This window comes from Sporanaerobacter sp. PP17-6a (assembly GCF_900095615.1).
In the GTDB taxonomy this organism is placed as follows: Bacteria; Bacillota; Clostridia; order Tissierellales; family Acidilutibacteraceae; genus Acidilutibacter; species Acidilutibacter cellobiosedens.
On sequence record NZ_FMIF01000016.1, the window covers coordinates 57672 to 115342 of the forward strand.

56 protein-coding genes (2 of these 56 cut by a window edge) are annotated in these 57671 nt (G+C 33.5%); 48 read left to right on the forward strand and 8 right to left on the reverse strand.

What is annotated here, in order from left to right:
- The 6 genes from PP176A_RS08100 to map form a co-directional block, all read left to right on the forward strand.
- Positions 1-1011 carry the 3' portion of a formate--tetrahydrofolate ligase gene (locus tag PP176A_RS08100; RefSeq protein WP_071139966.1) on the forward strand. 666 nt of this gene lie to the left of the window's left edge, so the window shows 1011 of its 1677 coding nt (coding positions 667-1677); the start codon falls outside the window, past its left edge; it ends in the stop codon at positions 1009-1011.
- Between the two features lie 19 nt (positions 1012-1030).
- Positions 1031-1660, forward strand: a complete 630-nt coding sequence (locus PP176A_RS08105) for a cyclodeaminase/cyclohydrolase family protein (protein WP_071139967.1) — start codon at positions 1031-1033, stop codon at positions 1658-1660.
- 37 nt (positions 1661-1697) lie between these two features.
- On the forward strand, positions 1698-2567 hold the full coding sequence (locus PP176A_RS08110; RefSeq protein ID WP_071139968.1) for a bifunctional 5,10-methylenetetrahydrofolate dehydrogenase/5,10-methenyltetrahydrofolate cyclohydrolase: 870 nt from the start codon (positions 1698-1700) through the stop codon (positions 2565-2567).
- Complete coding sequence (locus PP176A_RS08115) at positions 2560-3444, forward strand: formate/nitrite transporter family protein (RefSeq protein WP_071139969.1); 885 nt, start codon at positions 2560-2562, stop codon at positions 3442-3444. Before PP176A_RS08110 ends, PP176A_RS08115 begins: the two co-directional genes overlap by 8 nt.
- Positions 3445-3597: 153 nt before the next feature.
- Positions 3598-4542, forward strand: coding sequence for a tetratricopeptide repeat protein (locus PP176A_RS08120; RefSeq protein ID WP_071139970.1), 945 nt, complete (start codon positions 3598-3600; stop codon positions 4540-4542).
- A gap of 55 nt (positions 4543-4597) precedes the next feature.
- On the forward strand, positions 4598-5344 hold the full coding sequence (gene map / locus PP176A_RS08125) for a type I methionyl aminopeptidase (protein ID WP_071139971.1): 747 nt from the start codon (positions 4598-4600) through the stop codon (positions 5342-5344).
- Between the two features lie 37 nt (positions 5345-5381).
- Here map and PP176A_RS08130 read toward each other — a convergent pair whose 3' ends face one another.
- Entirely contained in the window at positions 5382-6182 is an 801-nt protein-coding gene (locus PP176A_RS08130; RefSeq protein ID WP_071139972.1) for an ABC transporter permease, read from the reverse strand.
- Between the two features lie 344 nt (positions 6183-6526).
- On the opposite strand from PP176A_RS08130, the gene PP176A_RS08135 reads away from it, so the two are divergent.
- The 5 genes from PP176A_RS08135 (at position 6527) to PP176A_RS08155 (ending at position 11618) form a co-directional block, all read left to right on the forward strand.
- Positions 6527-8146 carry a hypothetical protein gene (locus PP176A_RS08135; protein ID WP_071139973.1) on the forward strand — a complete coding sequence of 540 codons (1620 nt, stop codon included), beginning with the start codon at positions 6527-6529 and terminating at the stop codon, positions 8144-8146.
- A gap of 120 nt (positions 8147-8266) precedes the next feature.
- Positions 8267-8587 carry a PadR family transcriptional regulator gene (locus PP176A_RS08140; RefSeq protein ID WP_071139974.1) on the forward strand — a complete coding sequence of 107 codons (321 nt, stop codon included), beginning with the start codon at positions 8267-8269 and terminating at the stop codon, positions 8585-8587.
- A complete protein-coding gene (locus tag PP176A_RS08145) occupies positions 8580-9149 on the forward strand; it encodes an HAAS signaling domain-containing protein (RefSeq protein WP_071139975.1) in 570 nt (189 codons plus the stop codon). The genes PP176A_RS08140 and PP176A_RS08145 overlap by 8 nt, the downstream gene beginning before the upstream one ends.
- Before the next feature lie 11 nt (positions 9150-9160).
- Positions 9161-10249 (forward strand): DUF4097 family beta strand repeat-containing protein, encoded by a 1089-nt coding sequence (locus tag PP176A_RS08150; protein WP_071139976.1) that lies wholly within the window; start codon positions 9161-9163, stop codon positions 10247-10249.
- Between the two features lie 139 nt (positions 10250-10388).
- Positions 10389-11618, forward strand: coding sequence for a S41 family peptidase (locus tag PP176A_RS08155; protein WP_083381865.1), 1230 nt, complete (start codon positions 10389-10391; stop codon positions 11616-11618).
- A 72-nt stretch (positions 11619-11690) separates the two neighbouring features.
- Here the strand turns inward: PP176A_RS08155 and nudC are convergent, their stop codons facing one another.
- On the reverse strand, positions 11691-12524 hold the full coding sequence (nudC, locus tag PP176A_RS08160; protein WP_071139977.1) for an NAD(+) diphosphatase: 834 nt from the start codon (positions 12522-12524) through the stop codon (positions 11691-11693).
- A 38-nt stretch (positions 12525-12562) separates the two neighbouring features.
- Positions 12563-13516, reverse strand: coding sequence for a 2-hydroxyacid dehydrogenase (locus PP176A_RS08165; RefSeq protein WP_071139978.1), 954 nt, complete (start codon positions 13514-13516; stop codon positions 12563-12565).
- 176 nt (positions 13517-13692) lie between these two features.
- Between PP176A_RS08165 and PP176A_RS08170 the strand changes: the two genes are divergently transcribed.
- Complete coding sequence (locus PP176A_RS08170; protein WP_071139979.1) at positions 13693-14472, forward strand: ABC transporter ATP-binding protein; 780 nt, start codon at positions 13693-13695, stop codon at positions 14470-14472.
- A 72-nt stretch (positions 14473-14544) separates the two neighbouring features.
- Here PP176A_RS08170 and rodA read toward each other — a convergent pair whose 3' ends face one another.
- The gene (gene rodA / locus PP176A_RS08175; RefSeq protein ID WP_071139980.1) at positions 14545-15651 is read right to left on the reverse strand and encodes a rod shape-determining protein RodA; all 1107 of its coding nucleotides are present in this window, start codon (positions 15649-15651) and stop codon (positions 14545-14547) included.
- Between the two features lie 135 nt (positions 15652-15786).
- Between rodA and queG the strand changes: the two genes are divergently transcribed.
- From queG to PP176A_RS08320, 27 genes are all read left to right on the forward strand, one after another.
- On the forward strand, positions 15787-16896 hold the full coding sequence (queG, locus tag PP176A_RS08180; RefSeq protein WP_083381866.1) for a tRNA epoxyqueuosine(34) reductase QueG: 1110 nt from the start codon (positions 15787-15789) through the stop codon (positions 16894-16896).
- 80 nt (positions 16897-16976) lie between these two features.
- Entirely contained in the window at positions 16977-18167 is a 1191-nt protein-coding gene (locus PP176A_RS08185; RefSeq protein WP_071139982.1) for a glycine C-acetyltransferase, read from the forward strand.
- Between the two features lie 97 nt (positions 18168-18264).
- Positions 18265-18546 (forward strand): DUF503 domain-containing protein, encoded by a 282-nt coding sequence (locus PP176A_RS08190; protein WP_071139983.1) that lies wholly within the window; start codon positions 18265-18267, stop codon positions 18544-18546.
- Between the two features lie 9 nt (positions 18547-18555).
- Positions 18556-19206 (forward strand): endonuclease III, encoded by a 651-nt coding sequence (gene nth / locus PP176A_RS08195; RefSeq protein WP_071139984.1) that lies wholly within the window; start codon positions 18556-18558, stop codon positions 19204-19206.
- A gap of 56 nt (positions 19207-19262) precedes the next feature.
- A complete protein-coding gene (locus tag PP176A_RS08200) occupies positions 19263-21251 on the forward strand; it encodes a cell division protein FtsA (RefSeq protein WP_071139985.1) in 1989 nt (662 codons plus the stop codon).
- A gap of 77 nt (positions 21252-21328) precedes the next feature.
- Positions 21329-22747, forward strand: coding sequence for a VanW family protein (locus PP176A_RS08205; protein WP_083381867.1), 1419 nt, complete (start codon positions 21329-21331; stop codon positions 22745-22747).
- A 50-nt stretch (positions 22748-22797) separates the two neighbouring features.
- Positions 22798-23505 (forward strand): DUF2225 domain-containing protein, encoded by a 708-nt coding sequence (locus tag PP176A_RS08210; RefSeq protein WP_071139986.1) that lies wholly within the window; start codon positions 22798-22800, stop codon positions 23503-23505.
- Positions 23506-23584: 79 nt separating this feature from the next.
- Positions 23585-24817, forward strand: a complete 1233-nt coding sequence (locus tag PP176A_RS08215) for an esterase/lipase family protein (protein WP_071139987.1) — start codon at positions 23585-23587, stop codon at positions 24815-24817.
- 104 nt (positions 24818-24921) lie between these two features.
- Entirely contained in the window at positions 24922-25887 is a 966-nt protein-coding gene (locus PP176A_RS08220; RefSeq protein ID WP_071139988.1) for an ABC transporter substrate-binding protein, read from the forward strand.
- Between the two features lie 19 nt (positions 25888-25906).
- A complete protein-coding gene (locus PP176A_RS08225) occupies positions 25907-26956 on the forward strand; it encodes a FecCD family ABC transporter permease (protein ID WP_071139989.1) in 1050 nt (349 codons plus the stop codon).
- Positions 26957-26974: 18 nt separating this feature from the next.
- Positions 26975-28234, forward strand: a complete 1260-nt coding sequence (locus PP176A_RS08230; protein WP_071139990.1) for an ABC transporter ATP-binding protein — start codon at positions 26975-26977, stop codon at positions 28232-28234.
- A gap of 137 nt (positions 28235-28371) precedes the next feature.
- Positions 28372-29199: a Cof-type HAD-IIB family hydrolase gene (locus PP176A_RS08235; protein ID WP_071139991.1), complete on the forward strand. Its 828-nt coding sequence runs from the start codon at positions 28372-28374 to the stop codon at positions 29197-29199.
- Positions 29200-29251: 52 nt separating this feature from the next.
- Positions 29252-29719, forward strand: a complete 468-nt coding sequence (gene trmL, locus PP176A_RS08240; RefSeq protein WP_071139992.1) for a tRNA (uridine(34)/cytosine(34)/5-carboxymethylaminomethyluridine(34)-2'-O)-methyltransferase TrmL — start codon at positions 29252-29254, stop codon at positions 29717-29719.
- Between the two features lie 14 nt (positions 29720-29733).
- The gene (locus tag PP176A_RS08245) at positions 29734-30114 is read left to right on the forward strand and encodes a GrdX family protein (RefSeq protein WP_071139993.1); all 381 of its coding nucleotides are present in this window, start codon (positions 29734-29736) and stop codon (positions 30112-30114) included.
- A gap of 74 nt (positions 30115-30188) precedes the next feature.
- Positions 30189-31133 carry a thioredoxin-disulfide reductase gene (gene trxB, locus PP176A_RS08250; protein ID WP_071139994.1) on the forward strand — a complete coding sequence of 315 codons (945 nt, stop codon included), beginning with the start codon at positions 30189-30191 and terminating at the stop codon, positions 31131-31133.
- 25 nt (positions 31134-31158) lie between these two features.
- Positions 31159-31476 carry a thioredoxin TrxA gene (gene trxA / locus PP176A_RS08255; RefSeq protein ID WP_071139995.1) on the forward strand — a complete coding sequence of 106 codons (318 nt, stop codon included), beginning with the start codon at positions 31159-31161 and terminating at the stop codon, positions 31474-31476.
- A 70-nt stretch (positions 31477-31546) separates the two neighbouring features.
- Complete coding sequence (locus tag PP176A_RS08260; protein WP_071139996.1) at positions 31547-32833, forward strand: glycine/sarcosine/betaine reductase component B subunit; 1287 nt, start codon at positions 31547-31549, stop codon at positions 32831-32833.
- Between the two features lie 28 nt (positions 32834-32861).
- A complete protein-coding gene (gene grdA / locus PP176A_RS08270; RefSeq protein ID WP_083381868.1) occupies positions 32862-33338 on the forward strand; it encodes a glycine/sarcosine/betaine reductase complex selenoprotein A in 477 nt (158 codons plus the stop codon).
- A gap of 32 nt (positions 33339-33370) precedes the next feature.
- Positions 33371-34681, forward strand: coding sequence for a glycine reductase complex selenoprotein B (gene grdB / locus PP176A_RS08275; RefSeq protein ID WP_083381869.1), 1311 nt, complete (start codon positions 33371-33373; stop codon positions 34679-34681).
- A 198-nt stretch (positions 34682-34879) separates the two neighbouring features.
- Entirely contained in the window at positions 34880-36418 is a 1539-nt protein-coding gene (gene grdC / locus PP176A_RS08285) for a glycine/sarcosine/betaine reductase complex component C subunit beta (protein WP_071140001.1), read from the forward strand.
- A 10-nt stretch (positions 36419-36428) separates the two neighbouring features.
- Complete coding sequence (gene grdD / locus PP176A_RS08290) at positions 36429-37616, forward strand: glycine/sarcosine/betaine reductase complex component C subunit alpha (protein WP_071140002.1); 1188 nt, start codon at positions 36429-36431, stop codon at positions 37614-37616.
- 116 nt (positions 37617-37732) lie between these two features.
- Complete coding sequence (locus PP176A_RS08295) at positions 37733-38758, forward strand: BMP family lipoprotein (protein ID WP_071140003.1); 1026 nt, start codon at positions 37733-37735, stop codon at positions 38756-38758.
- A 101-nt stretch (positions 38759-38859) separates the two neighbouring features.
- Positions 38860-40386 carry an ABC transporter ATP-binding protein gene (locus tag PP176A_RS08300; RefSeq protein WP_071140033.1) on the forward strand — a complete coding sequence of 509 codons (1527 nt, stop codon included), beginning with the start codon at positions 38860-38862 and terminating at the stop codon, positions 40384-40386.
- On the forward strand, positions 40367-41491 hold the full coding sequence (locus PP176A_RS08305; RefSeq protein ID WP_071140004.1) for an ABC transporter permease: 1125 nt from the start codon (positions 40367-40369) through the stop codon (positions 41489-41491). The genes PP176A_RS08300 and PP176A_RS08305 overlap by 20 nt, the downstream gene beginning before the upstream one ends.
- Positions 41484-42413, forward strand: a complete 930-nt coding sequence (locus PP176A_RS08310; RefSeq protein ID WP_373419510.1) for an ABC transporter permease — start codon at positions 41484-41486, stop codon at positions 42411-42413. The genes PP176A_RS08305 and PP176A_RS08310 overlap by 8 nt, the downstream gene beginning before the upstream one ends.
- Positions 42414-42526: 113 nt before the next feature.
- Entirely contained in the window at positions 42527-43033 is a 507-nt protein-coding gene (locus PP176A_RS08315) for a type 1 glutamine amidotransferase domain-containing protein (RefSeq protein WP_071140005.1), read from the forward strand.
- A 72-nt stretch (positions 43034-43105) separates the two neighbouring features.
- Complete coding sequence (locus tag PP176A_RS08320; protein WP_071140006.1) at positions 43106-44308, forward strand: FprA family A-type flavoprotein; 1203 nt, start codon at positions 43106-43108, stop codon at positions 44306-44308.
- Between the two features lie 114 nt (positions 44309-44422).
- On the opposite strand, the gene PP176A_RS16225 is transcribed toward PP176A_RS08320, so the two are convergent.
- From PP176A_RS16225 to PP176A_RS08335, 4 genes are all read right to left on the reverse strand, one after another.
- On the reverse strand, positions 44423-44587 hold the full coding sequence (locus PP176A_RS16225; protein WP_159429051.1) for a hypothetical protein: 165 nt from the start codon (positions 44585-44587) through the stop codon (positions 44423-44425).
- On the reverse strand, positions 44584-45897 hold the full coding sequence (locus PP176A_RS08325) for a tetratricopeptide repeat protein (RefSeq protein ID WP_071140007.1): 1314 nt from the start codon (positions 45895-45897) through the stop codon (positions 44584-44586). Before PP176A_RS08325 ends, PP176A_RS16225 begins: the two co-directional genes overlap by 4 nt.
- A gap of 275 nt (positions 45898-46172) precedes the next feature.
- Positions 46173-46400 (reverse strand): hypothetical protein, encoded by a 228-nt coding sequence (locus tag PP176A_RS08330; protein WP_071140008.1) that lies wholly within the window; start codon positions 46398-46400, stop codon positions 46173-46175.
- Positions 46400-47725, reverse strand: coding sequence for a helix-turn-helix domain-containing protein (locus PP176A_RS08335; protein ID WP_071140009.1), 1326 nt, complete (start codon positions 47723-47725; stop codon positions 46400-46402). The genes PP176A_RS08330 and PP176A_RS08335 overlap by 1 nt, the downstream gene beginning before the upstream one ends.
- 380 nt (positions 47726-48105) lie before the next feature.
- Here PP176A_RS08335 and rpoN point away from each other — a divergent pair, with 380 nt between their 5' ends.
- The 9 genes from rpoN to PP176A_RS08380 all read left to right on the forward strand — a co-directional run.
- Positions 48106-49485 carry an RNA polymerase factor sigma-54 gene (rpoN, locus tag PP176A_RS08340; RefSeq protein WP_071140010.1) on the forward strand — a complete coding sequence of 460 codons (1380 nt, stop codon included), beginning with the start codon at positions 48106-48108 and terminating at the stop codon, positions 49483-49485.
- 256 nt (positions 49486-49741) lie between these two features.
- Positions 49742-50764: a sugar-binding transcriptional regulator gene (locus PP176A_RS08345; protein ID WP_071140011.1), complete on the forward strand. Its 1023-nt coding sequence runs from the start codon at positions 49742-49744 to the stop codon at positions 50762-50764.
- 45 nt (positions 50765-50809) lie between these two features.
- Positions 50810-51820: a type I glyceraldehyde-3-phosphate dehydrogenase gene (gap, locus tag PP176A_RS08350; protein ID WP_071140012.1), complete on the forward strand. Its 1011-nt coding sequence runs from the start codon at positions 50810-50812 to the stop codon at positions 51818-51820.
- A gap of 89 nt (positions 51821-51909) precedes the next feature.
- Positions 51910-53103 carry a phosphoglycerate kinase gene (locus PP176A_RS08355; protein ID WP_071140013.1) on the forward strand — a complete coding sequence of 398 codons (1194 nt, stop codon included), beginning with the start codon at positions 51910-51912 and terminating at the stop codon, positions 53101-53103.
- 12 nt (positions 53104-53115) lie between these two features.
- The gene (tpiA, locus tag PP176A_RS08360; RefSeq protein WP_071140014.1) at positions 53116-53859 is read left to right on the forward strand and encodes a triose-phosphate isomerase; all 744 of its coding nucleotides are present in this window, start codon (positions 53116-53118) and stop codon (positions 53857-53859) included.
- Positions 53860-53872: 13 nt separating this feature from the next.
- Complete coding sequence (gpmI, locus tag PP176A_RS08365; RefSeq protein WP_071140015.1) at positions 53873-55408, forward strand: 2,3-bisphosphoglycerate-independent phosphoglycerate mutase; 1536 nt, start codon at positions 53873-53875, stop codon at positions 55406-55408.
- Between the two features lies 1 nt (position 55409).
- Positions 55410-56702, forward strand: coding sequence for a phosphopyruvate hydratase (gene eno / locus PP176A_RS08370; RefSeq protein ID WP_071140016.1), 1293 nt, complete (start codon positions 55410-55412; stop codon positions 56700-56702).
- 118 nt (positions 56703-56820) lie between these two features.
- Positions 56821-57048: a preprotein translocase subunit SecG gene (gene secG, locus PP176A_RS08375; RefSeq protein WP_071140017.1), complete on the forward strand. Its 228-nt coding sequence runs from the start codon at positions 56821-56823 to the stop codon at positions 57046-57048.
- A gap of 288 nt (positions 57049-57336) precedes the next feature.
- Positions 57337-57671 carry the beginning of an alpha/beta fold hydrolase gene (locus PP176A_RS08380; RefSeq protein WP_071140018.1) on the forward strand. It continues 433 nt past the right edge of the window, so 335 of the gene's 768 nt are visible here — the first part of the coding sequence; the start codon lies at positions 57337-57339; its stop codon lies beyond the right edge, outside the window.

Below are 57671 nucleotides of genomic sequence, written 5' to 3' on the forward strand. Positions count from 1 at the left end.
ATAGTTATAGGATATAACAGAAGTGGACAACCAGTAACGGCAGGGCAACTCAAAGCCCAAGGAGCTATGGCGGCGTTACTTAAAGATGCACTGAAGCCTAATTTAGTTCAGACTTTGGAAGGAACGCCGGCATTTATACACGGAGGTCCCTTTGCTAATATAGCTCATGGTTGTAATTCAATAATGGCTACAAAGATGGCGGTTCATTTTGCTGATTATGCGGTTACGGAGGCAGGATTCGGTGCAGATCTGGGTGCAGAAAAGTTTATGGATATTAAATGCAGAATGTCGGGATTAAGGCCAAATGCTGTAATAATAGTTGCTACGGTAAGGGCGTTAAAATACAACGGAGGAGTTCCGAAAGCAGAATTGAATAATGAAAACTTAGAAGCCCTTGAAAAAGGAATTCCTAATCTGTTAAAACATGTGGAAAATATAACTAAAGTCTTTAAACTTCCTGCAGTAGTTGCATTAAATAAATTCCCTACGGATACGGAAGCTGAAATAAAACTTGTTGAAGATAAATGTAAAGAACTCGGAGTTAATGTTAAACTTTCTGAAGTATGGGCTAAGGGAGGAGAAGGCGGAACGGAAGTTGCTAAAGAAGTATTGAGATTAATAGATGAAGGAAAGAGTAATTTTGAATTTGCTTATGATCTTAAACTGCCTATAAAAGAAAAAATTAAAACTATAGCCCGAAGGATATATGGAGCAGACGATGTTGATTTTACAAACCAAGCAAGTAAGGAAATATCAGAATTGGAGAAGAACGGGTTCGGAGAACTCCCAATATGTATGGCTAAAACTCAGTATTCCTTAACAGATGATCAAACTAAACTGGGAAGGCCGACGGGATTTAATATAACGGTAAGGCAGGTAACTGTTTCTGCGGGAGCAGGATTTATAGTTGCGGTAACGGGATCAATAATGAAGATGCCCGGTCTTCCCAAATTGCCGGCTGCCGAGAAAATAGACGTTGATGAAAATGGAGTAATAAGCGGATTGTTCTAATGTTTTGGAGGGAATTAAAATGAATTTAACGGATAAGAGCTGTGTAGAATTTACGGAAATTTTGGCATCGAAGAGTCCTGTACCGGGAGGCGGAGCTGCATCAGCCTTAGTAGGGGCAGTAGGAACTGCCCTCGGAAGTATGGTTTGCAATTTAACAATAGGGAAAAAAAAGTATGCTGAATTTGAAGGAAAATTAAATGATATATTAAGCAGAGCAGAAAAGCTGCAAGAAGATCTGATGAAGATGGTAAATGAAGATGCAAAATATTTCTTGCCATTGTCAAAGGCTTATAGTATGCCGAAGGATACAGAAGAGCAAATTATATCAAAGGAACAGGCCTTACAGAGAGGCTTAAAAGATGCCTGCAAGATTCCGGTATCGATAATTGAATTATCCTATGAATCGATTAAAATCCATGAAGATTTAGTTGATAATTGTTCAAAATTAGCTATAAGTGATGTAGGCGTGGGAGTTCAATGTTTGAAAGCCGCAATAATCGGAGCAGAGCTAAATGTAATGATTAATATAAAATTGATAAAGGATGAGGACTATATAAATAAAATTAAAGATAAGATAGAGCCTTTAGTCAAAGATGGAATTAAGATATGCGATGATGTTTATAATAAAGTATTAAAATCCATTTTATAGAAAAACAATTTACTAATCATATATGAGGAGAAAAAATATGGGAAAGATAATTAAAGGGAAAATCGTGGCAGATGCATTAAATGAAAAGTTGATTAGTGAGGTGGAAATTTTAAAGAAAAAAGGGATAATCCCTAAACTATTGATAATGAGGGTCGGGTCCAACGGAAGTGATTTGGCCTATGAAAAGGGAGCCTTGAAAAAATGTAAAAAGATTGGGATATTATCTGAAGTTAGAGAATTTCCCGAGACTATACCTCAAGATGAATTTATTTCTGAAATAAAAAAGGCAAACGAAGATAAAGCCATCAATGGTATTTTAATCTTTAGGCCTTTTCCTAAACAGTTAAATGAGAATTTAATAAAATACGAAATTGCACCCGACAAGGATGTGGACTGTTTTAGCCCCGTAAATGTAGCTAAGATAATGGAGAAAGATCCGACAGGGTTTTCTCCATGCACTCCTTCGGCGGTTATAGAAATATTGAAGTACTATAATGTCCCAATGAAAGGGAGAAGAGCCGTGGTTATAGGAAGATCCATGGTAGTGGGTAAACCTGTGGCCATGCTGCTTTTAAATGAAAACGCCACTGTAACCATATGTCATTCCAAAACTGAGGATATGCCTTCGGTTTGTTCTCAAGCTGACATATTGGTTGTGGGTATTGGGAGAGCAAAAGCCGTTAATTCCCAATATATAAAAGAAGGAGCGGCAGTTATAGATGTGGGAATAAATACAGACGAAAATGGTAATTTGTGTGGAGACGTGGATACGGAAGACTGTATTGAAAAATCATCTATGATAACGCCTGTTCCCGGAGGAGTAGGTTCAGTTACTACGTCAATACTTGCAAAGCATGTGATAAAAGCCTGCAGGCAGCAGAATGGCGGGGATTCTATCTATGAGTGAACACAATTATTTATCTCCTCCCGAAATTGCTGAAGCTACAATTCAAAATGGAATAAAGAAGACGGAACTGCCCGTTGTGAAGATGATTGTTTTAGGGATATTGGCAGGAGCTTTTATAGCATTTGCAGCAGAAGGCTCAAATATGGCATCATATAATTTACTAAGCAATATTGAAACCTATGGTCTGGGGAAAGCCCTATCCGGAGCAATTTTTAGCACAGGCCTTATGCTTGTTCTTATTGCAGGAGGAGAGCTTTTTACAGGGAATGCAACTATTATTATAAGCGTGTTGGATAAAAAGGTTTCAATAAAAAATATGTTAAAAAACTGGTTTTTTGTTTATTGCGGGAATTTTATAGGAGCTGTGTTTGTAGCTTATATGATGGTGAAATCCGGATTATTTAACAGCGGAGCAAATGAATTGGGAGGAATGACAATTAAAATAGCTTCATCTAAAGTTGGATTAACATTTGCACAAGGTTTTTATTTGGGAATTATGTGTAATTGGCTGGTATGTCTTGCGGTTTGGATGGCAACAGGAGCTAAGGACATTACAGGAAAAATATTATCCGTATTTTTCACAATTTGGTTATTTGTTACTTCGGGATTTGAACATAGTATTGCTAATATGTATTATATCCCGGCCGGAATTTTAGCAAAAGGAAACGAGGATTGGGTAGGAGCTGCTTTAAATCTTGGAGTTAAAATGAAAGGATTGAATTCTCTCAATTGGAAAAATTTCATAATTAAAAACTTAATTCCCGTGACCTTTGGAAATATCGTTGGAGGAGTACTGTTTGTAGGTATGGCATATTGGTATGTTTATATAAGAAATAAAAATTTATCCCATGAAAAATCAAAACAGAAATCGTCCTAAGTAAATATTAATATACAAAAAAATAGACCTATTTTAAAAGGTCTATTTTTTTGCTTTACTTCTACATTTCATTTTTTTGTTGTATAATATTTTAGAAGGTAAATATGATAAACTATAATAGAATTAATTATTCATGTAAGAGGTGCTGATTTAATGAAAGGTCATTTAAGTGATTATGACAGAAGATATAATTATATAATACTTGCCGAACGCTCTTATTTAGATAACAAAATGGGAAAAGCCATTAAATTTTATTTAAAGGCTTTAAATTTTCCGGGAGATAAAGATGAAACTATAGAGATACTTTATAATATTGCGTTTTTATATAGCAAAGTGGGAGAAAGAGAAAAATCCCTGAAGGCATATGAAAGGATAATTAAAGAGGATGAAAAAGAAGCTGGAGCCTATTTTGAAATGGCTTCTATTTATGAAAAAATAGGAAATAAGGAAAAGGCATTAAAATATTATTTTAACGCTGTGAAACTAAATGAGGAATACAACAGGGCATATTTTTATATAGCTAATATATATGACGAGATAGGGAAGAAGGATGAGGCAATAAAATATTATAAGAAGGTTATTGATCTTATACCAAATGATTATGTTGCCTATAATAATTTAGGTTCTATATATGAAGAACTTAATCAGTATGATAAAGCATATGATATGATTAAAGAAAGCATAAAAATAAATCCCGAATATTATAAGGCATTGTTCAACATGGGAGTTATAGAAAAGAAACGAAAGAATTTAAAAAAATCAGTGGAATACTATAATAAATCCATTGAAAAAAACAAAACGTATCCTTATTCTTTTTTAAACAAATCGGTTATTTATATAGAAAGAGGGAATATTAAAGGGGCAATAAAAGTTTTGACAGAAGGGATAAAATACAATCCTCATGCAGAATATTTATATTATAATCGGGCCTGTTGTTATTCAAAGATTAAAAAATTGGATGAAGCTTTAAATGATTTAAAAAAAGCTATAATTTTATATCCGAATTTCATAGACATAATCAAACTTGATAAGGATTTAGAAAATTTATATAAAGATAGCAGATTTATTTCTCTTATTAATAAAAAATTTAGGGTATAGGAAATATGGTTTATTTTTTAAATAATAAGTATAAATTGAAAGGGAGTACATATATATGATAATTTTAAAAACTGAAAATGAAATTGAAAAAATGCAGAAGGCGGGAAGAATATTGGCAAATTGTCATAAAGAAATTAAAAAGATGATTAGGCCGGGAATATCTACTTATGATATTGACAAATTCGCAGAGGAATTTATAAAAAAGAACGGAGCCACGCCGGAGCAAAAAGGATATCAAGGGTATCCCTTTGCTACTTGTACATCTGTAAATGATGAAATATGCCATGGATTTCCCGGGAAAAAGCCGCTCCGAAACGGAGATATTGTTACCGTTGATATGGTAGTTAATTTAAACGGATGGCTTGCCGATTCTGCGTGGAGCTATGCGGTAGGGAATATTTCCGAAGAGGCAAAAAAACTAATGGAAGTGACTGAAAAATCACTTTATATAGGGATAGAAAAGGCTGTAGCAGGGAATAGGATAGGAGATATATCCTATGCAATTCAGTCTTATGTAGAAGCCCAAGGTTTCTCAGTGGTAAGAGATTTTGTAGGACACGGAATAGGAAAGGAAATGCATGAAGAACCACAAGTACCCCATTTTGGACGTCCCGGAAGAGGGCCGAGGATTACAACGGGAATGGTATTTACAATCGAGCCTATGATAAATGTGGGGACTTACCATTGTACTATAGATAACAACAACTGGACTGCACGAACTAAAGATGGAAAGCTTTCTTGTCAGTATGAACACACTATTGCAATAACTGAAAATGGAGTTATTATAATTACCAAACAATAGAAAAATCCCTTTATAGGGATTTTTTTATTGCTTATTGTTATTGCTGCCATTTCATAAACTTATTTTCCAATATTGCAATTATTTGATACATAAAGGCTGAAATTATTGCAAGTATAAATACGCTCATCATAACTAAATCCAATTTGAATACCTGCCCGCCGTATACTATTAGGTATCCTATACCTGCTTTTGACACTAAGAATTCTCCTACAATTACTCCTATCCATGATAATCCTATGTTTACTTTAAGAGTACTTATAATTGTTGGAATACTTGATGGAAATACCACTTTTTTAAGTATCTGAAATTTTGTAGCCCCAAATGTTTTTAACAGCTTAATTTTATCTTCATCTACATTTTGAAAACTTAAGTAAATATTCATAATGGTTACTACGATAGATACTGTAATGGCTGTTACTATTATTCCTGAATATCCTGCGCCTGCCCATAAAATCATTATAGGGGCAAGAGCAGTTTTAGGAAGACTGTTAAGAATGACCAAATAAGGATCTAATACTCTTGCCATAAAATCCGACCACCATAGACCAATAGCAATTACTACACCTAATATAGTCCCAAATACGAAACCGGCTATGGTCTCCATGACAGATATTCCTACATGGTAGTATAGATCTCCGTTTTTAACGTAATTGATGAATTGAGCCCAAATTTCCGAAGGATAGCTGGTTAAGAAGGTATCTATAATATTTAATCTTGCAAGAATTTCCCAAATTGAAAGGCACAAAATCAGGATTAATAATTGAGTAAATACTATAAGTTTTTTTCTCTTTTTTCTTCTATCCATATATTCCATATGTTCTTTTGATACAGTGCTCATAGTTAGCCTCTCCTCTCTTATACCAAAATTAAGTATTCAATTTATATTATTCATGTAGAAATGAAATGTTCTATGTTTTAATAAAGTCCTTTTTTATAACCGATAAGAAAGTTAAAATTTTAATGTGAACTTTCCGTAGATGTGTTTCAAAAAAAAGTGCCTCCTTAATGTTTTTTTCTAATAAAAACCTTTTCATAATAATGACAACTAAATGTCAGTGACAATATTATGTTATTTGTCGAACTATATCTTTTTATGTAAAAAGGGATTGTTAAAATTAATATATAATTAAAATGTTTTACAAATTTATAAATATAAGAATATATGTGCTAGGAGGAATATGTGTGAATCAAAATCTTAAATTTGGCAAATGTTTAAATCTGGTTTTATCTACTCTCGATATTAATTACAGTAAATTAGCAAGGGCAATAAATGTGGATTCTTCCCTTGTCAGCAGATGGGCTAATGATATAAGAATACCTCCTTACGATTCCAACCATATTGATAATATTGTGGCTTACATATCAGATATCGTAGAAAACGATTCCTATAGACTTGGAAAATTGCAGAATTTATTGTTAGTAATAGGTGGCGATAAATGTGATAAAAATGAGACACTTAAAAAAAGATTAATGAATTTGTTTATTTGTTCTCAGCAGTTTTCTATTGAACAGAATAAGAAAACAAAAATTTTATTATCTAATGGAGGAAACAATTCATTTAAAAACGATTATTGTAAAAGCAAGTTAATGGAAATGGGGCTAAGAGATGAAATTAAAACTAAATCATTGTCTTCTAAGGACAGAGTTATAAATGGAGGGGAAAATGCTATAGAAGAAATATTGGATAAACTAGATAAGGCTTCTAAATTAGATGGTTGGCTAAGTGAACCAATTTTATTCAATTTAGGAGGAAGCATTGACGGTATTTTAAATTCTAAAGAGATAGTTAAAAAATTCAAAAATATCTTAAAGAAGCTTTTGGATAATTCTTGGCAAATAGTATTTAACGTATTTTTGTATGAAGATAATGTAAGAACCATAAAAGTACTCAATTTTGTTAGAGAACTCATTAATTACAGAAATTTTTCTATGTATTATTTTAGGGGAAATAGTCCATCAGACCCTGTGACTGAAATGGTTATTCTACCTAAAATAAGTGCTTTTATTTATTTTAGAAATGATCCTTTTGCACAAATAGATACTTCTTTTTATTTTGAAAGTAATTCAACAATTGAAATGTTTGTTAAAAGTTATTATGAACTGATTATTTATTCTGTTCCTTTAATTACGGCACGTTTGAATAATAAAAATAAATATGATGAAATATATTTTGGTAATGAATTCAAATTTGGCGATAGATTCATGTACGGCGAAATGATTAATGATTTAAATATTTCTATGAATACTTATGAAAAATTTTTGTATGATTTGGAATATACTTGCGAAGAATTCAATTATAGACTGTCTGGTCATGAAAAAAAGTTAAAAATGTTTGAATATCAAATAAAATATTATAATTATAAAGATATATATATAAAAGAAGATGTAGAGAAATTTTTAATGGATATGGCTTTCCAAGATAAACCTTTTTTTAAAAATAGTACGTTAAAACCGAATAAAAATTATATAGTTGAGTATTTAAACAATACAATTTTTAATTTAAAAAATTATGATAATTATAAAATAGGATTAATAGATGATAAACCTGAAGAGAATTATCAAGATTATAAATTTTTAACAAAGGGAAGAAATTTTTTGATGATAGATACTAATAATAGATATGATGATTTTAGCAGTGAATTAGCATCAGATTTTTTAATTGATGAACCCATGATAGTACAAGCCCATAAAGATTATTTTAACAACTTGTGGGACAAGTTACCGAGTAATAATAAAAATAAAAAGAATGTTATTGAATGGATTCAAAGTCAGATTGATAAAATTTTTCATATCAATCCATAGATTAACAATTATTAGGTAAAAATTTAAAAATAATATTTTGATGGATTATTTTTAAATGCTATATTGCAATGCAAGGTAGCGTAGTATATAATATAGTTATATAAAGCAAAGGAGAAAATTATGAATATTCAATTAAAAAAGGGTGTTTTGGAACTGTGTGTTCTTTCTATGCTTATAAAAAGAGATTATTACGGATATGAACTTGTGGAACATATAAGTGAATATATTGATATATCAGAAGGTACTATATATCCTCTATTAAAGAGATTAAAAGATGGCGGTTATGTAAATACTTATCTGGCCGAATCCCAGGAGGGGCCTCCCAGAAAGTATTATAGAATTACTGAAGAGGGGAAGGAAACCTTTAATAAGCTTGAAGAAGAATGGAGTCATTTTATAAATGGAGTAAATGAATTAATAAGGGGGAATTTCCATGAATAAAAAAGAATTTATAGGTATATTGAGATCTAACATTAAAGGACTTTCCCAAGAAGAAACAGATGATATTATATATGATTATGAGGAACATTTTCAGATTGGGGAGTCAAAAGGGAAGAGTGAGGAGGAAATATGCGTTGAACTGGGAGATCCAAAGAGCATCGCTAAGATGTATAAAGCTAATTCAACTATAGAGAAAGCTGAAAATGATCCTTCCACTAAAAATTTATTTAAAGCCATTCTTTCTGCTACTGCACTTGGAATATTTAATTTTATTATAGTCTTGGGGCCGACTGTGGTGTCGTTCTTTGTATTGGTATTGCTATATGGAATATCTATAAGTCTTATACTGGGGGGGATGGAAACTATTTTTAATATTACGCTCGGCTCGTTTTTCCCAATAGAAATATATTTGGGAGTAAATCGTATTAGTTATATTTTCTTTGGAATCGGAATTGTTGGCTTGGGATTAATGATTATAATCGGAACATTTTATCTAAGCAAATTGTTTTATAAATTGGCCGTTAAATATTTGAAGTGGAATATTAATGTTATAAAAAAATAGGAGGAATGAAAATGAGTATGAAGAAAATAATTTTAATAATTTTGGGAATTACTCTTGTATCCTTTGGAATATGTTTTTTATCACTCAATTTTTCTGAAGGGAAGAGAGGTCATGATTTTAAAGGCGAGAATATAGATGTTGCTCCAGGCATAATCAATGTTGATGCAGATGGTGTAAAAGTAAACGTAGGTTTATCGGGAGTACATGTTACCGATGATGAAGGGGACAATGTTGTCAATGTAAGTCCTTCTGGAGTTAATTTAAAATCAGGAGATGAAAAGTTAGATTTGAAATCAAACAGTATAGATCATGAAAAGTTTGAAGATATAAAAGGAATTGAAAAGATAGATATTGGAACTTCCTTTGTTGATATAAACCTGATTCCGGAAGACAGAGATAATATAAGGATTCATTTCAACGGAAAGATAAAATCAGGTTCCGGAAATATCCCTTCCATGACATCTGAAAAATCGGGAAGTACCCTTTATATCGATGTAAAAAATAAGGGAACCGATTCTTACTATAGTAATTATAGCAATTATTCAGACTTAAAATTAGATATTTATATTCCAAAGGAATACAATGGGAAATTTGAGATGAATACTTCTTCTGGAGATATAACCGGAGAAAAGATGAATGTTAAGAGCATAAATATTGCTACGAGTTCCGGAGACATAAATTTAAAAAATATAAATTCGGATACTGTGACATTGGAAACATCTTCGGGAGACGGAAATATAAAAAGTGTCAATGCTGGTAATATAAAATTTAAGTCAGGTTCGGGTGACATGACCATAGAAGATATGAAAGGGATTTTAAACGCGGCAACGAGTTCCGGGGAGATTTCCGTAAGCTATAAGGAACTGAATGGGGATATTGCCGTTGTCAGCAGCTCGGGGGATGTGAAGGTATATCTTCCAAATAATTCAAAATTCAATCTAAATGCCGTCGGAGCTTCGGGAGAAATAGAATGTAATTTTCCCTTATCTGTAGTAAGTAAAGAAGAACACAGATTAGTAGGAAAAACGGGAGAAGGCAATAATAACATAGATATAACAACGAGTTCCGGAGATATTTCCATATATCCTAAAGAAAAATAATAAAAGTAATGTGATTGTTAAAGGGGAGGCCCTAACACAAGGGGACGGTTCTCTTGTGTCACTCAATGGGTATTTATAAAGTTTTCTATGAGCTGAGATCCGATACTGTTTGATTTGTTGTAAAGGGGAGGCCTTATTGATGAATGGGAAAAGCGTTAAAGTATTTGTAAACTTTATTATGATCTTTATTTTGATATCTGTTTTTTTGACCGGATGTTCTGGTGAAAATGCAGGAATCAGTTATGGGAAAAAGGAACTTACTTCTCAGGAAAAGATGGAAGACTTTGAATACATGTACAACATACTTAAGGAAAATTATCCTTATTTTGAAGTGAACAAAAGAGTTAACGGAGTAGATTGGCTTAAAAATAAAGAAATATATGAATCAAGAATTGAGAACACAAAGAACAATGAAGATTTCATGGAAGAACTGAACAGCATATTAAGTGAATTGCATAACGGGCATACTAATGTCTTATTTAAAAAAAATTTTCCCGATTTTTATAGTGTATATAAAGATATGGATAGTAGAAAGCCATGGTTTAATGTACTTACAAATAAAAAATCCATGGAGTGGTATGGTTTCAGTGAGGACTCTTTGAAGGATGAAAGCTCCGATGGACTTTTCAGCAGTACCAAACCTGCTTTTAAAACAGATAAAATTGTTCCCGACAAAGTAGCATATTTAAAGATCAGATTGATGGATCCCAAAAGAATTGAGGAAGACGGAAAAGAAATAAAAAAGTTTTATAATAAAATAGAAGATTATGACAAATTGATTATTGATATAAGAGGAAACGGTGGAGGTTCGGATTATTATTGGATAGAAAATATAATTAAGCCTTTAACCTTTAAACCTTTATCTGTCAACTACTATATGTTTGAACGAGGAGGAGAATATAATAAGAAAATTTATGATTCAATGGGCTCTGAATTTAGAGATATTTCATCAATTTCACCAGAAATCTTAAATAAGATGCCCCAAGAAGTAAAGACCAAGTTTAAAAATTATGAAATTTCTACAGCTGTAATAAAGCCATATAACAGCATAAACTTTAAGGGGAAGATATATATGCTGATAGATAAAGCGGTTTATTCTTCTTCCGATGGGTTTGCTTCTTTTGCTAAAGCAAGTAAATTTGCGACTCTTATCGGAGAAAGAACGGGGGGAGACGGGATAGGGCCAGATCCCATTATTTTTTCTCTTCCAAACAGCGGGGCTATTGTAAGATATTCAAGTCTTCTGTGTCTCAATCCGGACTATACCATAAACGAAGAAGTTCAGACTGCTCCGGATATAGAAGTAAATCCCGCTGTGGGAAACAGATATAAAGAAGATCTATGTATTCAGGCAGCAATTAAGGATTAAAAACTAACACAAGGGGACGGTTCTTTTGTGCGACACAAAAGAACCGTCCCCTTGTGTTTTTCCTTGTTTCATTCAATGGGTATTTATAAAATTTTCTATGAGCTGAGATCCGATACTATTTGATTTGTTGTATTTTCCGCATATTTCTTCTTTTCTAAACCAGCCGGCTGTGACTATTTCATCGCCGTCTTCCTTTATTTCTCCACTTAAATATTCTGCGGTAAATCCTATCATCATGGAGTTGGGAAAAGGCCAAGGCTGATTGCCGAAATATTTAATATTTTTAATTTCTATTCTCGTTTCTTCAAATACTTCTCTCTTAACGCATTGCTCAAAGGTTTCTCCCATTTCAACAAATCCTGCTATAACGCTGTACCTCCCGTTTTCAAAATTTTTATTGTGGGCAAGAAGAAGCTTGTCTTCTTTGGTAACAGCTACGATGATTGCCGGAGACGTTCTGGGCCATGTAGTGAATCCGCACTTTGGACATATCAAGGCTCTTTCGTTTTTATTTTTCTTCCTTTCCATTAAGCTTCCGCATCTTCCGCAATATCTATGATCTTTTTCCCAATTAATCAAAAGAAATACTTTGGCTGCTATTAAATAAAGTTCTTTCTCAACAAGGTAACTTAATTCCCTTAATCCTATGGCTTCTAAATTTTTAAATCCCGAAGGGATATTTTCGCATGTCCCTCCAAAACAATTTATATTGTCAAAGGAACCGATATACATAGGATTTTTGATATTCAATCCCATTTCTGAGATATCTTTTCCGGTAGGTATTTTTATGATTTTTTTTGATTTATTTACTGCAATTTTTCCGTTATTAAATATAAAATACAGATCCTCATCCCTTTCGGGGGAAAGGAGAATTGCAGAGGATTGAAACCGTAAATAGTTTTTCATAAGAAACTCCTTTCATAACCAAATAAATTGATGCATTTTTAGATTATTATATTCTGAGGATTGCCTTCAATCCATTTTGAAATATTTGCGAGGGCTATCTTGGCTCTTCTTTCCATCGCTTCTTCCGATGCAAACCCTATATGGGGAGTGAGAACGGTATTAGGTACATTTAAAAGGCAGTAATCCTTTGGCAAAGGAGGTTCCATATCAAACACGTCGATTCCGGCACCGGCTATTTCTCCTCTTTTAAGTTTGTAAGCCAATGATTTATTGTCTACAATAGGGCCCCGGGAGGTATTGATAAGAATGGAATCGGGTTTCATTAGATCGAGCTTTTCCTTTGAGATAAGTCCGCGAGTTCTATTATTTAAAGGCAAATGTACTGAAACTATATCACTATTGGATAACAGAGTATCCAGCTCTACGTATTTTGCTCCCAGCTTTTTAACATCTTCTTTTTCACTTCTGTTATAAGCCAAAATATTGCATCCTAAAGCAGCGCCTATTTCCGCAACTTTTTTTCCGATAGCGCCTGTACCTATTATTCCCAATGTTTTTCCGAAAATTTCTTTTTGCGTGAACCCCTCTTTTGTTTTATTCTCCTTAGTTTTTTCATCTAAAGGGACGATATTTCTCATTAAACTTATCATTAATCCGATAGCCAATTCCGCAACGGCTTGAGTACTATACCCTGCACAATTACATACGGTAATGTTTTTTTCCTTGCAGGCGTCCAAATCAACATGATCAACTCCGGTGAATGCTACAGAAATCATCTTAAGTTTTTGACAAGATAATATAAGTTCTCTTTTTAAAAGCATATTTGCTATTATCAGAACTTCAGCATCTTCCGCTCTTTTCTTCAAGATATCCATATTATCGGTTTTATCCTCATAAGATATAATTTCATGACCATTATCTGTGAGAGTTTTCCCGATATCTTTGATTTCTTTTTCAGGAATTCCCAAAGGTTCCAATATTACTATTTTCATAAAAACCCTCCTTTTCACTTTTATAACTAATTTAATTATATTACAACATTAGTTTTATATCCACTTTGAAGATATTTTATTTTAAATTTCCAAATGACTTAACAACCCATTCACATATTGACTTTTAAATGAATACTATAAAGTATCTTGTACTGACATAAAGGAGGTAGATGCCGATGGATGAAAATAAGATTGTAAAAATAAGAGATATAAGTATGAACTATCATACTGTAAAAGGTGAAACGAAAGTCATTGATAATATTAATTTAGATATATATAGAGGGGAAATAGTAGTTTTTATTGGACCAAGCGGATGTGGAAAGTCTACTCTTTTGTCAATTATTGCCGGACTTATAAAACCGACTAAAGGGGAAGTATTTATTAACGGGGAAAGACTTTCGGGAAGAACTGAAAAAATAGGGTATATGTTTCAGAGAGATCATCTTTTTGAATGGAGAACAATATTTCAAAATGTGTTAATAGGATTGGAAATTCAGGGGAAAGTAAGTGATGAGGACAAGGAGTTAGCAAAAAAAATGTTGAATGCTTACGGACTTTCGGAATTTAAAAACAGCTATCCAAGGCAATTATCAGGAGGAATGAGACAGAGAGCCGCTCTTATAAGAACTCTGATTGTAAAACCGGAGTTACTTCTATTGGACGAACCTTTTTCAGCTCTCGATTATCAAACGAGGCTGGCTATTGCGGATGAAGTAGGAATAATACTAAAAAAAGAGAAAAAAACAGCATTAATGGTAACTCATGACATATCGGAAGCAATTTCTATTGCTGATAGAGTAGTAGTACTTACTAACAGACCGGCTACAATAAAAGAAATAATCGATATAAAATTAACCTGCCCCGATGGGATAAGAACACCCATGAAATGTAGAGAATCACCGGAATTCAGGCATTATTTCAATTATATATGGCAAAAATTAGATGTACACATTTAATAGAAAAGTTATAAGATGAGACTAAAAAAAGGCTTCCTCAATGTATTAATAATTCGATGGAAGCCTTTTTTATTAAAAATTCAGACCTTCTTTATGAACCCCTACGCTTAAAGCAATTCCTATAGAAATCATATTTACCAAAAGGAAAGTCCCGCCGTAGCTTATAAAGGGAAGCGGAATACCTGTTATAGGCATTAAGCCTATAGTCATACCTATATTTTCCCATATATGAAAGAAAAGCATTGCGGTTATTCCTGTTACCATTAAGGAACCGAACAAATCGGTAGTATTCCTGGCAATCTTTACAAGTCTGTACATCATAATACCGAAAAGTACAATAAGAACCAGCCCACCGACAAGTCCGAGTTCTTCCCCTATAACCGCAAATATCAAATCCGTTTGTTTTTCCGGAATGAATCCGAATTGAGTCTGAACCCCGTTAAACAATCCCCTTCCCAGTATTTTTCCGGACCCCACGGCTATTTTTGATTGCCATGCTTGATATCCGGTATTGCTTGTATCATTTTGCGGATTTAAAAAGTTTAAAATCCTGTTTTTTTGATAGCTCTTTAAGGAAAACCATAATATAGGGAGGCTTATAACTCCCGCAATGATGGTGTATACAAAGTATTTTATATTAAGCCCGGCAATAAAAAGCATTATTATTATGAAAAACACAAATACTAAGGCAGTTCCGAGATCCGGCTGTTTATATATGAGGAATATGGGGACTCCGGCGAACAATAAAATTTTTAATAATGTCCAGAGGTTATTTATATCATTTTTGTTATTATCTATAAATTTTGATATTGATATAATTAATCCGATTTTTACGATTTCCGAAGGCTGAAATTGAAATCCGCCTATGCTTAGCCAACTTCTTGCTCCCCATGATTCATCTCCTGTTCCGAAGATAAGTACCGCAACAAGGAGTATGTTACAAAACACATAAATTGGAATATACAATTTGCCTAATATTCTATAATCCATTATTACCAATATTATAATGCAGCAGATTCCTAATATCATAGAAATAGTTTGTACTTTTATAAAACGGCTGGTTTCAAAACTTTTAGTTGCACTTGATATCATTACAAGACCGTATATGCATAGAAGTATGACGGTGATGAAGAGAACAAAATCAAATCTTTTTACGATACTTTTTCTAAAATTAAGCATACTCATTACTCCTTCTTCTATTACTAAAAATAATTATACCATATTGTTCTTTGTAAGGTATAGTCAAATTATGCAAAATTAAATCATATATGTTTATGTTATAATATTATTAAAAAAATTTAGAGAGGAATGGATATGAATATAAAAAAATATATAATGGATAAATCAAAAGAACTTAATATTGATATGATAAGATTTACGGATAGCAGTCCTTTAATTGATATTAAGGATTTTATTATGGAAAGAAAAAATTTAGGATATTCGACGGAATTTGAAGAAAAAGATATAGAGAGAAGGATAAACCCTAAAATTATACTTCCCGATTGTAAAAGTATTATAGCCATTGCTCTCTCATATAATATAAAATATAATGAAAATTTAAATACTGATTTAAAGGGAAAGCTTTCCAGATGCTCATGGGGATTGGATTATCATAAAGTTTTAAATAATAAGATGAAAAAACTTATTGAAGAAATGGAGAAAAAAGTAAAATTTAATTATTCTTATTTTGCAGATACGGGTCCTCTTGTAGACAGAGAAATTGCTAAAAAATCCGGTTTAGGATATTACGGGAAAAATTGTACCATTATCAATGAAAAATTTGGTTCCTTTATTTTTTTAGGATATATTCTGACTGACTTGGATATTGAAGAAGATGGAATAATTGAAGGATATAACTGCGGAGAATGTAATCTGTGTTTAAAAGCTTGTCCTACAGGGGCATTGGAAGCTCCATATAGGTTAAATCCTAAGAAATGCATATCCTATCTTACTCAGACCAAAGGAGATATTCCTTATGAGCAGAGAAAGAAAATGGGGATCAACGTATACGGATGCGACGTTTGCCAATTGGTATGTCCTAAAAATAAATATGCGGAGGAAAGTTCTAATAAGGAATTCCTGCCTTTAAGGACAAAGGGTTATATAGATATAAAAGAACTTTTTAAGATATCCAATAGGGAATTTAAAAATGAATACGGGAATATGGCGGGAAGCTGGGTAGGAAGAAATACTTTGAGGAGAAATGCAATTATAGCCTTGGGGAATATGAAAAAAGGAGAAAATGTTTCTTTCTTGAAAGAGCTTTTGTCTTTAAATAATATCGATTTTAATCTTAGAAAATATATATATTGGAGTCTGCTAAATATAGATAAGAAATTAGGAAAAGAAATTATTGGCGATGGCATAAAGGATAGAATTGATATTGATGAAATAGAAAAATTATTAAGATATTTTAAAATATGATATTTATTAAAAAATATGAGAGTTTGTGATATACTGTTTTTAGAGTATTGAAAACCTTTTTATTTTAAGGAGGAAAAAAGATGGAAAATGTTCATGAACTTAAATTTTTAAAGGAAAAGATTCAACAACTTAAGGATCAAGGTGTTTATAGAAAATTACCGGTACTTCAAGGCCCAAGTGATGCGGAAGTAATGCTTAACGGAAAAAAAGTTATTAATCTTTCTTCCAACAATTATTTGGGGTTTGCAAATCATCCAAGGCTTAAAAAAGCAGCTATTGAGGCTGTTGAAAAATATGGAGCAGGAACCGGAGCCGTAAGGACTATTATAGGAAACATGGATATTCATGAAGAACTTGAAAAAATTCTTGCTGAATTTAAGAGGGAAGAAGCAGCATTTGTTTATCAGTCGGGATTTAATTGTAATGCAGGAACTATTCAAGCCATAACCGAAGAAGGAGATTTAATTGTTTCCGATGAGTTAAATCATGCTTCCATTATTGACGGTTCAAGATTGAGCAAAGCTAAAAAAACTATTTTTAAACATTCGGATATGGACAGCTTGGAAGAGGTACTTAAAACCAATAGGGATAAATACAGGAATATACTTATTATCACTGATGGAGTATTCAGCATGGATGGTGATATTGCTAAACTTCCGGAGATAGTAGAATTAGCTGAAAAATATGAGGCAATGACTTATGTGGATGATGCTCATGGTTCCGGAGTATTGGGAGAAAGCGGAAGAGGAACGGTTGATCATTTTGGACTTCATGGAAGAATTGACTTTTCTATAGGAACTTTGTCTAAGGCTATAGGAGTATTGGGAGGTTATGTAGCAGGAAGCAATACTATGTATGAATGGCTAAATCATAGGGCAAGACCTGTATTGTTCAGTACATCTCTCCCTCCCGCAGCAGTAGGTGCTATCATTGAAGCCATTAAAATGCTTATGGAATCTACCGAATATACAGATAGATTGTGGGATAATGCCAAATACTTCAAAGCAAAACTCGGAAAATTAGGATTTAATACAGGCCATAGCCAAACTCCGATTACTCCTGTAATAATAGGAGAAGAATCGAAGACAATGGAGTTTAGCAGGGAATTATTTAATAACGGAGTATTTGTATCAGGAATAGTATTTCCTACAGTTCCGAGGGGAACCGGAAGGGTGAGATGTATGGTAACGGCCGCTCATACTAAAGAGCAGCTTGATAGGGCGGTAGATGCCTTTGAAAAAGTCGGGAATAAAATGCATATAATTGGGTAATTAAAAAGAGGGGAAATCCCCTCTTTTATTTTTTTCATAAATAGTCTAATATATAATTATAATATATAGAGTAATAAACATATGTGAGGAGGCAAAAATGGTTATAGGTGCTTGTACCTTAAAGTTACAAATATTTGAATCGAACTCCTTAAAGGATAAAAGGCATGTTATTAAAAGCATAATAGGGAAAATTCAATCCAGATTTAATGTATCAATTGCCGAATTAGATTTAAACGATAGCTGGCAGGTCTCAATAATAGGCTTTGCTTGTGTTACGAATAATACAAATCATGCTAATCAAATGGTTTCCAATATAATAAAATTTATAGATGGAGATAGCAGAATGGAAATTATTGATTATAATATTGAAATATTGTAGGTGATAAATATGAATAAAAAATTGACAGATAAAGAAATAAAGACTGTGTTGAATATTTTAGAAAACACATATCCTGAAGCAAAATCCGAACTAAATTTTTCAAATCCTTTTGAGATGCTTATTTCAACAATTCTTTCAGCTCAATGTACGGATAAACAGGTAAACAAAGTTACAGAAAAATTGTTTCAAGAATATAAATGCCCTAAAGATTTTTTATCTCTTTCTGAAGAAGAGCTTGGGGAAAAGATAAAAAGCTGCGGATTTTATAAGAATAAAAGCAAAAATATTTTAGGTACATGTAAGATGTTAGAAGAACAATATAATGGGCAGGTGCCTGATGACAGAGATGAATTGATGAAACTGCCCGGAGTCGGAAGAAAAACAGCTAACGTGGTTATTTCAAATGCTTACAAAAAGGATGCTATAGCTGTGGATACTCATGTTTTTAGAGTATCAAACAGAATAGGCCTGGCGGATAGCAACGATGTATACGAGACGGAAATGCAGTTGATGAATAATATAGATAAGAAAATGTGGTCTAAGGCACACCATCTTCTCATTTTTCATGGCAGAAGAATATGTAAATCGAGAAAGCCTTCTTGTGAAATCTGTCCTATAAATGAATACTGCCTTTATTACAAAGATAATATCAGAGAATAATTTCACATGAGAATGTTCGCTATAGAGAAATTATAAAAAAGAAAGGATTGTTTTCAATGCTAACTTTTGATAAAGGGATGAATGATTTAATATTTTCTTTGGACATAGGAACAAGAACTGTTATAGGTATAGTAGGAAAAATAACGGAAAATGGTAAATTTACCATACTCGCAAATTCCATTATGGAACATAACAGAAGAAATATGTATGACGGACAAATCCATGATATTGAAGGGGTAACTAAAATTGTTACTGAAATTAAAAAGGATTTGGAAAGCAAATTGGGGATTCAGCTAAAAAAAGCCTCTATAGCTGCTGCGGGAAGGTCATTGATATCTCAAAAAGTAAGATTGGATAAAGATATTGATGCTACAATGGAAATAGATAAAAATATGGTTGGAGCGTTGGAACTGGAAAGTATTCAGAGGGCTCAGGAATATATAGACAAGGAGAAAAGCAGAGAAAAATTAAAATATTATTGTGTGGGATATAGTGTAATGAGTTATTACTTAGATGGTGTTTATATGGAAAAGTTGGAGGGACATAAGGGGAGCACTATGGGTGCTGAAATTCTTGCTACTTTTCTTCCTCAAATAGTGGTGGACAGCCTCTATTCAGTAGTAATCAAGGCGGGGCTGGAAGTTGAAAATATAACCTTGGAGCCAATTGCAGCTATTAATGTTGCTATAGCCGAGAGTTTAAGGCTTTTAAATTTAGCTCTTGTGGATATTGGAGCGGGAACATCCGATATTGCCATAACAAGAGACGGCAAGATAATAGCTTATGCCATGATTCCCATAGCCGGAGACGAGATAACCGAGGGTTTATGCAAGACTTATCTTTTAGATTTCAATTCAGGAGAAAAACTGAAAATTGAACTTAACAAGAAAGACAAGCATGAATTCTCTGATGTTGTAGGCGTTACCCATAAGATTTCAACGGAGGAAATAATCGGTTCCATATCAGATACTATAAATTATTTGGCAAAAGAAATAAGTGAAAAGATACTTGAATATAACGGGAAAGCCCCAAGTGCGGTGTTCCTTATTGGGGGAAGCAGTCAGCTCCCTAATTTGAAGGAGAGTATCAGCGGATATTTAAATATTCCCAAGGAAAGAGTAGTTGTTAAAAATGCGGACTCTATAGATAATGTTGAAGGATTAACAGGAAGATTGAAAGGGCCTGACATTATTACTCCAATAGGAATTGCAATGGAAGGAATAAATAATACAAACCAGAATTTCTTAAAAGTTTATTTGAATAGGGAAGAAATAAGAATTTTTAATACGGAAAATATAAAGGTTTCTGATGTACTTATTCTCGTTAATTTTGATCCCAGAGATTTAATTCCCTATATGGGAGAAGAAACTTCTTTTTATGTAAATGGAAACAAGAAAGTTATTAAAGGAGAAGCCGGCGTTCCTTCGATTATATATGTAAATGATAAAATTGCAAATTTGAATACGGTTCTTAGAAATAATGATGAAATAAATATTACCAAAAGTATGAAGGGCAAGAAAAAAGAAGTATATCTTTTTGATTGTATTCCAATGGGAAGAATGGTAACTTTAAATAAAAGGGAGATAAGTTTGATTTCTGATGTAAAAGTTAATGATATACCAATCAAAGAAAATATTAAAATAAAAGATGAGGATAAAATTGAATATAAAGAAATAGGATATCTAAGAGATTTGATTCAGTATATGAATTTAACGGATTCAAATTTAGAGCTTTATGTCAATGGAGAAAAAGCTGATGAAAATTATTTACTGAAAGATAATGACGTAATTTTGACGAAAGATTTTAATTTGGACGATAAAGACAAAAATTCTTCACATAAAAAGATATATCTAAATATCAATGGCAAGAAAGAAGAGTTTGAATATAATAAAAGTGAGTTTGTTTTTGTTGATATTTTTGATTATATAGATTTTGATTTGAAAAACCCCCAGGGAAGATTAATCTTGAAATTAAATAATAAAACTCCCGAATATATGGAAAGATTAAAAGATGGAGATCATATTGAATTATACTGGGAGAAATAAATTTTATCTTCTGTTTTTTCCTTTTAATACATATCATAATTTTAGTAAAAGCAATATAGAAAAGATGGAGGTTTGTCATGGAAAAAACAAAAATAAAAAACATGCTTTTGATTATACTTGGAATTATAGTTATAATATTTGGAATAGAATTTTTTGTTTTATATTCTAAGTTGAATACTAAAACAATATATGAAGGGGTAAAGATTAACAACTATGACGTAGGAAATATGAATGAGGAACAAGCCTTAAAATTTCTTCAGGACAAGTTGGAAAAACAAATAGAAGAAAAAAATATGACTCTGAGATATGAAAATAAGACGTATAAAATCATGTTGAAAGATTTGGAATTTAATTATGATTATAAAAAGGGAGTGGAAGAAGGACACAATATTGGAAGGAGCGGTTCTGTTTTAAAAAGAATTAGGGATATATATGATACTAAAAAACATGGTGCAGAAATAGAGCTTCAATGGACATATAATCCCCAGAAGATAAAAAAAACAGTTGAAGGAATTGCTCAGGCTATAGATATGGAAGGAAAAGATGCCGATATTTCTTTTAACGGAAAAAATTTTTCAATTACGGAAGAAACAACAGGAAGAAAAGTAAATACGGAAAAACTGATTAAAGATATTGAAAACAATATGAATGATTTAAAGGAAATAACCATTGATGTTGAACAATCAGTTCCGACGAAGACCAAAGCTCTTCTGTCAAGGATAAACGGTGTTATCGGGGAATTCTCCACTTCTTTCAAGGGGAGCAGCAGGGATAGAATCGAGAATATTACTATATCTGCCAAATCAATAAATAATAAAGTGATTATGCCTAAAGAATCCGTTTCTTTTAATAATATTACAGGCCCGAGGGACAAAAAATTCGGATATAAGGAGGCAAATGTCATAGTATCGGGAGAGTTTACTCCCGGAGTGGGAGGCGGAGTGTGCCAGATGTCTACAACCCTTTATAATGCTTTGGTCCGTGCCGATATAAATATAATGGAAAGGCATCATCATTCCATACCGGCGACCTATGTAAATTACGGCCATGATGCGGCGGTTTCATATGGATATTTGGATTTGAAATTTCAGAATGAATTTGATTTTCCCATATATATTTATACGAGAGTTTCCGGCAGCAGAGTATATGTATATATTTATGGAGATAGAAATGTTAAAGACTATGATATTGATTTAGTTTCAGATCCGGTTGAAAAAGTTCAGGCTCAAGAAGAGACGGTTGTTGATACTTCATTAAAACCGGGGACTAAACAGCTGGTTCAAAAAGGTAGAAACGGGTACAAGGTGAAAACCTATAAAGTTGTTTCAAAAAATGGGGAAGTAACAAAAAAAGAGCTTATTACTTCAGATTTCTATACACCTAAAAATTATATATACAAAGTAAACCCACAGAAGGAAGATGCATCCAAGACCTTTACAGAGGAAGAAAGTTTGGATAGTTCTCATATAGAGGAAGAGATACCAAGAGATCAATAGACTTCACAGACTTGTACAAATGATTAATAAATTAGGAGGAATATAATTAATTGGTTGATAAAACAATGATATACGAAAAAAAAGTTAAATGTCCCGTATGCAATAAAGAATTTATGACGACTAAAGTTAAAACATCTAAACTAAAACTTGTGAAAAGAGACGAGGATTTTTTAAATTATTATAAAGGAGAAGAACACCCTTTAAAATATGAAGTGTTTTTATGTCCGTTTTGCGGATATGCCGCCATGGAGAAGAGGTTTGATAAAATAAAGCCTTCCGGGAAGAGTATTATATTGAGAGATATAACTCCTAAATGGCATAAAAGAGATTTGAAAGCAGAAAGATCTTTTGAAGATGCGATAAATGTTTATAAATTAGCTTTATATTGCGGAGAAATTATAAAGAAGAGTAAAGTTGAATTGGGAAACATTTGCTTAAGAATAGGCTGGCTGTACAGAATACAGGGAATTGATAATGAAGAGAAAAGATTTCTAAGATACGGAAGAGATCTATTTGAAGAATCTTATTATAAGGAAGATTTAAGGGAGAACGGCTATGATGAGGTAACTTTATCATATTTAATAGGAGAATTGTCAAGAAGGCTTGGAGAAGAAGAAAAGGCATTGAATTGGTTCAATACGGTATTTATCGTTTGCAGAAACAATAAAAATCCTGTTATTGAAGAAATGGCGAGGGATCAATGGAATCTGATAAGGGAAGGAAGAACCCAAAAAGCAAACACAACTGATAATGAATGAAGACCAGATTTTAAAAATATTATTCTAAACCATAGTTAAAAAGAATATCCTGGTAATAAAAATTAATGGAGGAGTGCATATGGATAATCCCTTAATATTTATACCGGGACTTTTTGGTTCTATGGGAGACGATGTTATAAGAGGAACAGGAGGGTTCTCCTTTGGGTTGGCTTCAAAGATATATGTTCCCTTTATAAAAACCCTTTTAAGCATGGGATATATAGAAAATCAAAGTCTGTTTATAGCTTTTTATGATTGGAAGAATACATGTGAACTCTCAAGCGAAAGGTATTTAATTCCGACTATTGAAAAAGCCAAGAGGATTTCCAACAGCAAGAAGGTGAATTTAATTTGTCATAGTATGGGAGGGCTGGTAGCGAGAGCATATATTCAAGGAAAAAGATATAGAAATGATGTAGATAAAATTATAATGATCGGAACGCCCAATTCAGGTGTTGTTAAATCTTATTATTTTTGGGGAGGAGGTAAGATTCCTTATCTTGATTTGGAAGAAAACCTCTTGTATAAAGGATTTAAAGTAGGGCTTGGAATATACTTTAAGATTTTCAAGAAGATGGATTATGTGGATTTGTTAAGGGAGACCTTTCCGGGAGTAAGGGATTTGCTTCCAAGCAATGAGTATGGGAATTATTTGATACTGAAAAGTCAGGAAAAAGATGAATTCATTCCTGTAAGGAATATGAACAGTCAAAATGTTTTTTTAAACGATCTTTCAAAAGAAAGGCTTAAAAACTTTGAAACTTATCTGATATCGGGTATTGGAAAAAGGACAAGCAAATATTTAACTGTAGAATATGACAAATACAAGAATGAATGGACTGATGGGAAACCTGAATTTGCATTGGTTACAAATTTGGGAGACGGAACCGTAACCTTAAACAGCTCTTCTGCTTTTTATGGGGAAAAGATAGAAATTAAAGGAGACCATGGGGATATCCTCTGTGGGTCAAGAGATTATATATCCGATATTCTTGGAAAAAGAAGAGCGGCCGAAATACCGACTGAAAAGATGGAGTGTATATATGTTCTCATTTCTTCAAATATCAATAGGGCAGATATAGCTGCTAATATGGAAGATTCCAAAATTTCAACGCAATTCTTAGAAGGAAATCATTATTTATCATTTCTGTATACCGATAAAAACGAAGATTTCAATATTTTTTTAAATCCCATAAAAGAAAAAGATGCCAAAGCTGTTCTCATTTATATTGATAATAAAAATGAAATCAAGATATTATTTAATAAAAACATTAATAAAAAAGTATTTTTAACCAAGGAATCCTTGATTTAGCCCTCCTAATTTGATAGAATTTTATTTGATTAAGAGTATTATTCTACCGGGGATTTCCGGGAAGGAGATGAAAAGATAATTTTTTTGAATAGGAGGAATAGATTATGAAGAAGAACGGCATTAGATCGTTGTTTTTGGTTTTTATGATGACAGTATTGATATTTTCCTTTGGAACGGGCTGTACAAAACAAGATGCCGAAAATGAAAAAGGCAACTCGGAAAGTGAAGAGAAAACTAATAAGGAAGTTAATTATCCTTTAGATATAACAGACCAGTTTGGGAATAAAGTTACAATTGAAAAAGAGCCCAAGAGAATTGTGTCTTTAGCTCCAAGCCATACGGAAATTCTTTTTGCATTGGGATTAGGAGAAAAGATAGTCGGAGTTACAGATTTTTGTAATTATCCTAAAGAAGCTTTATCTAAAGAAAAAGTTGGTTCTTACCAAAATATAAACCTTGAAAAAATTATTAGTTTGGAACCTGATTTGGTAATACAGTACGGACAAGGAAATGAAGAAACTAATAATAAGATGAGAGAAGCTAAGATAGCTTTAGTGTCATATGAACCGGAAAACGTATTGCAAATTGAAGATACTATTGTTGATATAGGTAAAATAACAAATACTGAAGAAAAAGCCAAAGAGATTGTATCTTCAATGGAAAAAAGAAAGGATGCTGTAGTGGAAAAAGTTAAAAATGCGAAAAAAATAAGTACCTTTTATGAAATATGGTATGACCCTTTGATGGCTGCAGGTCCGGGTTCATTTATGGACGAACTGATAAACTTGGCAGGGGGGAAAAACATTGCGGGAGACGCAACGGAAGGATATCCTCAATTTGACTTAGAGCAACTTGTTGAAAGAAATCCTGATGTGTATTTGGTTTCAAAGGACAGTAAAGAAAAAACCATTGATTCCATTAGGGAAAGACCTGGGTATGGGGATATAAATGCAGTTAAAAATGATAGAATTTATCTTTTAGATCCGGATATAGTTTCAAGACCTGGTCCCAGAATAATAGATGCCCTTGAATTAATAGCAAGATCAATACATCCGGAACTTTTCAAATAATAAATAAAGCAGGTATATTATGAGATTTAAGATGAATAGAAAGAATTACGGAAAAATTATATTATTAATGTTTATATTACTTATTTTTTTGGTTGCTGTTTTTTCTACAATGGGAAGTGCAAATATTAAAGTTATAGATACCGTGAGGATAATTTTATCAAAATTTCCTGTATTGGGTGATCATATAGATACATCGGATATATCTGATTCTTCTAAAATTATTATTCTCAATATAAGGCTTCCCAGAGTACTTTTGGGAGTTATTGTGGGGGCAGCCCTTTCAATATCGGGAGCGGCGTTTCAGGGAATATTTAAAAATCCCATGGCAGATCCCTATATCATAGGAATATCTTCGGGGGCGGCTCTGGGAGCTGCTATATCCATAGTGGCAAAGATTGATTTTAGTTTGCTGGGAATGTCTTCTGTCTCCATTGGAGCATTTATAGGAGCGATTGCCGCGGCTTTTCTGGTTTATTTTATTTCACGAGTTAAAAATAAAATACCGGTAGATAATCTTCTGCTTTCGGGTGTTGCAGTAGGACAATTTTTTACGGCTGTTATGTCTTTTATAATGGTGATAAATTCCAAGGATATGTCCAAAATTATATTTTGGACTTTAGGGAGTTTTTCAGGCAAGGGTTGGGAACCCTTTTTAAAAACTTCTCCTCCTGTTATAATATTTATGATTATTCTTACTTTTTTTGCAAAAGATTTAAATATAATACTTACGGGAGAAGAGGCAGCTCAAAGTTTGGGGGTGGAAGTTGAGAAAACCAAAATTTATATACTTGTTATATGTGCTTTTATAACATCTTCGGTAGTCTCAGTATGTGGTATAATAGGATTTGTAGGGCTTATAATTCCTCATATTGTAAGGCTCATTGTAGGTCCGGATCATAGAATACTTCTGCCCAGCTCGGCTCTTGTAGGAGGAATGTTTATGATATTTGCAGATACGGTAGCGAGAACTGTAATTTCTCCTACTGAAATACCTGTAGGAATTATAACCGCTATGTTTGGAGGGCCGTTTTTTATTTACTTATTGAGAAAAAGGAAAAAAACCGTATAGATTTCAGGAGTGAAAGAAATGACTTATGTTTTGGAAGTTAACAACTTAGAATTTGGATATATGGAAAATAAAAAAGTATTAAATAACGTATCCTTTAATATAGAAAAGGGGAAGTTTGTAAGTATAATCGGACCCAACGGCTGTGGGAAAAGCACTCTCATTAACAATCTGTGCAATATATATAAGCCTGATAGTGGGAAGGTATTGTTGGATGGGAAGAACATAAGGGAATACAAGACAAAGGAATTATCAAGGAAGATATCCCTTGTTCCTCAGAATACATATATTCCTTATGATTTTTCCGTGTTTGATGTAGTTCTTATGGGCAGATATCCTTATATCAGCAGATTTCAAAATGAAAAGGAAAATGATTTGGAAATCGTCAATGAATGTTTGAAACTAACTAATATATTTGAATTGAGAGACAGAAGTATAAACAAAATAAGCGGAGGGGAAAGACAAAGAGTAATTATTGCAAGAACACTGGCTCAAGAATCGGAAATAATATTTTTGGACGAACCTACAAGTCATTTGGATATAAACCATCAAATAGAAATACTTTCTCTTTTAAAAGATTTTAATAAAAATAAAGGAACTACTGTTGTATTGGTAATCCATGATATTAATTTGGCTTTAAGATACAGCGATGATATAATACTTATGGACAAAGGGAAAATATTATCTCAAGGAGTTCCAAAGAACGTCATAACCAGAGAAAACATAAAAAAAGCCTATAATTTAAATTCAATAGTTGAAGAAAACCCTTATACTGACAGCATTTATATAGTACCTCTTCAATTAAATAAGGCTGAAGAGAAAATTAGAAAGAAAAAGATTCATGTAATAGCTGGCGGAGGAACGGGAGGAGAAATATTAAGCAAATTGGAAGAAGCGAATTTTGATATTACTTTGGGAGTTATAAATATAGGAGACAGTGATTGGAAGCTGGCAAAGAGGTTATCAATAAAAGTGATAGAAGAGCAGCCTTTTAATGAAATAGGAGAAATTGCTTTTGAAAAGAATATGAAATCCATAGAAGAATCTGAAATAGTAATATTAAGTGATGTGCCTTATGGAAGAGGAAATTTAAAGAATCTTCAGAGCGCCTATGAAGGATTAAAAATGGGTAAAAAAGTATATTTAATACAAAAGTCCAAAGGCTATAAGAGAATGGACTGGACGGAAAAAGAAGAGGGAGAAAAACTTCTGTTTCAGATGAAAAAAGATGGACTCATCATATTAAATAGTATAGAAGATTTTATTAAGATACCCGGTTGATACCTTTTAGTTCTTATGAATTGATTTATTTTTATTAGGAAATCATTTTCATTTAATTATTATTTAAGATTTGGTTTAAATTTTTACTAATTTTATGCTATACTTTATTTGTTCAAAATTATTAAGGAGGTATATCAATGAGGTATAAGGTAATTGCAATAGACATGGATGGGACTCTTTTAAACAGTAAGGAACGGATATCTGAAAAAAATAAAGATGTTATAAGAAAAGCCGAAAAAAGAGGAATAAAAATAGTTCTTGCTACAGGAAGAATATTTACTTCGGGACTGCATTATGCCAAAGGTTTGGGGATAGATACTCCGATTATATCTTGCAACGGCGGATATGTATCAAATCAGGATGGTTCACAGGTCCTATATAAAAATCCCATTCCCACTGAGATTGGTGAAAAAGTATTTGAGGTTGGGAAAGAGGAAGGCATGTATTACCATTTTTATAATGAGAATACTTTCTTTTCAACGGGTATGACTAAGGCAACTTTAAAATATTATGAGAATAATCAAAGCCTGCAAGGTAAAGATAAAATAAATATTGAAGTAGTCGATAATCCTGTTGAAGTTATAAGAAATAAAAATATCGATATATTTAAAATTACTTTTATTGAGGATGATAAAGATAAATTAATGTCTTTCAGAGAAAAAATATCTCGATTAAACGGAATTGAAATTGCAAGTTCTTGGTATAACAATTTTGAAGTTATGAATGAAGGAGTGTCCAAAGGGACCGCTCTCAGAGAATTATGCAATATCTTAGGAGTAAAAAAAGAAGAAGTTGTGGCAATAGGAGATAATGAAAATGATATATCCATGTTTAGATTTTCGGGATTGTCTGTTGCAATGAAAAATGGAGTGGAAATAGCAAAGAAAAGTGCAGATGTTATAACCGACACAAATGATGAAAACGGAGTAGGAAATGCTATTGAAAGATACGTTCTTAATAATTAGATTTATAATTGAAAATTTAATGTAAAATACAATTTTGGAAAGAAGAGATAGTATGTCTGTACACATAGTGCTTGTGGAACCGGAAATTCCTCAAAATACAGGAAATATTGCAAGAACTTGTGCTCTTACAAAATCAATTCTTCATTTGGTAAGACCTCTTGGGTTTTCCACTGATGATAAACATTTAAAAAGAGCTGGTCTTGATTATTGGAATCTTGTAAATATAAATTATCATGATAGCATTGAAGAACTTTTAGATAAATATGATAGAGAGATGTTTTTCTATGCAACTACTAAGGGAAAGCAAAGATATACGGATATGAAGTATTTTGATAATTGTTTCTTAGTATTTGGCAAGGAGACAAGGGGACTTCCTATGGAGTTGTTGTCTAAAAACTGGGACAGGACTATTAGAATTCCCATGAGATTGGAGATTAAAAGATCTTTAAACTTATCTAATTCGGTAAATATTATTCTTTATGAAGCTTTAAGACAATTGGATTTCCCCGGAATTGGTTAGTAAGGAGAATTTATATGAAAAAATTTTTTATATTGACAAACAACCCAATGGTGAGAGATAGATATTATAAAGAGTTTGAAGTACAATATTTCAGTGTTGATTTATTGGGTATATTAAAATATGCAAGGGATAAGATTCATTTAGGATATAAACTTGGGACTCATCCTCTGTCAGGAAGCGTAAAGCCAAATGAAACTCCATATAAATCTATTATTATGTGCTATGGAGATGCACTTGACTTGGATTCCCTCTCAATTATTGAAAACAGTATTATGACTGCTGAAAAGTTTTTGAAGGGAAAAAGGCCTTGTAAATGGAATGAAAGTGTCCTTAAGGATTTTCAGATAATAGATTTATCCCTTATGAACTCTGCAATAAAGGATAATTTATTTTAAAAATTAATTTTTTTTAACATTGATAGATTTAATTATTATAATGACATATAGTATATGTTGGGAGGGATGTAAGGATGAAAGAAGTTTATGATTTAATAATTATCGGGGCAGGGCCTGCCGGATTATCTGCCGGACTATACGGTGCAAGAGCCAAGCTAAATGTACTTATAGTGGAAAAAGAGAAATCCGGAGGACAAATTGTGATGACAGAAGAAGTTGCTAATTATCCGGGTTCTATAGAAAATGCAAGCGGACCGTCTTTAACCGCCAGAATGGTTCAACAAGCAGATGCATTTGGAGCTGAAAGAACTCTTGATACGATAACGGAAGTTCAAATTGATGGAAAGATAAAGGTACTTAAGGGAGAAAAAAGGAATTATAAAGCAAAGGCAGTAATAATAGCAACAGGTGCAAAATCCAAACCGATTGGATGCCCTGGAGAAAAAGAATTCACGGGGAAAGGGGTATCATATTGTGCTACTTGCGATGCCGACTTTTTTACGGATCTGGAGGTATTTGTAGTAGGAGGAGGAGATGCGGCTGTAGAAGAAGCTATGTATCTTACTAAGTTTGCAAGAAAAGTAACAATAATTCACAGAAGAGATAAATTAAGGGCGGCTAAATCAATTCAGGAAAAGGCTTTTAAGAATCCCAAGATTCAGTTTTTGTGGAATGCAGCTGTTAAAGAAATAAAAGGCGATGGAGTAGTACAGTCTATGATTGTAAAAAATACAATAACGGGAGAGGAAAAAGAAATATTTGCAGATGAAGACGATGGTACTTTCGGCATATTTGTGTTTATTGGATACAATCCTGTAACTCAGCTCTTTGAAGGAATATTGGACATGGAAAGAGGTTATATAAAAACCGATGAAAATATGAAAACGAATATTCCCGGAGTATTTGCGGCGGGAGACTGCAGGGTGAAGTCATTGAGGCAAGTAGTTACCGCAACATCCGATGGGGCAATAGCAGCTGTTGAAGCTGAAAAATATATTGCGGATACATTTGATGTTTAAATATAATAAAGAGGAGGAATAAATAATGTTAAGTCTTGACAAAACTAATTTTGAAGAAGAAGTATTAAAGTCAAAGGGTTATGCATTGGTAGATTTTTGGTCTCAAGGTTGTGAACCATGTAAGGCATTAAAACCTCATGTTGAAGAAATGGAAAAAACATATGGTGATAAGATTAAATTTTGTGAATTGGATATAACGAAAGCAAGAAGAGTCGCTATAGGGCAAAAGGTTTTGGGATTACCTGTAATAGCTATATATAAAGACGGAGAAAAAATTGATGAAAAGATAAAAGATGATGCTACCGTAAAATCTGTAGAAGAGATGATCAAAAAATATATTTAATTCAAATTGTTTTTAATTCCTTCATGGAATTAAAATATATATTTAAACAACTAAGGAGGTGAAGAAATATATGAAGCTTGATCTGGGTTATATATTTATTAAAGATGTTCAGTTTGGCAAGGAAACTAAAGTGGAAAATGGAGTATTATATGTTAATAAGGAAGAACTGATATCTTTAATAAAAGAAGACGAGCATATAGAAGATGTAAAAGTTGAACTTGCAAGACCGGGAGAAAGCATAAGAATTACACCGGTAAAAGATGTCATTGAACCGAGAGTTAAAGTAGAAGGTGCAGGAGGAATTTTTCCGGGAGTAATTTCAAAGGTGGAAACCGTCGGAAGTGGCAGAACAAATGTGTTAAAAGGCTGCGCTATAGTTACAACAGGAAAGATAGTAGGATTTCAGGAAGGCATTATTGACATGACCGGCGTAGGAGCAGAATATACTCCTTTTTCAAAGCTTAATAATATAGTATTGGCATTTCAACCTAAAGAAGGGCTGAAACAACATGAATATGAACATGCCCTGAGAATTGCAGGTTTGAAAGCCGCAACTTATGTAGGGAAATCAGCTTCCCAATTAGTTCCCGATAAGGTAGAAAGTTTTGAGACATTACCTCTATTGGAGGGCATAAAAGCATATCCTGATTTACCTAAAGTAGTTTATGTTTTAATGCTTCAAAGTCAAGGATTGCTTCATGATACTTATGTTTATGGTGTAGATGCAAAGCGTATGGTTCCTACGATAGTGTATCCTACAGAATTGATGGATGGGGCTATAATCAGCGGGAATTGTGTTTCTGCCTGCGATAAAAATACTACCTACCATCATTTAAACAATCCTGTAATTGAGGATTTGTTTAAAAAACATGGAAAGGAACTTAATTTTGTAGGAGTAATAATAACCAATGAAAATGTTTATTTGGCAGATAAAGAGAGATCTTCTAATTGGACAGCAAAATTAGCTGAGTATTTGGGAGCAGACGGAGCAATTGTTTCCCAAGAAGGATTTGGAAATCCCGATACTGATCTTATTATGAATTGCAAGAAGATAGAAAATAAGGGAATTAAAACAGTAATAATTACCGATGAATATGCCGGAAGAGACGGAGCAAGCCAGTCATTGGCAGATGCAGACGTATCGGCCAATGCTGTAGTAACGGGAGGCAATGCAAATGAACTTATTACACTACCTCCAATGGAAAAAGTCATAGGGGATATAAGACAGGTTGAAGCCATAGCCGGAGGATTTGTAGGTAATTTAAATAAAGACGGTTCCGTAGTAGTAGAACTTCAAGCTATTACTGGTGCTACTAATGAAATGGGCTTTAATAAAATGTCGGTAAAAGGATATTAATAATATGTAGAAGAAAGGAAGTGAGAACATGTCAATGTTGGAAGGGAAAAAGGTTATAATCATCGGAGACAGAGACGGTATACCGGGTCCCGCAATAGAAGAATGTCTAAAGGGAACAGGATGCGAAGTTGTATTCTCATCAACAGAATGCTTTGTCTGAACTGCAGCAGGAGCAATGGATCTTGAGAATCAGAAGAGGGTTAAAGAATTAGCTGAAAAATACGGTCCGGAAAATACAGTAGTTATAATCGGCGGTGCAGAAGCAGAAGCTGCCGGATTAGCTGCCGAAACCGTTACAGCTGGTGATCCTACTTATGCAGGTCCATTGGCAGGAGTCCAGTTGGGACTCAGAGTTTATCATGCAGTAGAACCGGAATTTAAAAAGGAAGTTAATCCCGAAGTTTATGACGAGCAAATAGGAATGATGGAAATGGTTTTAGACGTAGATGAAATAAGGAAAGAAGTTAAAACTATAAGAGATGAATATACAATATTTAAAGATTAGTGCCCCCGTGGACAAAGGAGAGGGTGAGAATAATGGGAAAGATTAAAGTTGTTCACTATATAAATCAGTTTTTTGCAGGTATAGGAGGAGAAGAAAAAGCTGATTATAAACCGGAAATAAGAAAAGGGTTTGTAGGTCCCGGTATGGCTTTGAATGCTGGCTTTAAGGGAGAAGTTGAGATAGTGGCCACAATTATATGCGGCGACAGTTATTTCAACGAAAACATTGAAGAAGCAAAGGCTGAAATAATTAAGATGGTAAAAAGCTATAATCCGGATATGTTTATAGCAGGACCGGCTTTCAATGCAGGAAGATACGGAGTTGCCTGCGGCACAATAGCAGATGCTGTATATAAAGAACTTGGAATACCTGTTTTAACCGGAATGTATGTAGAAAATCCCGGAGCAGATATGTTTAAGAAAAGTATATATATAGTATCAACTAAAAATAGCGCTGCAGGAATGAGAGACGCAGTAAAGAAAATGGTTCCTTTGGCACTTAAGCTTGCCAAGGGAGAAGAAATAGGAATGCCGGAAGAAGAAGAATATATACCGCGGGGAATCAGGAAAAACTATTTTGCAGAAGAACGAGGTTCTGCAAGAGCAGTAGATATGATGATTAAAAAATTAAAGGGAGAGGAATTCACAACAGAATTTCCTATGCCGAAATTTGACAGAGTTAAGCCGAATCCTCCTATAAAGGATATTGCTCACGCTAAAATTGCATTGGTTACATCGGGAGGAATAGTTCCAAAGGGAAATCCCGATCATATTGAATCTTCCAGTGCATCTAAATATGGGAAGTATGATATCGAGGGAGTAAATGATCTAACCTCTGAAACATATCAGACAGCTCATGGCGGGTATGATCCTGTATATGCCAATGACGATCCTGACAGGGTTCTGCCTGTGGATATAATGAGGGATTTGGAAAGAGAAGGTAAAATAGGAAGCTTGCATAGATATTATTATGCTACTGTCGGAAATGGAACAGCAGTAGCCAATGCAAAAAAATATGCGGCGAATATTGCAAAAGATTTGGTGGCAGATAAAGTAGATGCAGTTATATTAACCTCCACTTGAGGCACCTGTACACGTTGCGGTGCAACAATGGTGAAGGAAATTGAAAGAGCAGGAATTCCTGTTGTTCATATGTGTACTATAGTTCCTATATCTTTAACTGTAGGAGCTAACAGAATAGTACCTACAGTTGCAATTCCTCATCCTCTTGGGAATCCGAGTCTGGACAAAAAAGAGGAGAAAGAATTGAGAAGAAAGCTTGTAGAAAGAGCTTTGAAGGCTTTATCAACAGAAGTAGAAGAACAGACTGTTTTTGAAGAATAATATATTTGTTTTTAAATGGGTGGTAGAATTATCACCCATTTAAAAACTATAATTCTTATAACCCATAGGAAAATCCAATTTTCATTAATATATATTTGACCTTAAGTGGGTTTCAACAAAGGCTTCATTAGTTTATTGATGTTTCGATAAAAGCCTTTTTAATAATTTTCGTAATATAATTTTTGGAGGTGTAATAATATGAATTATCCTGTAGTTAAAGGAGCCGGGTATGTCTTGATTCATACTCCAGATATGGTTATACACAATGGTACAACGCAGACAACAGAAAGGATTATAAATCCAAATTCAGATTATCTGAAAGAGCTGCCAAATCATCTTCGCAGCTTTGAAGACGTTGTTAGTTATCCTCCTAACCAAACATATATTGGAAATATCACTCCGGAGGACTTAAAAAATTATGGAGAACCGTGGTATGATAAAAAAGTGAAAGAAGCAAATAAGATAGGAAAATTTGGAGAAATAATGCCGGAAGATGAATTTATAGGCTTTATGAAGATAGTTGATACCTTTGATCTTGTAAAGCTCACCGATAATTTCAGCAACAGTGCCAAAGAAAAACTTTTGAAGCATCATTTTATAAAAGAAGAGTTGGTTTCAAAAATTAAAAAAGGAGAAGAAAAAACTGAAATAGAGAGATTAATAAACGAGCAAGGGGCAGAAGGACTTTTCTTCAATAATGAACTTGTAGGCTGTATAAAGAGAGCTCATGATATTGACATCAATCTAAGTGCTCATGTAATGTTTGAAAACATTGCGGTTAAAGCTTCAGGAGCGATAGCAGCATTAAATCTGATTGACAAGAATAATATCAATCCTGAAGACGTTGAGTATATAATTGAATGTTCGGAAGAGGCTTGCGGTGATATGAATCAAAGAGGAGGAGGAAATTTTGCCAAATCCATAGCCGAAGTAGCAGAATTTATAAATGCTACGGGCTCAGATACGAGAGGCTTTTGTGCAGGTCCTACCCATTCCATAATAGAGGCTGCTGCTTTAGTCCAATCAAAGATATATAAGAACGTGGTTGTGGTTGGCGGAGGTTCAACCGCTAAACTGGGGATGAACGGGAAAGATCATGTGAAAAAGGGATTACCCATATTGGAGGATGTGTTGGGAGGTTTTGCAATTCTCATAGGAGAAAATGACGGAGTAAATCCCGTACTGAGAACGGATTTAGTCGGGAGACATACCGTAGGAACAGGTTCTTCGCCTCAGGCAGTAATTACTTCCTTGGTAACCGCACCTCTGGATAGAGGAAATCTGAAGATTACGGATATAGATAAATATTCGGTAGAAATGCAAAATCCGGATATAACGAAACCTGCGGGAGCAGGAGATGTGCCGAAAGCTAATTATAAGATGATAGCGGCATTGGGAGTTAAGAGAAATGATATTCAAAGGACGGAAATAAATTCTTTCATTGAGAAACACGGAATGGAAGGATGGGCACCAACTCAAGGTCATATTCCTTCGGGCGTGCCATATGTGGGACTTGCAAGAGAAGGCATCCTTGCGGGGGACATTAACAGAGTCATGATAGTAGGTAAGGGAAGTCTTTTCCTTGGAAGAATGACTAATTTATTCGACGGAGTATCTATAGTTATAGAGAAAAATCATGGAATTGAAAAGGAAGACAAGGAAGTTTCCCAGGAAAATATTAAAAAACTTATAGCAGAAGCTATGAGAGATTTTGCATCTCATTTAATAGATGATTAGAGGTGATAAAATGTCAGACAATGTAAATAAAATGATAGGTGAGATTTTTAACGACATGGCAGATATTTTGGAAGGCAGAAGTACAGGCAAAAAGGTAAGAGTAGGAATAACAACTTTTGGCAGTGAACATGGAGTTGAAAATGTAGTCAAAGGTGCGGAGATGGCACAGAAATCAGATAAAACCGTGGAAGTAATATTGATAGGACCAAAAGTGGACAGTTCTTTAATTCAAGAAGCAGTAAAAGATGAAGAAGAAGGATATAAAAAAATGGAAGAACTTCTTGACAGCGGAAAAATAGATTGTGCAGTTACCATGCATTATAGTTTTCCGGTTGGGGTATCGACTGTAGGAAGAACTGTAAGCCCGGGAACGGGAAAAGAAATATTTATAGCCACAACCACAGGAACCTCATCATCTCATAGGGTTGAAGCTATGATTAAAAATGGAATATTGGGTATAATAGCGGCTAAATCCATGGGAATTGAAGATCCCAAAGTAGGCATATTAAATGTAGATGGGGCAAATCAAGTTGAGAGGGCATTAGAAAGGCTGAATTCCAACGGATATAAAATTAATTTTGCCGAATCCATGAGAGCCGACGGAGGATGTATCATGAGAGGAAATGATCTTCTTACAGGTTCGGCTGATGTAATTGTTACCGATACTTTGACGGGAAATATTCTTTCAAAATTATTTTCGTCATTTACAACGGGAGGCAGCTATGAATCTTTGGGTTACGGATATGGGCCGAGTATAGGAGAAGGGTATGACAGGAAGATACTTATAATATCAAGAGCATCAGGAGCTCCAGTAGTTAAAAATGCCATATTGTACGGAAAAAATATAATAGACGGAGAAATTCGAAAGAAACAAGAAGAAGAATTTTCAAGAGCTAACAATGCAGGATTGAAAGAAATTTTAAAAGATGTGACAAAGGATACAAAAAAAGAAGACAAAAATGAGTATGAAGAAGTTCAAGCTCCATCGAAAGAAGTAGTTACAGGGTCTATTGCGGGGATAGATATTATGGAGTTGGAAAATGCAGTAAAAGTTTTGTGGAAAAACGGAGTTTATGCAGAAAGCGGAATGGGATGTACGGGACCTATATTAATGGTTAATGAGGAGAAACTGCCGAAGGCTGTGAATATTTTGTCAAAGGAAGGATATATATCAAGAGAATCAAATATTCAATGTTAATTGTTTTTCCGAAACTTCTGAAAACATTTTTGCTAAAATATATGGATAGAGAGCAGGAATTATAAAAGATATGTAGAATAGAAATATGAGTTAATATATTTAGAGGGGGAGTTAAGATGAGGAAAATTGTATCGATTTTAATTATCTCGGTACTTGTCTTAGGTATTGTAGGATGTTCTAAAGATGGTGGAAATTCAGATTTAAAGGTAAGCATGGTTACTGATGTAGGCGGAGTAAATGATGAATCTTTTAACCAATCGGCGTGGGAAGGTTTACAGAAAGCAGGAAAAGAATTGGGTGTGAAAGTATCTTATCAGGAATCTCATCAAGATGCGGATTTTCAACCTAATATTGAGGCAGCTACAGATGCAGGAAACAATCTGATAATCGGTATCGGTTATAAGTTGTCGGATGCTATTAAAGAGGCTGCTGAGAAGAATTCAGAGATAAAATATGCTATTGTAGATTTTTCTTATGATGATACTCCAGGCGGTACTCCCGATAATGTAGTTGGGATAGTATTTAAACAAGAACAGCCGTCATTCTTAGTAGGGTACATAGCAGGAAAAATGACAAAGACGAACAAAGTCGGTTTTGTAGGCGGTATGGAAGGAGATGTAATATGGGCTTTTGATTACGGTTATCAGGCAGGAGTTAAATATGCAAATAAGGATGCGGAAGTTTTGAGACAATATGCGGAATCCTATACTGATGCGGCAAAAGGGAAGGCCATAGCGACATCAATGTATCAGCAGGGAGCGGATATAGTGTTTCATGCGGCAGGAGGAGTTGGAGACGGTGTTATAGAAGCGGCCAAAGAACAGGACCAGTATGCAATAGGTGTTGACAAGGACCAGAATTTCAAGGCTCCGGATAATGTTATTACATCTGCTATGAAGAGAGTTGATGTCGGAGTATATAATGTAGTTAAAGATTTAAAGGAAGGTAAGTTCCCAGGAGGGACTACCGTAGTTTATGGGTTGAAAGAAGGAGCCGTAGATATTGCTCCGACTTCGGATAAACACGTTCCAAAGGAAATACTTGACGAAGTTGAGCAATTGAAAAAAGATATAATAGATGGGAAAATTGTAGTTCCGTATAATGAAGATACTTACAAGGAGTTTATAAAAACCTTACAATAAAAATTGATAGGCGGCTCAGGCAAATGCCTGGGCTGTTTGATATTAAAGATAGGAGGTCAACCTTATTGAATAGGATTGATTTTTCAACCAAAGTCCTGGAAATGAAAAAGATAACTAAAAAATTCGGCAATTTTGTTGCAAACGACGGTATAGATTTAACAGTTCATAAAGGGGAAATTCATGCGCTTTTGGGAGAAAACGGAGCAGGCAAGACTACGCTTATGAATATTCTTTATGGATTATACCAGCCTACATCAGGAGAAATATTTATAAATGGAAAAAAAGTAAATGTCACAAATCCAAATGTATCGATAAAAAACGGAATAGGCATGGTTCATCAACATTTTATGCTGATAAATACCTTCACTGTAGTGGAAAATATAATATTAGGCATGGAAACGACCAAAAAAATGGGTTCTAAGGATTCAGGGTATTTGGATATGAATAAGGCTAAAAAAGAAGTGGAAGAGCTGTCTAAAAAATACGGACTTTTTGTTGAGCCCGAAATAAAAATTGAAGATATAACTGTGGGTATGCAGCAAAGGGTTGAGATATTAAAGGCTCTTTATAGAGGTGCGGATATTTTAATACTTGATGAGCCTACAGCAGTATTGACTCCTCAGGAAATAGATGAACTTATTCAGATAATGAAGAAATTAACCGAACAGGGCAAAACAATAATTATTATTACTCATAAATTAAAAGAAATAAAACAAGCAGCGGATTATTGTACTATTATCAGGAGAGGGAAAAAGGTTGGCACGGTAAAAGTTGAAGATGTGTCTGAAGAGGAATTAGCGGAAATGATGGTTGGGAGAGAAGTAAGTTTTAAAGTTGATAAAAAAGAGAAAGAAAAAGGCGAAGAAATACTTAAGATAAATAACATTGTAATCAAGGACAATAGAAATTTAAGTGTGGTAAATGACCTTTCTCTTACCCTTCATAAAGGAGAGATATTGGGTATTGCGGGAGTAGACGGAAATGGACAAGCCGAGTTAATTGAAGGGTTGATGGGATTAAGAAAAATTGAGAAAGGGAAAGTTTATTTAAAAAACGAAAATATAACTAATTACATACCTAAAAAAATAATAGAAAGAGGAATGTGTGCCATTCCTGAGGACAGGCAGAGAAGAGGTTTAATATTAGACTTTGATATATCGGAAAATATGATTCTTGAAAAGTATGATAAAGAGCCGTTTTCTTATAAAGGAAGAATTAATCGAGAAGAAGTAAAAAAATATGCGAAAGAAATTATAGGAAAATTTGATATACGGCCTATAGATGAAACTTCAAAGGCGGGCTCCCTTTCAGGAGGAAACCAGCAGAAAGTAATAATCGGAAGAGAAATATCCAATGATCCGGAAGTACTTATAGCGGCTCAGCCTACAAGAGGGCTTGATGTAGGAGCTATAGAATTTGTTCATAAGTACTTGGTAGAACAAAGGGATAATGGTAAAGCAGTTCTTCTTATTTCCTTTGAATTAGATGAGATAGTAGATCTTTCCGATAGAATCGCAGTAATATTTAATGGGAAAATAGTTGATGTTTTAGATGCCAAAACAGTTGATGAGAAAAAATTGGGATACCTTATGGCAGGAGGTTCAGAAGATGAAAAAAAACAGATTTAAATATACTGCTATTTCAATTTTAATTGGTTTGATAGTAGGAGCAATTATACTTGGAGTAAGCGGATTTAATCCCTTTGAAGCATATTGGATAATGATCACCGGAGTCTTTGGCAGTTCAAAATATATTTCCTGGACAATAATAAGATCTACATCTGTTATCATTACGGGTATTTCTGTAGCATTTGCCTTTAGAACGGGATTATTCAATATAGGTGCGGAAGGACAGTTTATAATCGGAGCAATGGCAGCCACATTAGTAGGTTATTTTTGGCACCTTCCTCCTATTGTACATGTAATAGTTGCATTTTCTGCAGCTTGTATTGCAGCGGCAATTTGGGGAGGAATTGCAGGAGCCATAAAATCAAAATTTGGGATTAATGAAGTAATTACATCTATAATGCTGAATTGGATAGCTCTTTATTTAAATAATTATGTTATATTTTGGGATAAATTTAAAAGGCCTAACAGCGAGGCATCATATAAAATTCTTGAAAGTGCTCAAAGCAGTATACTCACTAATTGGAAACTTACAGAGGCCGGAAGAACTTGGATATCAAATCACCCGTTGATCGGTGGATTTATTGATCCTCCTATAAACATAGGATTTATAGTTGCCATATTATTGGCTTTTCTTATAAATTATATATTAAATAACACCACATTGGGATATCAACTGAGAGCAGTCGGATTCAACAAGGATGCATCAGAATATGGAGGAATAAATGTTAAAAGAAATATAGTAGTGGCTATGATGATATCAGGGGCAATTTCAGGAGCGGCAGGAGCTCTTCATGTACTTGGAGTTTCCAATGAAATATCTGTTCTCGCCGCAATGGAAGGCAATGGATTTAACGGTATGGCGGTTTCTCTTATTGCAGGGAATAATCCCATAGGCTGCATATTTGCAGGGCTCTTATTCGGAGGATTAACTTATGGAGGCCATAAGCTGCAGCCTATAATGGGAGCACCTTCCGAAGTAATAAATATAATGATAGGTACTATAGTATTTTTTATAGCTATGCCTAAATTTGTTCAGATGATAGTTGATAGAAAAGGAAATTTTAAGATTGTGAAGAGAGGTGAAAAAGTTGAATCTGATAAATGATTTGGGACTTATAATCGGGATCACTTTAATGTATGCCGCACCTCTTATGTATACGGCTTTAGGAGGAGTAATATCTGAAAATTCGGGAGTAGTTAATATAGGCCTTGAAGGTATGATGACCATGGGAGCATTCATAGGAGCAACAGTATGCTATTATTCCCATAGTCCATGGTTAGCATTTATTGCGGCAGGATTATCGGCGGGAGTTCTTGCTCTTCTTCATGCCATAGCAAGTGTCACTTTTGGCGCCGATCAGATTATATCGGGAACTGCCATTAATTTTTTAGGTCCCGGACTTGCTCTTTTCTTAAGCAGAATATTTTTTAACGGGGCGACAATGACTCTAACCATAAAATTGGAAGATAAGATGCCCAGGCCTTTAAATGGAATATTTTCTCCGGGAAGCTTTATGGACTTGGTGTTCAATCAGTATGCAACGGTATACATGGCCTTTATCCTGGTATTTGTTCTTTGGTTTATTTTATATAAAACAAGGCTGGGGCTGAGAATAAGAGCTGTCGGAGAACATCCGAGAGCGGCAGATACTTTGGGAGTTGATGTTTTTAAAATAAGATATATCTCGGTTATTTTATCCGGAATATTTGCGGGATTTGGAGGAGCTGCAATGAGTATAGCGGTGGTTTCAAATTTTAGAGCTACACTTATTTCGGGACAGGGATTTATAGCATTGGCAGCTATGATCTTCGGAAAGTGGAAACCTCAAGGTTCAATGTGGGCTTGTCTTTTGTTTGGAATGGCGCAAGGATTGGTTGTGTACTTAGGAGGAACAAAACTTCAAATATCGTCTCAACTTCTTGCAATGATACCATATGTATTAACAATAATAGTCCTGATGGGTTTTGTAGGGAAATCTTCAGGGCCTGCTGCAGACGGTGTTCCTTATGAGAAGAATCAAGGCTGATAAAAAGCTCTTAATCTTAAGATTAGGAGCTTAATGTTTCAAGCATAAAAGTTAGGGTAAGATTGATATTAAAGAGATAAGTGAAATCAATGAGATTAAGGAGGTTTTATAATATGAAAAGAATAGCTGTTCTCGCAGAACAACAATTTGAAGATATGGAGCTTATGTATCCTTATTATCGTCTTTTGGAGGAGGGATATCAAGTTGATGTGGTAGGAACGGAAAAAGATAAAGTTTATAAAGGGAAAAACGGATATCCCGTGAAAAGTACTCATGCTTCGAGAGAAGTAAGCAGCAAAGATTATGACGGCGTAATAATTCCTGGTGGATATTCTCCGGATTACATGAGGAGATGTAAGGAAACTGTAGAATTTGTAAAGGAAATGGACAGAGAAGGAAAACTCATAGGAGCTATATGTCATGGTCCGTGGATGCTGGCTTCCTGCTGTAAATTAAAGGGAAAAAAGGTTACCTCATTTATATCCATAAAGGATGACTTGACAAATGCGGGAGCAATATTCGTGGATAAGGAAGTTGTAGTAGACGGAAATTTAATTACTTCCAGAACTCCCAAGGATTTGGTGCCGTTTATGAAATCCGTTATTAATATGTTAAAATAAATATTGAAGAATATATGAAAAGGAAATTCAAATAATAATAGAAATAATTTTATGTGGGAGGTCAGGAGTATTATGTATTGTGTTCAGGAAGTTAGTCCTCAAATTTTTTGGGTAGGAGGCAGCGATAGGAGATTGGAGCGTTTTGAGAATATGTTTCCATTGCCTAACGGTATTTCTTATAATTCCTATTTAATTTTGGATAAAAAAACAGCTCTTTTAGATACTGCAGATTCTTCTATCAGCAGTTTGTATTTGGAAAATGTTGAACATGTGTTAAATGGAAGGACATTGGATTATCTGGTTATTAATCATATGGAGCCGGATCATTGTGCCAATATTCAAGATATTGTATTCCGATATCCAAAGGTAAAGATTGTCGGTAATTCAAAAACTTTTCAATTTATAGAACAGCTCTTTAATTTTGATAAAAAAAATGATTATTATGAAGTAAAGGAACAGGACGAAATATGTTTGGGAGAACATACTTTGAAGTTTTATTTTGCGCCTATGGTTCATTGGCCTGAAGTTATGTTTACCTATGAAACAAAGAAGAAAATTTTATTTTCCGCCGATGCCTTTGGTACATTTGGAGCTTTAAACGGCAACATATTTAGTGATGAGATTGATTTTAAGCCTGTTTATCTTTCGGAAGCAAGGCGATATTATACAAATATTGTAGGAAAATATGGGCCTCAAGTACAGAATATATTAAAAAAACTTTCCGATACCGATATAAACATGATTTGCTCTCTTCACGGACCCATATGGAGGAAAAATCTAAATTATATTTTAGATAAATACAATAAATGGAGTAACTACGAACCGGAAAAACAGGGAGTTATATTAGTTTATGCATCTATGTACGGGCACACGGAAAATGCCGTAAGTATTATTGCCAATAAATTGTCGGAAAGGGGAGTTAAAGATATGAGAATATATGATGTTTCCAAAACTCATCCTTCCTACATTATTGCGGATGCATGGAAATACAGCAACATTGTTTTTGGTTCTCCCACTTATAATATGGGATTATATTATGGAATGGAATTTCTTATCCGTGAAATGGCGAGATTGAATTTTCAAAAGAGAAAAGTTTCGTTAATCGGCAATGGTACATGGGCTAACAGAGCTGTAAAAATAATGGAGGAACTCCTTGAAGGAATGAAGAACATGGAAATTGTCGGTACGCCCCTTGAAATTAAATCATCTATGAAAAAAGAGCAGGAAGGGGAATTCGATAAATTGGCAGAGTCCATCTGCAATTCGATGAAATAGTGGGTGAAAATCAAAGTACCTGTCCTCAAAAAAGGGGACAGGTACTTTGATCTTTAGATTTAGTTAAATAGTAAAAAAATTTAAATAGGGGTTAAGCACAATGAGTTTTGAAATTTAAATTCTTTCCGGATCCGGGAGCATTCCTAATGGATTTACTATAATTATACTGTTGATTCTTTCTGGATCTGGAAGCATTCCTAAAGGACTTACTATGTTTAAGCCTATTGATAGTATGAGTGATAAAAATAATACTGCAAATAATTTCCTGCATTTTTTCATTTTTGTTTTCCTCCTTTATTAAGTATTTTTTGAACAAAATCCTTAATCTTTTCTTCCTTGTTATATAAAATCAAGTTTAGTAATAAAACAAACCTGTCGTCTTTTTGAATGTTTGAAACTTCCTGAATAAGCTCTTCCATGAGATCATCAATTTTTTTGATCTCATTTTTCTCAATATATAAATTAAATAATTTTAATAGAATCTTTGAATGCAGATCTTTCTCATCGTTAATTCGTGCTGTTTTAAGAGCTTTTAATAAGTATTCTTCTGAAGAATCATATTCTTTTAAGAAAAAATATGCATCAGCTATTTCTAAATATAATCTTATCATATAAAAAGGACTTTCATTTAAGTTGGACAGCAAATGAAGAATATGATTTAAATACTCGGTAACTTTAATCTCATTTTTTTGTATTACGAAAATTTCCATGAAATCTACATATAATAAGTATAATTCATCATAGCTTCTTTTATCGTTTAGCATTTTCAATGCAAGATTATAGGCATTTAAGGCCTTGCCATATTCTCCTTTTTTTACATAACAAAATCCTTCTGAAACCAATATCTTTCGTTCCAATTTGTCGTTTGCATTCAAATTATATTTTTTTGCAATTGCTAATTCTCTTAATCCGTCATCAAATTTATTTAAATAGCTGTAGGCAAGGGCATTATTGTAATGAAATACTTTTTTATCATTGTCCGTCAAATTTTTTTGACTTAGAAGCCCGAGATTTCCAAGTCTGATTGCTTCTTCATATTTTCCGCTGTTGATACAATTGGATATTAGATTTGATATTATTCTGTAGTTTCCTTTTCTCTTCGGGTACATGAAGGAGTATTCCCAAGCCTTTGTCAAATACATATGCTCATTTTCAAAATCGCGAGCCTTATAATACATATCTGCCCAGAGTTCATATATTATTATCTTCTTATCGCTTAGATTCCAATTATTTAAGAACAGTTCTACTTTTTGCAGTTCTTCAGGTCTGATTTCAAGATGGTTATCATCCAAACGTTTCCTCAATCCTTCGATATATACATCTGCATCTTTTTTAGCATCATATCGCTTTGGATCTAATATATCCTCCGGCTCGATATATATATTCATATTTTTTTCCATTGCATTGCTATTCATATTTTCTGCAATTATCTTTGCATTATCTTCATATAATGGGGTTTTATCATTTTCTATGAGGCTTATTAGATTTCTTGTAATCTTTCCGCCAGTTATTGAATATTGCTTTAATTCCAATTCTTTTCTGATTCTTTTTAAATTTTGACCAACAGTAATATTCTCATCTTTAACCATGATATCAGTCCCTTTATCAGTTTTTATTTTATTATATCATAATTAGATATACAAGTAAAGAGATTTACTTAAAATATATAAAAAATTATATAAAATTTTATATGTAATAGGAAAATGTATCTATGTAAAAAAACCTTTATCAAAACATCGGTATATTAAAGTAAATAGAACATTCCTATTGGATATAAAGAGAGTTTCTAATTTTAAATTAGAAACTCTTTTGTAGAATAAAGTCTGTAAATTAATTATAAAAATTTTAAATGGGATAGAGAGGCCTAAATATTTATGGTATAATTGCTCATAATACCTTCAGCTCTGATAGGGTCTGGGCCTACGGTCGAAAATATTCCTTCGGCTCTGATAGGGTCTGGGCCTACGGTCGAAAATATTCCTTCGGCTCTAATAGGATCTGGGCCTACGGTAAGGGGACTCATGATCCATATACTCGTTAATATCATAAATAATACCAGTAATTTTATGAATGACCTTTTATGATCTTTCATTATACATTTCCTCCCTTATTTATTATTTTTTGAGCTAATTTCTTAGCCTTTTCTTCATCTTTATCTTTAAGATAATATAAAATTAACTTCGCTGATAATGCGGTTTTGTCGTCTTTAGGAATATTTGATATATATTCTGTTAATTCCCTCATGACATAATCGATTTTTTCATCTTCATCTCTTTCAGTATAAAAGTCGAACATCTTCAACAAAATTCTTGACTGTAGTTCTTTTTCATTTTTGTTTTTAGCTGATTTTAATGCAATTTTTAAATACTTCTCACAAGAATCATATTTTTTTAAAAAAGAATATGCATCAGAGACATCTAAGTAAGCATTTGTTATATAGTGTGGCATTTTTGTTAAATGAGGGAAAACATCCATGATAAGGTCTAAATATTCGGTAACTTTAGAATGATTTTTTTGATTTATAAATACCTCTATTGAATTTATATATACTAAATACAACCCCTCATAGTCATTTTGATGATCTCTTAACATTTCTAAAGCATGAGCATATGCTTCTAAAGCTTTATCGTATTCTTTCTTTTTTGTAAAGGAATTGCCTTCCAATATCATTATTCTTATTGCTACATTATCATTTACATTCTTAATATATTTTTTTGCCATATTTACTTGGTCTAAACAATTATCCGGTCTGTTTAAATGGCTGTAAGCAAGTCCTATGTTATAATAGAATAACCCCTTTGAACGGTCTGTCATCTCTTTCTGGCTCCCAAGGCCGAAGTTTCCTAATCTGATAGCTTCTTCATATTTTCCGGTATTAATATAGTTGGCTACTAACTTTAATACTATTTTATAAACATCTTTTTTTTGAGGATATATAAAGGAATAATCCAAAGCCCTTGTCAAATACTTATATTCGTTGTCCAAATCATGTTTGTAATAACATAAATCGCCTATCAGTTCATATATGGTAGCTTTTTTATCGCTTAAGTTCCAATGATTTAAAAATCTTTCGATTTCTTCCAGCTTTTCCTCTTTAATTTCGAAATTTTTTTCATCTAAAAAGTTTTTTAACTCTTCTATGTATTCGTCAGCTCTTTTTTTGGCGTCATATCGAGCAGGATTTAATATGTCTTCCGGCTCAATGATGATATCCAATTTTTTTTCTTCCAATGCGATATTCATAGTTTCCGCGATTATCTTTGCGTTATCTTCATACAATGGAGTTTTGTCGTTTTCTATAAGACTTATTAAATTTCGGGTAATTTTGCCTCCGGTGATGGCATACTGTTTTAAATTCAATTCCTTTCGAATTCTCTTTAAGTTTTGTCCGACAGACAGACTTATACTCTCATTCATAATATCAATCCCCTGTAAAATTTATTTTAATTAATTATATCATAAAGATATTTTTAAGTAAAGGAAATTACTTTTTTATCAAAATAAATCCGTTGCTGGAATATGTGGGAAATACATAATTATATTTAAGTTACTAATTGTTACAAAAATTTAATAAATAGATCAAAAATTTTCTCAATTTAAATTTTTATAATTTATTTCCTGTTGCGACATTATTTTACAATTATTTTGAAAAGTATTGTTATCAATGGTTGTATGATATTTATTTTTATTGGAAAATAAATATTTTTGTGCTTTATGATACTATCTGGTATAATATAAATAAGGAAATAATATTTTTAGATAAAGATTATTAATTGATTGATGGGGGAGAGAGCTTTATGAGATTAGGTTATGATTTAACTCTTGAACAAGCTCAAAAATTGGTAATGACGCCTGAGTTGAGACAGGCTATTCAACTGCTTCAATATAATAGCTTAGAATTAAATGAATATTTGGAAATCCAGATGGAATCAAATCCCATGCTGGAAGTAGCAAATAATTCTATTGAACATGAGAATATTGAAGAACTTGGGAAAGAAGCTGAGGATATTGATTGGAAAGAATTTCTTGGTAAATATGACGACATAAGTTATACGGAGCGAAGAGATAAAAATATTAAAGAAGTTACCTATGAAAATTTTATTAGTTATTCTCCATCTTTAAAGGAATATTTGTTATCTCAGCTGAATTTAACTAATATGGACGAGAAGGAAAACAATGTAGGACAGTTTATAATTGAGAGCGTAGATGAAAATGGATACCTTGCCACTTCATTAGATTCCATTGCTGAAGAACTGAATGTTTCTTTTGAGTATGCGGAAAATGTTTTATTTCAAATTCAAACCTTTGACCCGGTAGGAGTAGGGGCAAGGGATTTAAAAGAGTGTTTAATTATTCAGCTTATAGATAGAAAGATTGAGGACCCAAATGTATTTACTATCGTTGAAAACTATCTTGAGGATATCGCCAATAACAGAATGATGAAAATATCAAAGGAGTTAAACATTGATATTAAGGAAGTTCAAAAAATATGTGATGTTATCAGAAGTTTGGAACCAAAACCCGGCAGAGGGTTCGGCGGAAGTTCGGATAATATTAGATATATCGTTCCTGATATTACTCTTCAGCATGTGGATGGTGAATATATTGTAGTTTTAAATGATGTAACAGGACCAAGATTGAATATTAATAGTTTTTATAAGGAATTGGTATCTAAAACTAACGATCCTCAGATATCACAATTTTTAAATTCAAAATTGAATTCCGCTTTGTGGGTTATAAAAAGTATTGAACAGCGTAGAACGACAATATACAGAGTTGTAAAATCTATACTGAAATTTCAGCTGGACTTTTTTGAAAAGGGAGAGAAATTTCTTAAACCTCTTACCTTAAAAGAAGTTGCTGATGATATCGGAGTTCATGAGTCTACCGTAAGCAGAGCAACTAACGGAAAGTATATGCAAACCCCCAGGGGAGTGTTTGAACTAAAATATTTCTTTTCCAGTGGTGTAAGCGGAGAAAAGGGAGATGTTTCAGCTATTAGCATTAAATCAACCCTTAAGGATTTAATAGAAAATGAAAATCATAAAAAACCGTTGAGTGATCAACAAATATCTAATTTGCTTAAGGAAAAGGGTATCAGTATTTCGAGAAGGACTGTTGCAAAATATAGAGAGGAAATGAATATAGCTTCTTCATCTATGAGAAGAAGATTTTAGTAGGCCTGTAATTAAATATTACAGGCTTTATTTTATAACACATAGAAAAGCTCTGGTTTTATCACAAATTAATAATATTTTATTTCTGTAAAATAAGCTTGAAAAAATATATAAGGTATTTTATAATAAGATTGACGGTGGGACAATTATTACAATATAAGGGACATTTTAAGGCCCTAATCTTTACATTTTTGAATTATTAAAGGTTAATATATACATAATATTAGTGTTATATATACTAATAAGAGGTGTTCTTATGAATAGGCTGATTGAGACTGAAAAGAAAATAGTGCCGGAAATTTTAGAAATTATGGGAAAAAGATATGAAATATTAAAAATTATTTTTTATCATCAACCCATTGGAAGAAGAGCTCTTGCCAATGAACTTAAAGTTGGAGAAAGGGTTGCAAGAACGGAAGTTAATATTTTAAAAGAACAAGGGTTAATAAAAATTGAATCAATGGGTATGTATTTAACGGAGGAAGGAAAGCAGCTTTTAGATGATTTAAAGGGCGTCATCTATGAAATGAAAGGCCTTGACAATTTGGAAAGAAAACTGGAAAAGGCATTAAAGATAAAAAAAGCGATTATAGTGTCTGGAAATTGTGATGAGGATGAATTAGCTTTAAAAGATATGGGAAAAACTACTGCTATGTACTTAAGAAACATTATAAATGACAATCAGATTATAGGAATTACAGGTGGAAGTACTATGGCTTATGTAGCTGAAGGAATGCCTGATGAAAAGAAAAAGGAAGGAATAGTTGTAATACCTGCCAGAGGAGGACTTGGAGAGAGAGTGGAAACTCAGGCCAACATTATTGCCGCCAAATTGGCATATAAACTGGGCGGAAGTTATAAACTTCTTCATATGCCTGATAATATAAAACAGGATGATTTAAAGGTTATGATTAAAAATCCGGAAATTAAAGAAATTATTGATATGATTAAAAAAATTGATATTTTGGTTTTTGGAATGGGAAGAGCAGATGTTATGGCAAGAAGAAGGAATCTTAAAGAGGAAACCATAAATGAATTATTGAGCAGAGGTGCTGTAGCAGAGGCTTTTGGGCATTATTTCGACATGAAAGGCAATATAGTAGGAGAAGCAACAACAGTAGGGCTTTCTCTTGACGATTTTAATGGTATTGAAAGCGTCATAGGAGTTGGCGGTGGTGAAGGTAAGGCAGAAGCAATAATTTCTATTTGTTCTTTAAAAAGCAACTTAGTTTTAATAACCGATGAAGGTGCGGGAAGAAGAATATTAAATTTGGTTTAAAACTGTTTAAAACAGTTTATTAATAAAAAACAAGGAGGAATTTTTATGACAATGAAGGTTGGTATTAGCGGATTTGGAAGAATAGGAAGAGATGTATTAAGAATTTACGCTCAAGAGGGCATAAAAGATTTTGATGTAGTAGCAATTAACGCTTCAGGTAATTTACCGGATTTAGCACATCTTTTTAAATACGATACTCTTTATGGAAAATTTAAAGGCACAATAGAAGTTGAAAATGATTATTTAATTTTAAATGGAAAGAAAATAAAGGTTGTTAATCACAGGAATCCTGAAGAAATTCCTTGGAAAGATCTTGGAGTAGAATTGGTAATTGAGTCTACGGGTGCATTTAGAGACAGAGAAGGAGCATCGAAACATCTAAAAGCCGGAGCTAAAAAGGTATTGATTACTGCTCCTGCAAAGAATGAGGATATTACTATAGTTATGGGAGTCAATGAAGAAAAGTATGATAAGGATAAACACAACATTATATCAAATGCTTCATGTACTACTAACTGCCTTGCTCCTGTTGCAAAGGTAATTCTTGAGAATTTTGGAATTAAAAAAGGTTTGATGACTACAGTTCATTCATACACAAATGACCAACAAATTCTTGATAAGAGGCATAAAGATCTTAGAAGAGCAAGAGCAGCAGCGGAATCGATTATTCCTACAACTACCGGAGCGGCAAAAGCTGTTGCATTGGTTATACCGGAACTTAAAGGTAAATTAAATGGTTTTGCAATGAGAGTTCCTACTCCTACAGTTTCTGTAGTAGATGTGGTGTTCCAAGTTGAAAAACCGACTACAACTGAAGAAGTAAATAAAGTACTTAAAGAGGCAAGTGAAGGCAAGATATCAAGATTCCTTGGATATTCAGATGAACCTTTAGTATCAGTAGATTATAAGGGAGATCCTCGTTCATCAATAGTTGACGGATTATCAACTATGGTTATTGACGACATGGTAAAAGTAGTTTCTTGGTATGATAATGAATGGGGATATTCATACAGAGTTGTGGATCTTGCAAGCTATATTGCAAATAAAGAAAAATAATTCTGATATTTAAAACCATTCCGGTTTTAGGTAAGCTAAAAAAGTTTTCCGTTAAAACCGGAATGGATTAATTATAACGAGGTGATCTTATGTTAAACAAAAAATCTATAAAGGATTTTGATGTTAGAGGAAAAAAAGTATTGGTTAGATGTGATTTTAATGTACCTATGGATGCAAATCAAAATATTACGGATGACAGAAGAATAGTCAGTGCTTTGCCTACAATAAGATACTTAATTGATAATGACGCAAAAATAATACTACTTTCCCACCTTGGAAGACCAAAGGGAGAGCCGAATCCAAAATATTCTTTAGCTCCTGTGGCTAAAAGGCTTTCTGAACTTGTGAGAAAAAATGTAATATTTGCACAAGACGATAAAGTAGTCAGTGACAAGGTAAAGAATATTGTATCAGAAATGAAAAACGGAGATATAGTTTTATTAGAGAATACAAGGTATAGAAAAGAAGAAGAAAAGAATGGAGAAGAATTTGCAAAGGAATTGGCTTCTCTCGGAGAAATTTATATAAACGATGCTTTCGGAACTTCTCATAGAGCTCATGCTTCTAATGTAGGATTATCGACTTATCTACCTTCCGGAGCTGGGTTCTTAGTTCAAAAGGAAATAGAAGTTATGGGAAAAGCATTGGAAAATCCCGAAAGACCATTTATAGCAATTCTTGGAGGAGCAAAAGTTTCTGATAAAATCGGTGTAATAGAGAATTTGTTAAATAAAGTTGATACTATAATTATTGGCGGAGGAATGGCATTTACCTTCTTAAATTCAAAGGGATATAATGTAGGAAAATCTCTTTTGGAAAAAGATAAAGTGGAATTTGCTAAGAAGTTAATTGCAAAGGCCGAAGAGAAGAAAGTTAAATTACTTCTTCCGGTGGACACAGTAGTCGGTAAGGAATTAAAAAATGATACCGAGTTTAAAACAGTTAATTCGGATGCTATTCCGGATGATATGATGGGATTGGATATCGGAGAAAAAACAATAAAATTATTTACCGATGAAATTAAAACAGCGAAAACTATAGTATGGAATGGTCCTATGGGAGTTTTTGAAATGGAAAACTTCAGCAAGGGTACTAATGCCATAGCAAAAGCAATGTCCGAGTCTGCTGCTGTAACCATAGTTGGCGGAGGAGATAGTGCTTCTGCTGTTGAAAAGGCAGGGTATGCAAATAAAATAACCCATATATCTACCGGAGGAGGAGCAAGTCTTGAGTTTCTTGAAGGGAAAGAACTTCCGGGGATTGCGGCTATAAGTGATAAATAGGAGGTCATTAATATGCGTCTGCCAATAATTGCTGGAAACTGGAAAATGAATAAGAATATAAAAGAAGCGTTGGAATTAGTTGAAATAATCAAAAATGGCGAGAAGAAAGATAGTGTGGAAGTAGTACTTTGTGTACCTTATACGGATTTGATCAGTGTGAAGGAAGCTTTAAAGGGAACCAACATTAAGTTGGGTGCTCAAAATATGCATTGGAAAGAATCAGGAGCTTTTACCGGAGAAATTTCTCCTTTGATGCTCAATGAAATAGGGGTAGATTACGTGATAATCGGTCACTCTGAACGAAGACAATATTTTAACGAAACAGATGATACTGTAAACAAAAAAATTAAATCAGCCTTAAATCATAATATTAAGCCGATAGTATGTGTAGGAGAGACATTAGAAGAAAGAGAAAAGGGAATTGAAGAAACTATAGTGGGAAATCAGATAAAGAAAGCTTTTGATGGAATAGAAGAAGAATCAATGGGAAAAATAGTTATTGCTTATGAACCCATATGGGCCATAGGGACAGGAAAGACAGCATCCAATGAGGATGCTAACAAAATGATAGGTTTTATAAGAAACACTATAGGAGAGATATATAGTGAAAAAACAAAGGATAAAATTAGAATACAATATGGTGGGAGTGTAAAACCATCCAACATTGCCGAATTGATGAAAGAAGAAGAAATAGATGGAGCATTGGTTGGAGGGGCAAGTCTGACAAAAGATTTTCTAAAGCTTATAAATTTTTGATGGAGGAGTAAATATGACAAAAAAATTAGTAATGCTTGCCATTTTGGATGGCTGGGGAATAGGGAAAAAATATGAAGGCAATACCCTTTCCCTTGCTAGACTTCCAAATTATGATAAGCTTTTGAAGGAATACCCCAATACTAAACTTAAAGCAAGCGGCTTAGCTGTTGGACTTCCTGAGGGACAAATGGGAAATTCGGAGGTAGGGCATTTAAATATTGGAGCGGGAAGAATTATATATCAAGAACTTACTGAAATCACAAAATCCATTGAAGATGGGGATTTTTTTGAAAAAAAAGAACTTTTGGAAGCAATAGACAATGTGAAAAATAATAATTCCAATTTTCATATAATGGGCCTGGTGTCTGACGGAGGAGTTCATAGCCATAATACCCATTTGTATGCAATTCTCAGGCTTCTTAAGGAAAAAGGTATTAAAAAGGTATATGTACATGCTTTTCTTGACGGAAGAGATGTTCCTCCCAAAAGTGGAAAGGCATATTTGGAACAATTAGAAGCTAAAATCAAAGAAATAGGAGTAGGGAAAATTGCTACTGTATCGGGAAGATATTATGCCATGGACAGAGACAAAAGATGGGACAGAACGGAAAAAGCATATAATGCAGTAGTGTTTGGGCAAGGCAAGGAGTTTTCCTCTGCCGCCAGAGCAATAGATGACTCTTATGATAATGGTGTGACTGATGAATTTGTTATTCCTTCAGTTATAAAAAAATCTGGTGAAGATTCGGTTACAGTAGAAAACGGAGATTCAATAGTATTTTTTAATTTTAGACCGGACAGAGCAAGACAGTTGACAAGAGCTATAGTTGATGAGGATTTCAACGGGTTTGAAAGAAAGAAAAAAGTAAATACTTTCTTTGTCACTATGACTGAATATGACAAGACGATTAAAAATGTTCACGTAGTTTATAAAAAAGAAGTTCCTGAAAATACTTTCGGTCAATATGTAAGTAAACTTGGATTTACTCAGTTGAGAATTGCTGAAACCGAAAAATATGCTCATGTTACTTTCTTCTTTAACGGAGGAAGAGAAGAGCCTTTTAAAGGAGAAGACAGAGCGCTCATTCCTTCTCCGAAAGTTGCAACTTACGATTTAAAGCCGGAGATGAGTGCAATAGAAGTATCAGAAGAAGTATTGAAAAGAATAAGAATGGATAAGTATGATTTTATCATATTGAATTTTGCAAATCCCGATATGGTAGGTCATACAGGTAGTATACCTGCTGCTGTGAAGGCTGTGGAAACTGTTGATAAACTATTGGGAGATATAGTGGAAGAAATAGTTAAGAGACAAGGAAAGATACTGATTACTGCAGACCATGGAAATGTGGAATGTATGCTGGATGAAAACAATACTCCCGTTACGTCTCATACCACAAATGAGGTTCCCTGCATAATCGTAGGAGCCGGCAATGTAAAGCTTCGTGAGGGAAAGCTTTGCGATATAGCACCTACATTGCTTGATATGGCTAATATTCAAATACCGAAAGAAATGACAGGCAAATCACTTATTTTGAAGGAGGATTAATATGAGTTTAATAACAGATGTATATGCAAGAGAAGTACTTGATTCCAGAGGAAATCCGACTATCGAAGTTGAAGTTTACACTGAGTTGGACGGCTTTGGAAGGGCAATAGTTCCGTCAGGAGCGTCTACAGGAGCTTTTGAAGCTGTGGAATTAAGAGACGGAGATAAATCAAGATATCTTGGAAAGGGAGTAACTAAGGCAGTAGACAATGTAAATGAGATAATTGCTCCTGAAATAATAGGCATGGATGTTCTTGATCAAGTTGAGATAGATAAAGCGCTTATTGAATTGGATGGAACGGAAAACAAAGGTAAACTTGGTGCGAATGCAACTTTAGGAGTATCCTTGGCTGCTGCAAGGGCTGCTGCCGATGAATTAGGATTACCTTTATATAAATACATCGGGGGAGTAAACGGTAAGGTATTTCCTGTTCCAATGATGAATATATTAAACGGTGGAAAGCATGCAGATAATAATGTAGACATTCAGGAGTTCATGGTAATGCCTGTAGGGGCACCGAATTTTAAAGAAGCGTTAAGAATGGGAGCAGAAGTTTTTCATAATTTAAAATCCGTTCTTAAAGGCAAAGGACTTAATACTGCAGTTGGTGATGAAGGAGGATTTGCTCCGAATTTAGAGAGTAATGAAGAAGCTCTTCAGACTATAGTGGAAGCTATTAAAAAAGCTGGTTATGAGCCGGGAAAAGATGTAGCTTTGGCAATAGATACGGCTGCTACCGAACTGTATGATGAAAAGAGAGATATATACAGACTGGCTGGAGAGGGAAAAGAGTATACAAAGGTAGAAATGATTGACTTCTATGAAAAATTAGTTGGAAAATACCCGATTATATCTATTGAAGATGGATTGGCAGAGGAAGATTGGGACGGTTGGAAGCTTCTTACTGAAAGACTTGGAAAGAAGGTTCAGCTTGTAGGAGACGATTTATTTGTAACTAATACGAAGAGAATCCAAAAAGGTATTGATCTCGGAGTAGCAAACTCTGTGCTTATTAAACTTAATCAAATAGGAACTTTGACCGAAACTTTAGATGCTATAGAATTGGCTAAGGTTAATGGTTATACAGCCGTAGTATCCCATAGGTCGGGAGAAACTGAGGATACCACTATAGCTGATTTGGTAGTGGGAATTAATGCAGGCCAAATAAAAACAGGTGCACCTTCAAGAACAGATAGAGTTTCGAAATATAATCAGCTGTTAAGAATAGAAGATGTTCTTGCAGACATATCAGAATTTAGAGGGGAAAAAGCTCTTTATAGCGTAAAAAGATAGTAGGCCTTAGGCCTTACTATCTTTTTATGTGACTTACTATTGCTTTTATAAACGGGCTATGTTAAAATAATAATGTTTAAAGGGGAAATTATATAATTTTATTTTGGAGGTGGAATTAATGAATACTTTTCTATCGATATTGGTATTAGTGGTAGGTATTGTATTGATTGTAGCCGTAATGTTGCAGCCCAGTAAATCCGAAGGATTAGGGGCAATAGGCGGAGGAAATACAAGTACATGGGGAAAGAATAAAGGCAGAAATTTTGAAGATACTCTTAAGAGAATAACTATAGTTTGTGCTGTTATATTTATGGTATCTTCTTTAATACTTGCATCTCTTCAATAGATATAAAATTAAATTCGAATCATAGAATTATATTCTCAGCAATATTAGCGGTAGTGATTAATTTCCTACTGCAATTTGTTTTTGCATAAAAGTGGAAACTATTAATTTTAAATTTTTACATATAAAAGCCGGCAGAGGGAAAATTCTACCAGCTTTTTTAAATATATTATATAATTTTATAGTTATAAGAATTATGGTTTTAAAAAATGCGATTATTTGTTATAATCATATAGTATGAGATAATATTATTATTTAAAGGAATTAATTTATGAGGAAGGTATTACATAGATGATCATAGATATAGACGGTCTTAATATTAATTATGTTGTTGAAGGGGAAGGCTCTGAAGTTTTACTTCTTCATGGATGGGGATGCAGTACTGAAACTGTGATGCCCATATTTAATCTGTTAAAAAAAAATTTTAAGGTTTATGCAATAGATTTCCCCGGGTTTGGTAAAAGTGATAAGCCAAAAAAGGTTTTTAGCGGGGAAGATTACGCAAAAATAGTATATGATTTTATGAATAAGTTAAAAATGAGAAAGGTAGTGATTATAGGCCATTCTTTTGGCGGAAAAATATCAATAATACTCGGAAGCAAGTATAAAAACATTATAGATAAGAT

What these genes read in the sequence shown, in the direction of transcription:
- PP176A_RS08105 (WP_071139967.1), top strand. Translation starts at nt 1,031, where the DNA reads ATGAATTTAACGGATAAGAGCTGTGTAGAATTTACGGAAATTTTGGCA.
- PP176A_RS08110 (WP_071139968.1), top strand. Translation starts at nt 1,698, where the DNA reads ATGGGAAAGATAATTAAAGGGAAAATCGTGGCAGATGCATTAAATGAA.
- PP176A_RS08115 (WP_071139969.1), top strand. Translation starts at nt 2,560, where the DNA reads ATGAGTGAACACAATTATTTATCTCCTCCCGAAATTGCTGAAGCTACA.
- PP176A_RS08120 (WP_071139970.1), top strand. Translation starts at nt 3,598, where the DNA reads ATGAAAGGTCATTTAAGTGATTATGACAGAAGATATAATTATATAATA.
- map (WP_071139971.1), top strand. Translation starts at nt 4,598, where the DNA reads ATGATAATTTTAAAAACTGAAAATGAAATTGAAAAAATGCAGAAGGCG.
- PP176A_RS08130 (WP_071139972.1), bottom strand. Translation starts at nt 6,182, where the DNA reads ATGAGCACTGTATCAAAAGAACATATGGAATATATGGATAGAAGAAAA.
- PP176A_RS08140 (WP_071139974.1), top strand. Translation starts at nt 8,267, where the DNA reads ATGAATATTCAATTAAAAAAGGGTGTTTTGGAACTGTGTGTTCTTTCT.
- PP176A_RS08145 (WP_071139975.1), top strand. Translation starts at nt 8,580, where the DNA reads ATGAATAAAAAAGAATTTATAGGTATATTGAGATCTAACATTAAAGGA.
- PP176A_RS08150 (WP_071139976.1), top strand. Translation starts at nt 9,161, where the DNA reads ATGAGTATGAAGAAAATAATTTTAATAATTTTGGGAATTACTCTTGTA.
- PP176A_RS08155 (WP_083381865.1), top strand. Translation starts at nt 10,389, where the DNA reads ATGAATGGGAAAAGCGTTAAAGTATTTGTAAACTTTATTATGATCTTT.
- nudC (WP_071139977.1), bottom strand. Translation starts at nt 12,524, where the DNA reads ATGAAAAACTATTTACGGTTTCAATCCTCTGCAATTCTCCTTTCCCCC.
- PP176A_RS08165 (WP_071139978.1), bottom strand. Translation starts at nt 13,516, where the DNA reads ATGAAAATAGTAATATTGGAACCTTTGGGAATTCCTGAAAAAGAAATC.
- PP176A_RS08170 (WP_071139979.1), top strand. Translation starts at nt 13,693, where the DNA reads ATGGATGAAAATAAGATTGTAAAAATAAGAGATATAAGTATGAACTAT.
- rodA (WP_071139980.1), bottom strand. Translation starts at nt 15,651, where the DNA reads ATGCTTAATTTTAGAAAAAGTATCGTAAAAAGATTTGATTTTGTTCTC.
- queG (WP_083381866.1), top strand. Translation starts at nt 15,787, where the DNA reads ATGAATATAAAAAAATATATAATGGATAAATCAAAAGAACTTAATATT.
- PP176A_RS08185 (WP_071139982.1), top strand. Translation starts at nt 16,977, where the DNA reads ATGGAAAATGTTCATGAACTTAAATTTTTAAAGGAAAAGATTCAACAA.
- PP176A_RS08190 (WP_071139983.1), top strand. Translation starts at nt 18,265, where the DNA reads ATGGTTATAGGTGCTTGTACCTTAAAGTTACAAATATTTGAATCGAAC.
- nth (WP_071139984.1), top strand. Translation starts at nt 18,556, where the DNA reads ATGAATAAAAAATTGACAGATAAAGAAATAAAGACTGTGTTGAATATT.
- PP176A_RS08200 (WP_071139985.1), top strand. Translation starts at nt 19,263, where the DNA reads ATGCTAACTTTTGATAAAGGGATGAATGATTTAATATTTTCTTTGGAC.
- PP176A_RS08205 (WP_083381867.1), top strand. Translation starts at nt 21,329, where the DNA reads ATGGAAAAAACAAAAATAAAAAACATGCTTTTGATTATACTTGGAATT.
- PP176A_RS08215 (WP_071139987.1), top strand. Translation starts at nt 23,585, where the DNA reads ATGGATAATCCCTTAATATTTATACCGGGACTTTTTGGTTCTATGGGA.
- PP176A_RS08220 (WP_071139988.1), top strand. Translation starts at nt 24,922, where the DNA reads ATGAAGAAGAACGGCATTAGATCGTTGTTTTTGGTTTTTATGATGACA.
- PP176A_RS08225 (WP_071139989.1), top strand. Translation starts at nt 25,907, where the DNA reads ATGAGATTTAAGATGAATAGAAAGAATTACGGAAAAATTATATTATTA.
- PP176A_RS08230 (WP_071139990.1), top strand. Translation starts at nt 26,975, where the DNA reads ATGACTTATGTTTTGGAAGTTAACAACTTAGAATTTGGATATATGGAA.
- PP176A_RS08235 (WP_071139991.1), top strand. Translation starts at nt 28,372, where the DNA reads ATGAGGTATAAGGTAATTGCAATAGACATGGATGGGACTCTTTTAAAC.
- trmL (WP_071139992.1), top strand. Translation starts at nt 29,252, where the DNA reads ATGTCTGTACACATAGTGCTTGTGGAACCGGAAATTCCTCAAAATACA.
- PP176A_RS08245 (WP_071139993.1), top strand. Translation starts at nt 29,734, where the DNA reads ATGAAAAAATTTTTTATATTGACAAACAACCCAATGGTGAGAGATAGA.
- trxB (WP_071139994.1), top strand. Translation starts at nt 30,189, where the DNA reads ATGAAAGAAGTTTATGATTTAATAATTATCGGGGCAGGGCCTGCCGGA.
- trxA (WP_071139995.1), top strand. Translation starts at nt 31,159, where the DNA reads ATGTTAAGTCTTGACAAAACTAATTTTGAAGAAGAAGTATTAAAGTCA.
- PP176A_RS08260 (WP_071139996.1), top strand. Translation starts at nt 31,547, where the DNA reads ATGAAGCTTGATCTGGGTTATATATTTATTAAAGATGTTCAGTTTGGC.
- grdC (WP_071140001.1), top strand. Translation starts at nt 34,880, where the DNA reads ATGAATTATCCTGTAGTTAAAGGAGCCGGGTATGTCTTGATTCATACT.
- grdD (WP_071140002.1), top strand. Translation starts at nt 36,429, where the DNA reads ATGTCAGACAATGTAAATAAAATGATAGGTGAGATTTTTAACGACATG.
- PP176A_RS08295 (WP_071140003.1), top strand. Translation starts at nt 37,733, where the DNA reads ATGAGGAAAATTGTATCGATTTTAATTATCTCGGTACTTGTCTTAGGT.
- PP176A_RS08300 (WP_071140033.1), top strand. Translation starts at nt 38,860, where the DNA reads ATGAAAAAGATAACTAAAAAATTCGGCAATTTTGTTGCAAACGACGGT.
- PP176A_RS08305 (WP_071140004.1), top strand. Translation starts at nt 40,367, where the DNA reads ATGAAAAAAAACAGATTTAAATATACTGCTATTTCAATTTTAATTGGT.
- PP176A_RS08315 (WP_071140005.1), top strand. Translation starts at nt 42,527, where the DNA reads ATGAAAAGAATAGCTGTTCTCGCAGAACAACAATTTGAAGATATGGAG.
- PP176A_RS08320 (WP_071140006.1), top strand. Translation starts at nt 43,106, where the DNA reads ATGTATTGTGTTCAGGAAGTTAGTCCTCAAATTTTTTGGGTAGGAGGC.
- PP176A_RS16225 (WP_159429051.1), bottom strand. Translation starts at nt 44,587, where the DNA reads ATGAAAAAATGCAGGAAATTATTTGCAGTATTATTTTTATCACTCATA.
- PP176A_RS08325 (WP_071140007.1), bottom strand. Translation starts at nt 45,897, where the DNA reads ATGGTTAAAGATGAGAATATTACTGTTGGTCAAAATTTAAAAAGAATC.
- PP176A_RS08330 (WP_071140008.1), bottom strand. Translation starts at nt 46,400, where the DNA reads ATGAAAGATCATAAAAGGTCATTCATAAAATTACTGGTATTATTTATG.
- PP176A_RS08335 (WP_071140009.1), bottom strand. Translation starts at nt 47,725, where the DNA reads ATGAATGAGAGTATAAGTCTGTCTGTCGGACAAAACTTAAAGAGAATT.
- rpoN (WP_071140010.1), top strand. Translation starts at nt 48,106, where the DNA reads ATGAGATTAGGTTATGATTTAACTCTTGAACAAGCTCAAAAATTGGTA.
- PP176A_RS08345 (WP_071140011.1), top strand. Translation starts at nt 49,742, where the DNA reads ATGAATAGGCTGATTGAGACTGAAAAGAAAATAGTGCCGGAAATTTTA.
- gap (WP_071140012.1), top strand. Translation starts at nt 50,810, where the DNA reads ATGACAATGAAGGTTGGTATTAGCGGATTTGGAAGAATAGGAAGAGAT.
- PP176A_RS08355 (WP_071140013.1), top strand. Translation starts at nt 51,910, where the DNA reads ATGTTAAACAAAAAATCTATAAAGGATTTTGATGTTAGAGGAAAAAAA.
- tpiA (WP_071140014.1), top strand. Translation starts at nt 53,116, where the DNA reads ATGCGTCTGCCAATAATTGCTGGAAACTGGAAAATGAATAAGAATATA.
- gpmI (WP_071140015.1), top strand. Translation starts at nt 53,873, where the DNA reads ATGACAAAAAAATTAGTAATGCTTGCCATTTTGGATGGCTGGGGAATA.
- eno (WP_071140016.1), top strand. Translation starts at nt 55,410, where the DNA reads ATGAGTTTAATAACAGATGTATATGCAAGAGAAGTACTTGATTCCAGA.
- secG (WP_071140017.1), top strand. Translation starts at nt 56,821, where the DNA reads ATGAATACTTTTCTATCGATATTGGTATTAGTGGTAGGTATTGTATTG.